Genomic DNA, 54,335 nt, shown 5'->3' on the forward strand with positions numbered 1-54,335 from the left:
TATTAAGCTTTTAAACTCAACCTTTAAAGTAAGAGAATAGAAATTAGTGACTTATAATAAAAAACTGGAGAATTAATCATATTAAATTAATTCTCCAGTTTTCTTTATTATATTGCTATTTCTTCAGTGTAATTTGAGGAGGTTTTCATTTCAGCAGCTATATAGTTTGTTAAATCTACAACTCTGCAAGCATATCCCCACTCATTGTCATACCAAGAAACCACTTTAACCATGTTTCCATCCATAACCATAGTTGATAGGGCATCGATAATAGAAGATCTTTCATCACCTCTATAATCTATTGATACAAGTGGTTCTTCTGAATAACCAAGTATACCTTTCATTTGACCTTCAGCAGCTTTCTTTAAAGCTTTATTAACCTCATCCACAGTTACATTTCTTGAAAGTTCACAAACTAAGTCAGTCATTGAAACAGTTGGAGTAGGAATTCTTACAGAAAATCCATTTAATTTTCCATTTAAATTAGGAAGAACTTTACCGACTGCTTTTGCAGCTCCAGTAGTGGTAGGAATTATTGATTCTGCAGCAGCTCTTCCTCTTCTTAAATCTTTATGATTTTTATCAAGAAGTTGTTGATCATTTGTATACGAATGTATAGTGGTCATTAAACCTTTTACTATACCAAATTCCTCATCTAAAACCTTTGCAAAAGGTGCTAAACAGTTTGTAGTACAAGAAGCATTAGATATAATAGTATGGTTATCAATATCTATCTTATCTTCATTTACACCCATAACTACAGTTATATCTTCATCTTTTCCAGGGCAGGTTAGAATTACTTTTTTTGCACCAGCTTTAACATGTTTCATAAGGCTTTCCTTATCTTTAAAAACCCCTGTAGAATCGATAACAATATCTACACCAAGAGCTTTCCATGGTAAGTTTTCAGGATCTCTTTCTCTACAAATTTTTATTGTTTTCCCATTTATAGTTATTGAATCTTCTGTAGTATCTATATCTCCTTTAAAGGTTCCATAACAAGAATCGTATTTAAAAAGATGAGCTAAAGTATCACTTTCTGCTCTAGCATTAATTGCAACTATTTCAACATCATTTTCTAATCTTTCTGACGCAATTCTTAGAACAGAACGTCCAATTCTTCCGAAACCGTTAATAGCAACTTTTGTACACATAAAATTTCCTCCCATAATCTTACAGATTGTTATATATGTATTTAAAGGTTATATTATTGTTATCATATAATGTGGCACATAAAAAATAAACCGATTTATGTGCTATACTATATATATACCATTAATACATCTATATGTCAAACCCTTAAATTATGTGATTATTAGCCTTTATATTAGGTTATAAAAGAATATATGACTTTTTCATGTAATATCTTTAAAATACATGATTACGTTTACTTTGGTAAAAAGCTTATAAAATTGCTAAAAAACTCAGAAAATTTCAATAATAAAGTGATATACTAATTAAATGATTAGTATATCACTTTAGTTTATATTTTATTGCATATTGCAGTTTAAAGAGTATTAATTATCCGTTATGAGCTTCAAATCCTGCTCCTACTTTAGTAACTTGAACTGCAACCATTTCGGATACAGTTCCATTAATTATTTCATGCCATTCTCCAGCAGGTACAAAAATTGAAGAACCTACTTGGATGTCAAAAGCGCCTTCTCCAACCATCATTCTACCTTCACCTTTAAGGATAAAAAATATCTGTTCTCCACTTGGGTGTCTATGTTTGTTCAATACTTGATTTGGCTTGAAGTAATAAACTTCAGATGTAATATCACTACCTGCAAATACAGGAATCTTAGGAACAGCCTTATCACCATATTGGTTTAGAGTTCCATCAAGTAAATTTTTAAGCTTTTCCATGGTTTAATCCTCCTTAGAATTTTATGACTTTAGTATTTGCTTAATAAAATAAAAAATTCAAAATTAGTCTGTAAGTTTTAATATTCTGCAAAAATTAAGGCAGTTAGAAAAGATTTAAAGTTGGTGTTATAATAGAAATATATTACATTTATAAAAAAGGAGGAGCTAACATGGCAAATATAGGTCTTGTTCTTGAAGGCGGTGGCATGAGAGGATTATATACATGTGGTGTATTGGAATACTTTATGGAAAAAGACTTATACTTTAACTATATCATAGGAGTATCTGCTGGAGCATGTAATGCAGTTTCTTACATATCAAGACAAAAGGGCAGAAATAAAAGGGTGAACATCGATTTTGCAAACCATTGGAAGTATGCAAGTTTTAGAAACCTTATAAAGGAAAAATCCTTTTTTGGAATGAATTATATTTTTGATGAGATACCAAATAAACACGTAGCCTTTGATTATGAAACTTTTCATAAATCACCCAGTAAGTTTCTTATAGGAGTTACCGATTGCAATACTGGGAAACCTCTGTATTTAAATAAGGATGATGTAACAGAAGGGTTTTATGCTTTAAGGGCTACAGCTTCATTGCCTCTTATTTCCCCTATGGTTAAGCTAAAAGGGTATGAGCTTTTAGATGGAGGAATTTCAGATTCTATTCCTATAAAAAAATCCATTGAGGATGGCAATGAAAAAAACATTATCATTTTAACAAGAAATAAAGAGTATAGAAAAAGCCCTATGAAGTTTGAAAAAGTAATAGAATTTAAGTATAAAAAATACCCAATGCTTGTGGAAACTATAATGAATAGATATAAAAAATACAATGAAACCTTAGATTATATTGAGGCTCTAGAGAGAGCAGGCAAGGCAATAGTTATTAGACCTTCAAAAGAAGTTAAGGTTGGAAGAATTGAAAAGAATAAGGAGAAACTCTACAATTTATTTGAAAATGGACATGAGGATGGAGAAAACTATTATGATAAAATAATAGACTTTATTAATGAGTAGACAAGTTTTATATGGTTTTGTAATTAAGCATTGAAAAGCCCACAATCGAAAATATAAAAAATCAAGTAAAATGAAAAAATCCCTAGGAGAATTAAAGTATGCCCTCTATAAAGGACAATTTTAAAATACCTATGGATTCTTTTTTATTAATGGTTATAATTTAGTCTACTATCTATTGATAGTAGCTTAATTTTCCATGTGCAAAGCTAAATTGACAATGACAAATAGAATAAAAGTTATTTATAGCCCAAGAATAGTACATATTCTTTCTCTATCAAACCCAAGAACCTCTTCACCATTAATAACTAATAATGGTACTGACATATACCCTTTTCTCATAAGAGTTTTTCTAGCATCTAAATCCCTAGAAATATTATACTCTAGATATTCAATATTATTGGCTTGTAAAAAATCCTTAGCTTGATGGCAGTAACCACAAGTATCACTAGTATAAATTTCAACTTTATTCATAAATGAAACCTCCTTTTAAATAGCAAAATAAATCTATTAAGTATCTATTATTTATCATATGATTTACTAATATTAATTTATGATTTATTTACATTTGTTTTTATGATTTTTATAGAAAGAATTATTTTTGTTATGCAAAAATTTAAAAGCTCGTGTAAAAAAACTCCTTATTCATAATATACGATAAATATTATTTTGACACTTAATGTACACAATATATGTTAATTTATAATTTATTTATGAGAATAATACTAATAATTTAGTGAGAAGATAAATTTATAGACTGAAGGGAGGAAGAAATATGAAAATAGTAAGTTATTTTAGTGGAATAAAAAACGCAAATAAAGCCGTAGAGGCATTGAAAGAAAATGGATTTCATAATACATACTCCGATTTAAATACCCATGAAATACTTGATTACACTAGAGGAGGAAATGAAGGAGGTGCAGTAAACTCACCAAATCTTTCTAGCTTAGTATTAAATTCTTCAAACTCCCTATATACAACAGAGCAAGGTCCTTTAGCAGCAGCAAGTCCAATGGCTAGTGGCATGGGGGGCTTCGAGGAAATTGTAGATGTAAATTATATTGTAGTTGTAAATGTTGAGGGAAAAGATAGAGAAAAGGTAAATTCTATAATAAAGAATATGGGCGGAGAGTTAGAAAATCCAAATTTTAAACTTCCAGAAGGTCTAGAGAATATTTCTTTTGAGGAAGTAGTAGAGAAATTAACACCTTAAGAAACACTACGGGAGGAAAGATGAGAAAGAATTTTAAAATGCCCAGTGCTTATACTATACTTTTTTTAATTATCATAGTAGTAGCTATCCTTACTTGGATAATACCAGCGGGTCAGTATAACTATGTAGATCCAAGTGCAGTTAAAAAGATACCAATTCCAGAAACTTATCATTTAGTGGAACGAAATCCTCAAGGAATTGCTGATGTGATAATGGCTCCTGTAAGTGGCTTCTATGAAGCAATAGAGGTAGCTTTATTCATAATAATAATTGGAGGATTTCTAGGGGTTGTTATGAATACTGGAGCCATTGATGCTGGGATTGCTAGAGTAATAGCAAGATTAAAAGGTAGGGAAAGGTTGATGATTCCCATATTAATGATAGTATTTTCTTTAGGAGGAACTTCTTTTGGTATGGCAGAAGAAACCTTAGCATTTTACCCTCTAATAGTACCAGTATTTATTGCAGCAGGTTATGATGCTCTCACTGCAGTATCTGTAATACTCTTAGGTGCAGGTTGTGGAGTACTAGGTTCAACTGTAAATCCTTTTGCTACTGGTATAGCTTCGGGTTTTGCTGGAGTTTCCATAGGAGAAGGCATAGTACTTAGACTGATGATTTTAGTAGTGCTGGAATTTGCAGCAATTATTTATACTATGAGGTATGCTAAAAGGATTAAAAGGAATCCATCTGCATCTCTAATCTATGAATTAAAAGAGGATAATGAGGCTCACTTTCTCCATTCCAAGGGAGATAGTGGATTCCCAGAGTTAACCGGAAAAAGAAAGTTAGCTTTAATTTTGTTTATTGTAACCTTTATGATTATGGTGTTTGGAGTAATTCCATTTTCAGACATGAATATTACCTTAATTCCAACTTTAGGTTGGTGGTTCGGAGAATTAACAACCTTATTTTTGGTTTTTGCAATAATAATTGGATTACTTTATGGGATGAAAGAACAGGAGCTAGTTTCTTCCTTTGTTAATGGAGCTAAGGATTTATTAGGAGTTGCTCTTATAATTGGACTTTCCAGAGGTATTACCATAATAATGAATGCTGGTATTATAACCGATACAATTCTAAATTATGGAGAAAATCTACTTAAAGGATTAGGTTCTTCAGGTCTTGTAATTATAACCTATTTGTTTTATATGCCTTTATCCTTTTTGATACCATCTACTTCTGGACTCGCAACTTTGACAATGCCAATTATGGCACCACTAGCAGACTTTGCTGGTGTAACTAGAGCTTTAATTATTACAGCTTACCAATCAGCTTCAGGGCTTATTAATTTACTAACCCCAACTTCTGCAGTGGTGATGGGAGGCCTTGCAATTGCTAGGGTACCTTATGGTAAATGGATTAAGTATTCATTAAAATTTTTGCTTATAGCTTTTATACTTGTATTATTAATGTTAATCTTAGGAATATATTTGTAGGAATCATAAGGTTCATGAGTTTTTAACTGAACCTATTTTGATTCCTTTTTCTGAACTTGAAATTGACTAGTTTTTCCCATGTTATAGGCTAGTTTGATCATAGACTGTTCCTCTTTGGTGAGCTCACGGTTAAACATTTTCTCAAATTGCATTAATAGTTTATGAGTATCTAATTTAGTGCTTTTGGATGGCTCCCTATTTGTGCTAATTTTATTGAGGTTATAAACTTTAGGCTCAATTTCCTTCTTATAAATCTTTTTAAAAACCTCAGTTGTGTAAAAAGCATCATTAAAGGCGTTGTGAAAATCTTCTTTAACAGGAATATTTAATAAGTCTACAGCTTTGCTTAAACCTATATTAGTTCCTTTAGGGTATTTAAAATGTTTCGAAGCATGATATTGAATGTCAATATACTTTTTAGAAATATCAGAGTGGTTTAATTCGTGATATGTTATATTTCTAAATAATTCCTTAATATCAGCAGCACCCCAAACACATAAAATATTATCACCTTTAAGAAAATTATAAAGACTAACATATAATTCCTTAAAAGTTTTAGCGGTACTTAATATTTCTGAGTTAAGACCTGTAATTTCCTGTATATGGGGTTTAATATCTGTATAGGCCTCAGGCTTTATTAGTTTATCAAATGTAGACAATGTATTAAATTTCTCATCTAGCTTTAAGGCACCAATTTGAATTATCTCAAAAGGGAAGCTTTTATTTATTTTATTTTGTTCTTCGTCTTGGGATTTAGAGGGATGATTAAATTCCAAATCCAATATAATATAATTCACTTTGCCACCTCCTAATATCTCTTGTTTATTACTTGGGATAGCATGTAATTTAGTTTAATTAACAAATACTATCTTTAGAAAAAATATAATCAACTATTTCATAAACAAACTCATTAATTATATTAATATCTTTATGAAAGTTACAAATAATTAATGAAAGTACTAAATATTAATTGAAAAAGAAGTTTAATAATTTGTTAAGTAATGCACTGTGAAATATACATAAATTATATTATAACCTATATTATTAAAATGGAAAACTACTAAAAAATTTAAGGGTATCAGCATTAGAACTTTATTTATTTACCATTAAACATAGACTTGCACGAATTACTCTTTCAGCGGTATCCTCTAAAAGTCGGTTTCCATTTTTCATGGCTTCCTCTAAGGTCATAGGCTTATTAGTGATAGAGAAGATACTATGGAATCCTTCCTCATACAAAATATTAGCTCCTACACCAATACCACCTGCTATAGCAATTACTGGGATATTATGTTTTTTAGCGATCTTTGCAACCCCATAGGGAGTCTTTCCGTATTGCGTTTGATAGTCAATGTTTCCCTCGCCAGTAATGACTAAATCTGCATTACATATATAATCCTCTAAATTTGTAGTTTTTATCACTATGTCTATGCCTTTTTTTAGTTGGGCATTTAAAAAGGCTACTAATCCGCCACCAAGTCCACCAGCTGCTCCAGAACCTGGAATTTCACCAATGGCTATTCCTAATTGTTTTTCAATTATATTTGAATAATGCTTTAGGTTGCTATCCAGAAATGAAATCATTTCTTGTGTAGCACCCTTTTGGGGGGCAAAGATACTAGAAGCACCCTTTGGACCATAGAGGGGGTTATCTACATCGCAGGCAACTGTAATTGAAGAACCTTTAAGTCGCTTATCTAACCCACTAGTATCAATTAAGCTTAAATTTTCTAAAGCTCCTCCCCCAAAGCCAATGTCATTTCCACCAGAATTTAAAAATTTAACTCCCAGTGCTTTCATCATTCCAAATCCACCATCATTTGTCGCACTACCACCAATACCAATTATGAAGTTTCTACAGCCTTGATCTAGGGCATGTAGTAAAAGTTCACCAGTTCCATAGGTAGTTGTGATAAGCGGTTTTTTTTCTTCTTTAGATAAAAGCGGAAGACCAGATGCTGCTGACATTTCTATTACAGCAGTTTTGTTATCACCAAGAATACCATAAAAAGAATTAATTTTCCTCATTAGTGGATCAAAGACCTTTGTTAAAATTATTTTTCCATTAGTTGCATCTACTAAGGATTGAACTGTACCTTCACCACCATCAGCCATGGGGACTTTTTCTATTTTAATATGACTATATGCTTTGTTTATTCCTTTTTCAATTGCATCAGCTACTTCTTTAGCAGTCAAGGAGCCCTTGAAAGAATCAGGAGCTATTACAATTTTCATTAAAATCACCACCATTTTCTAAAATGTTTAACTCTATGATTACTATTACTAAAATTATTATCATATTTTTCATTAGGCATTTTTTAGCTATCTGAAATTACAGATTTTTTTATTTATATTTTATATTATACAAGTAGAATTTAAAATAGGAATTCTTATATCTTTATTATAGTGTTGATTGTATAATCAATAATAATTCGATTTCTTATATAATAAATTGCCTTGTTGGGTGTAGTTAAAAAGCTTATAATTACAGTATAAGAAATAATTATTATTAATTGCATATTCTAATTAATAAATAATGAGGTGGGATTTTATGACAGAAGATAAATTAATGGAAATTATAGAAAGTAACCCAATTATCATAAAAAACATTCCTAATCCTAGCGAAAAGATAAAGATAGCAGCAATTAAAAGAGATGGAATGATGATAAGGTACATAGAAAACCCAACTGAGGAAATGAAAGAATTGGCATTGAAAAGTAGTATTAGAGCTATAGAATTCATAGATAATCCAACCTATGACATGAAAAAATATGCTGTATCAAGGGCATGGAATACTTTACAATATATTAAGAATCCTTGTGAAGACTTGCTTAACATAGGTATTAACCAAAAGGGATGGGCAATAAGATATGCTGAAAATCCAAGTTTAGAAATTCAAAAACTAGCTATCAAAAAAGACTATGATTCCATAAAATACATTAAAAACCCTTGTGAGGAGCTTCAGCTTTTAGCTATAAGCATAAATTATGAAGCTTTAAGGTATATAGATAAGCCTACTTTAAAGGCCGAAATCTTGGCCGTAAAAGAAAATGAATCAGCTATTAAGTTTATAACAAATATTGATGAAAATAAAAAGCTTATACTTTTGAAAAACAATCCTTCGGTAATGAAGTATTTTATTAAGGATATACCTAAGGAGAAAGTTGAAGAAGCTTTAAAAGAAGTCTTATCTAAAGAGCAGGTTGAGGAAAACTATGTGAGAGCTTTTATTAATTGTAATAGTATTAGTGAAAAACAAGGTAACATATCTATGGATAAAATTCTTTTTATTAATAAGTATGGTAGTAAGAAAGCAAGGAGAATAACTGTGGATGAAAAGTTGAAAGTTTACTAAAGGTACAAAGGAAAGGAAGTGAAACTTTGAGAAGAAAAAATTAACCTCTTCTCAAAGAAAATATATGAATTTTAAAGATACTTTAATCAGTGCAGAAATTATTATTGAAACGGGAGAAGTTCCTTTAATAGTTGGAGAAAGTGGAATAGGTAAAACTGCTTTAGCCAAAGAACTTAGCAAAAAACGAGGATGGAATTTAGTTATTATAGATGGAAATTTGCTTAAGGAGGGAGAAATTGGTGGCCTACCAACCATAGAAGAGTATAAAAGCATAGATGTTAATGGGAATTTAGTTAATAAAAAAAGAACTGTTTATGCTGTTCATACTAAACTTCAGGATATTGATGAGTTTGTAAAAAATGAAGGAGAAGTGCTTTTATTTATTGACGAGATTAATCGTTGTGAGCACACTGTTCAACAGGAACTTATGAATCTGATATTAAATAGAGAAATTAACGGATATAGTTTGGATAATAGGGTGAAAATTTTGGCCGCAATGAATCCTTCAAGTAAATACGGGGAAGATTTTGATTACCAAGTAGTAGATATGGACTCAGCACAGGAAAATAGGTTTGTTTGGCTTTATATGGAAAGTGATACTAAAGCATGGCTCCACTGGGCAATAGAAAAGGGTGTTGAAGATAAAGTAATAGAATTTATAGCTACCTTCCCAGAATACTTACATAGTAAGGATAGTAATGTTTATGCAAAAGCCACACCTAGAAGTTATGAGAGAGTTTCTAAAATTTATAAGCTATATAAGGAAAATAGCAGAGACATTCCTAAAAGAGTGCTTTTTAATATAGTAGCTGGAAACTTAGGCAATAAAATAGCAGAAGAATTTATTTCCTTTAGTGAGGAAAATAATAAACCTTTAATCTCCGCTGAGAAAGTGTTTGAGGGGACGGAGATATCTAAGGAAACTTTACTAAGGATAAAGACAGAAAGTCACACAAGATTATATTTAACTGCTAAAAATCTCCTACATATTTTAGAGTGTGGATATCCCATAGAAAAGCAAATAGAGAGGTTTATTAAGTTTATAGAACTTTACCCAGTAGACTTAAGACTTGCATTGATGCAGGAGATGAAGTTAAGTTACAACAAGGTTTATAGTTTATCCATAGAAAATGAAGATTTTATAAATATGTATTTTGCTGCTTATGATGAAATAAAAGGTTAGGTGGTATAATGGGGAATAAGTTTCATGAATTAAAAGAAGAGCTTTATGAAGTTATTTCAAATGTGCAGTCTGTAGAGGATATTCCTAGGGATTTTGATGAGAAATTTTTAAATCTCATAAACAAAGTAAATTTCTTACTTATGGAGGATAAGGATAATTTTTATGGTTACTTTCTTCTGCAAATGGGAAGAGCAGTTAAATATGATATTGCATCGCCAACTTCAATAGAATTTAAGCAAGCGAAATATGTTATTTATTTTAATCCTTTTATTTATTTAAGTCTTACTGCTGAGCAAATGCAAAGTACCATAAAGCATGAAATTCATCACATACTTAGCTTACACTTAATAAGGGCTAAACAACTTAAATATACTTATAGCACCCTAGCAATTAATATGGCCATGGATATAGTTGTAAATCAATACTTAGATTATTTACCTCCTTACGCTACAACCATTGAATGGGTTAATTTAAAATATAATTTAAACCTAAAACCTTATAATTCTATGGAATACTATGTAAATAGGATTCAAGAAGAGTTAAATTTATTAGAAGAGAATGAAGAAGATGATACAATGGAAAGTGACATTGAAAAGGAGTATGATATTTCTAAAACTCATAATCAGTGGGATAAGTCTTTAGAAATTGATGATAAAACTCTTAAGGAATTCACAGAAAAATTTGCAAGAGAAGCAGTAAAAGGTACAATACCAGTTTTTTTAAGTTCTATGATAGAGGCTTTATGTAGTGAAAAGGGAGAGATACCTTGGAATATATATTTAAAAAAACTAATGGGAACTTTGGAAAGTAAAAAAAAGAAGACTATAACAAGAAGAAATAGACGACAACCTAATAGATTAGATTTAAAAGGAGAATTGAGGAGTCACATAGCTAAAGTAACTGTAGCAATTGATATTAGTGGTAGTATTAGTGACGAAGAATTTCAGCAAGCAATGAAGGAAGTATTAAGTATTGTTAAGAATTATAATCATGAGATAACTATTTTAGAGTGTGATACAGAAATAAGAAGAAGTTATAAGATAAAATCAATAAAGGATATAAAGGAAAGAGAAGTAACTGGTGGTGGCACCAAGTTTAGTCCTGTATTCCAATATGTTAATGGTACAGACACTAATATTCTAATATATTTTACTGATGGCAAAGGCGAGGAAAGATTAAAAGCTCTTCCAAAGGCTTATAGTACTCTTTGGATAATTTCAGGAAGAGGCGACAAGCTTTCTTTAAATAATCCTTTTGGAATTGTTAAAAGGCTAAAGAAGGTGGATATCAGAACAGACAATGTAGATTTATTAGATATAAAAAATGAAGGGTGGTCAATGAATAGTCAACAACCTATGATTTAAAAATTATAATTATTTATTGTTTTGGAAGGGATACCTTCCTTTTTTTATTTTGTACAAAAATATGCTTTTAAATTATATATTCCAGACTCAATTCATATAATTAAATGAGTTTTTAAAATTTATTTAAGCTTGCAAAAAGGAGATGAAGTTATTGTGCTTAAAAGCAATATGCCTTTAAGGCTTAGGGATACTTGGGTAGAAATAAATTTAGATAATATAATTTGGAATTTAGATGAAGCTAAAAAACTTCTTTCAAAGGAAACAAAAATAGCGGCAGTGTTAAAGGCTAATGCTTATGGACATGGAGCAATTGAAGTTGCAAGAATACTTGTTGATAAAGGGGTAGACTATATAGCAGTTGCCTGTTTATTAGAAGCTATAGAACTAAGAAGAGAGTTTAAGGATATACCTATATTAGTTATGGGCTATACGTCAGATGAATATCTGCATATTGCTGTAGAAAACAATATAACCTTAACCATTTTTAGTGCTTTGCAAGGAGAGATACTTTCAAAGATAGCTTCATACTTAAAAACAATACAAAAAGTTCATATAAAAATTGATACAGGTTTTAATCGATTAGGTTTTAAATGGAGTAAAGATTTGAAAAATATTATAAAAAGCATTTATAAACTTAAAAATATTGAAGTTGAAGGTATATTTACACATCTTGCCCTGGTCAATAGCAAAGAAGATGAGAAACAATTTGCTTTATTTCAAAAAGTTATAGAAGAAATAGAAGAAGAGAAAATTCATATTCCTATTAAACATGTATGTGACAGTATTGGCATGGTTAGATATCCTGAGTTTCACATGAATATGATTAGACTTGGAGCATTTCTATATGGAATGAGTCCATCAAGAATTAGCGACAAGTTACCAGTTTTAAAAACCGCTTTAACATTTAAAACTAAAATTTCTCATATTAAGCATATACAAAAGGGTGAAGGGGTAGGTTATGATTACTCTTTTATAGCAAAGGAAAAGGTGAAAGTTGGTACTTTACCTGTGGGATATGCTGATGGTTACATGAGGTGTCTTTCTAATGTTGGGGAAGTAAGTATTAATGGTGAAAAGGCTAAAGTAATAGGAAAAATATGTATGGATCAAGCTATGATAGACTTGACTAGCATATCCAATGTAAAAGTTGGAGATGAAGTGGTTCTTTTAGGAGGACAAGGAGAAAACTCTGTAGGTGTGATAGAAGTAGCTGATAAATGTAATACAAATAGAAATGAGGTTTTAAGTGTAATAAGTAGAAGAGTTCCTAGAGTATATATAAAAGATGAAAAAAATATTGGGGAAGTTAATTATTTAATGACTTAGATGGGTTGGAGGTGAAATTTTGGATAAGGATTTATTAAAAAATCAGATAATGAATATGAAACCTTGGCTTATAAGTATTAGAAGAGATTTGCACATGCATCCTGAACTCGGTTTGGAAGAATATAGAACTAGTGATGTAATAAAAAAATATTTAAAAGAAATGAATATAGAATATGAAACTTATGAAGGTCAAACCGCTGTAGTTGGAATAATATATGGTAAGTTTCAGGGTAAAACCATTGGCATAAGAGCCGATATGGATGCATTACCTATAACTGAAAGTAATGAGGTATCATACAAATCTCAAAAAGAAGGAGCTATGCATGCCTGTGGACATGATGCTCATGTTACGATGCTTCTAGGAGCTGCAAAAATATTAAGTAATATGAAAGATGAGCTTCATGGAAACATAAAGTTATTTTTCCAACCTGCAGAAGAAACTGTTGGAGGAGCAGATAGAATGGTGAAGTCTGGATGCATGGAAAATCCAAAAGTAGACTATGTCATAGGTTTGCATGTAATGCCAAATCATCCTTGTGGAATTATTGAGACTAAGTATGGAGCATTAAATGGTGCGAGTGATGGAATTAGCATTACGCTAAAGGGGAAACAAGCTCATGGTGCATATCCTGATTTAGGCACAGATGCCATAGTAATTGCTGGGCATGTAATCACTGCTCTTCAAACTATAGTAAGTCGAAATGTATCTCCTTTAGATTCTGCGGTGCTAACCCTTGGAACAATAAATGGTGGAGTTAAAGGGAACGTAATAGCTCATGAGGTGAAAATTAGAGGAACTTTAAGAACAATTGATCCTGCTACAAGAGTTATGGTAAAAGAGCGGATAAAACATATAGTAGAGAGTGTGGCAAAATCCTTTGGCGGAGAAGGTCTTGTAGAAATTGAAGAAGGATATGCAGCACTTATAAATTCTTCAGAGGTTGTAGAGGTGATAATTAATACTGTTAAAGAGAACTTTGGTGAAAGTGCCTTAGTTATTAAGGATAAGCCTAGTCTTGGAGTAGAAGATTTTTCATATTTTATTGATGCTTCAAAAGGGGCTTTTTATCATTTGGGATGTGGAAATGTAGAAAAGAAAATTACTGCGCCTCTTCATAATTCTTACTTCGATATTGATGAGGAGTGTCTTCCACTAGGAGTGCTTGCACACACCTTAATTACTCTTAATCTTTTAAATAAGAAATAGTTATGGATTGAGCTCTTAACTCGTAGAGCTTAGCTATGAAGTTTTAATTAATATAAAAAGGAATAATCCACATTTTTAATATTAGGGGGACTTTTTATGAAAATATTTATTAGTGCAGACATTGAAGGAACTACAGGGGTTGTGAATTGGGATGAAACAGAAATTGATAAGGAATTCAGCAAATATTTTTGTGAGCAAATGACAAAAGAGGTTAATGCTGCTTGTGAAGGAGCTATATCAGGGGGAGCAGAAGAAGTTTTTATAAAAGATGCTCATGGACCAGCAAGAAATATTAATCCTTCTAATTTACCAGAGAATGTTAAAATTATGAGGGGATGGGCAAGAAATCCACTAATTATGATGGCAGGACTAGATGAGACCTTTCAAGGGGTTATATTTACTGGGTATCACTCAGCAGCTGGGGAAAATGGGAATCCATTAGCTCACACTCTAAATGGGAGCATACAACATATGTATATCAATGGAGAAGTTGCTAGTGAGTTTTTAATAAATGCATATACAGCAGCGTATTATAATGTTCCGGTGTTATTTTTAAGTGGAGACAAAGCCCTTTGTCAGTCGGTGAAAAAAATAAATAAGAATATAAAAACTGTTGCTGTTAGTGAAGGTATTGGACAGGGATCTATTTCAATCCATCCCAATCTAGCAATAAAAAAGATTAAAGAACAAGTATATGAAGCTGTTAAAGATGATTTATCAAAGTATATTGTTGAGCTTCCAAAGTTTTTTAGTGTAGAAGTTAAGTTCAAAGATCACTTTATTGCATACAAGGGTGGTTTTTATCCTGGAGCAACTCAGGTAGATGCTAAAACCATTAAGTATGAAGCAGAGGACTATATGGATGTGCTCAAGTTTATATTCTTTGCAGTGAACTAAGACAATCTCTTGAATTTGAAAAGGGGGGCAAAAGGTGATAAAACCTAAACAATTAAAAAAAGGTGATACCATAGGAATAGTAGCACCAGCAAGTCCAACAAGGAAACCTAATAGTATTGAAAAATCTATTAAGGTTTTAGAGAGTCAAGGATTTAATGTAGTAGTTGGACAGAGCTGTAGAGAAAAGTATGGGCATTTATCAGGTAGCGATGAAGTGAGAGCAAGAGATATTAATAACATGTTCAGGGATAAAAATATTAACGGGATTTTTTGCATTAGAGGGGGTTATGGCACACCTAGAATACTAGATATGCTAGATTATGATAATATAAGGAAAACTCCAAAAGTTTTTCTTGGTTATAGTGATATTACAGCTATTCATATAGCCTTAAATCAAATTTGTAATTTAATAACTTTCCACGGTCCAATGACGGTTTCTGATATGATAGAAGACTTTGATGATTTTTCAAAAGAAAGTTACTTAGAGGCAATAAGTTCTACATTGCCCTTAGGCAAACTCTTTAACCCTGAAGGAATAGAAATCAAAAGTTTAAATTCAGGAAATGCTAAGGGAAAAATAGTGGGTGGAAACTTATCTTTAATAGCTTGCACATTAGGAACACCTTTTGAAATAGATACAAAAGGAAAAATACTACTAATGGAAGATATAGGTGAGTTTACTTATTCAATAGATAGAATGCTTACCCAACTTAAATTAGCAGGGAAATTTGAGGATTGTAATGGTATAATTCTTGGAGACTTTAAAGATTGCAAACCAGAACACGAAGGTTATGGACTTTCCTTATTTCAAGTATTTAAGGATATTATAGCTTCTGCAAACAAACCAACAATATATAATCTTATGGCAGGGCACTGCTCTCCTAAAATAACTATACCACTAGGAGTTGAGGCTATTGTTGATGGAGATGCTTGTAGTTTAACTATAGTAGAAGCTGCAATGATACCATAATAAAATAATAACAGAATAAATTATTAGAAAAGGCTGCAGTTAATATTTGCAGCCTTTAAAATATGAATTATTAATGAGAAAATAATTATAAAATTATTTCATCCAAAAAAAGGTTATCGCAAAATATAGTTCTTATTATATCTAACTTAGCTCTATCAAATTTTTCAAAAGATTCTAGGGCTGAAGATTTATCATGATAAACCTTCCAATAACCACATAATAGAAATGGTTTGTTAGGATTATTTATAAAGGTTTTTACATCTTCAAGGGGGAAGTCTAAAAAAACACCTAGTTCATGGGGACAGTTCATAATATCATATCTGCTTTTTAAAGTTATAAGATAATCATTTAAAGAACCTTCAGGGTTATAGGTATACTGAGAAAGAAATTCTACTACCTCATCATTGCTAAGTTTCTTTTCAAGGAGTTTTTCGTCATAAAATAGTATTGCTATATAATTTTTTGCTTCTCTAAGTTCAAAAGCCTTTATACCTAGTTCCTTTAAAATTTCATCTTTATATATATACCAATTTTTCTTTGCATTTCTATCATAATTACATAGAGTAACAGTACTTGAAGCCTTAAAGCCTTTTAAAGTAGGGGCACAATTATAAGCAATTATACTTTTCATATAATCTTTTTCACTTAAAGTAGTTAAAGCACTTCTAAAAGCTTTTAAAATAGTACTCATAATAACCACTGCTCCTATAATTTGATTTTTAATTATTATAAATACAACATTGACAGAATCATTTATTTTAGAGTTAAAGCACTTTTTTCAAATCATTTAGGGAAATGAGCCACCTTTTAGTATGAAGTTTGTAAATTTTATTTCTTATAGGATATTAAAATCTCTTACACGTAGTATGTGTTTTTAATAGAATTTCTATGTTTTTTATAAAATTATGAGAACATAATTATAAATACTATAGGTAGAAAAGTTTGTTAGACTCCCAATAGTCTTGATAAGTTCTAATTATAAATAGTAAAATATAATGAGTATAACTATAAGATAGGATGGTGAAAATGGAGCGAGTGATTCTACATGTAGATATGGACGCTTTTTTTGCAGCGGTAGAAGTTATGGATAATCCCACTCTCAAAGGGAAGCCAGTTATAGTTGGAGGTACTTCAGAAAGAGGCGTTGTAGCCACTTGTTCCTACGAGGCTAGAAAATTTGGTGTAAGGTCTGCAATGCCTACTTATATAGCAAAAGAAAAATGTCCACATGGAATTTTTATACACCCAAGACATTATAGATATGAAGAAGTTTCTAATGAAGTATTTAAAATTCTTTATTCTATTACGAAAAAAATAGAGCCAGTTAGTATTGATGAGGCTTACTTAGATATAACTGATTTAAAAGAAAGCCCAGAAATAATAGCCACTAAGATAAAATATAAGGTAAAAAAGTCCTTAGGGCTAACCATTTCTATTGGAATTTCCTACAATAAGTTTTTAGCAAAGCTTGCTTCTGATTGGAATAAGCCTAATGGTCTTAAAATAATAAGTAGAGATATGGTTCCTAAGATTTTATTTCCATTGACCTTAAGCAAGGTTCATGGCTTAGGGCAAAAGTCAGTAAAAAAATTAAATAATATTGGAATATTCAATGTGGAGCAGCTATATAATCTTCCAAAAGAATTATTCTATGAATATTTTGGGAAGTTTGGTGGAGAAATATATGATAGAATTAGGGGAGAAGATAATCGACAAGTAGTAACCTTTAGGGAAAGAAAATCTGTAGGACGAGAAACTACATTAAAAAGAAATACTCAAGATAAGGAAGAACTAAAATTGTATATTAAAGCTTTTTCTTCCCATATTGAGGAGTATTTGCTGGAAAACAATCTTAGTGGAAAGACCCTGACCTTAAAACTTAAAACAGCTTCTTTTGAAAACCATACAAAGAGTAAAACCTTAAGTAAATATATTTCTTTAAAAGATGAAATTTATGAAGAAGGCTGTAAAATAATTGAAGAGTTTGAATTAAAAGAAGATATAAGGCTAATTGGTATTTCTATAACTTCATTAAAAACCAATGAAATTCAACAATTAACATTATTTTAAGTATGTATAAAAGTTGTAACAGTATTCCCACATTATTAAATAAATTAAAAACAACTTATATGAAATATAATGCAAAAGTAGGTTTATTAATAGTAGAGTTTCTTTATCACATTCTTATGTATATCAGAGGAGAAAGCATTTTATTAATTCATAAATAAGGGCTTTATCATTAAAAATGTAGGGAACATGAAAATCTCCACATATTTTTGGTGATAAAGCCTATAAATTTATTGGCTATTGATTGAAATCATTATGAATAGCATGTCTTTTAGAAAGTAAGGCGAATAATATAAGAGCAAAAACTCCTCCAGTAATGCCAGTTATAAGTTGGGGAGTGCTCATCATTATTGCAAGCTTAGCTAACACTTTTCCAGGAATGTTAACTCCAAACAAGGTAACTAACTTAGAAGCAGAAATACTTAGGAATAAATATTTACCAAATGAACCAAGAAGAATACCTATGTAATTACCAAACTTAAACTTTGAGACTGAATTAAATAAAATCACATAAATAATGTTACCCAAGATAATAAAGGGTATGAATGGTGCCATAGGTGGAAGCAATTGTCCAACTGTCCAAGCAAGAATGGGTGTAAGAACTCCTGTTAAAGCTCCCCACTTTATACCACACAATATAGTTGTAAGGATTAAGATTGAATTTATAATTGGGCCAACTAAGAATTGATTAATTTGTGGAAAATTTCTTCCTAAGAATTGAATAACTATAGCCACGGCTAAAAGCATTGATGTTATTACAAGATTTTTTGTCTGTAGTTTTGGCATGATTAACCCCCATTTAAAATTAATTATTTTATATAGTAATATTATACATAAAAGTGCTAAGTTTGGCTATTATGGGTATAACTAGATTTAACTTCATAAAATTTTAATTAAAGTAGATTTTTTATAAAGTTTATAATGGATGAAGTTAAAAGTAAAAATACTTATTCCAAATGTTAAATTTATACACTATAATAAGGTTATGTCGAAAATTAACATCATCCTCCAATGCTATATAGAGTTATAAATATAAGTTAACAGCTTGAGAATGGGAGTTAAGGATTCTGTGAATAGTTTTAATTCATGAAAATAAATCATAATTAGATTAATTTTTAAAGCAATAAAAATTATAGAACTTACTGGGTATGAAAGAGGGGAAGAATATGAAAAATAAAGCGAGATTTTACCAAATCCTATCGAGAATATTTATTGGATTTTTATTTATTGGTGGATTCTCTACTTTTGTAATTTATGATAAAGGAATAAGTAGTACAGCTTATTATTTCACTATCATATTAGCTTTGCTGTCAGCAGCTTTAGCTTACTATTTTCACAAGAAGCATAAAAGAACTATTAGTGTTATATTTCTTAAGGAGAATTGGCCAAATACCATAAAAAGAAAAGTTAATCTTGAAGATGTAAAAAAGTATTTTTCTTTTATTATGAAAGAAAAACTTGATACTTATTTTATAGATGATCAAACTTGGACAGATTTAGATATGAATGATGTGTTTTTAAAAGTTGATAATAGTATAACAACACCAGGACAACAATTGCTATATACCATTTTAAGGAGTCCATTATTTGAGGAAAGCAAACTTAAAGAAAGAGATAAGATAATTGAATATCTTAAAGCAAATACTAATATTAGAGAGGACCTTCAGGTTGCTTTATTAGATTTAGGAATGCAAAGAAATGGAAACATTTTAGAACTTTTTAATAAGGAAAAGGCTAATACAAAACTTAAGATTCTTTATGACTTTTTAGGAATAACGCCTTTATTAATTTTGCCTTTTTATTTTGTGTATGGCTCAGCAATACTGTTACCCTTTATAGCTATGTATTTTATTAATACCTATATTCATTATAATATAGGTAGAAAAATTGTTGATGGTGTTAACTCTATTTCCTATCTTGGAAATTTAATTGTAGTAAGTAAGGAGATAGCTAAAGATAATAATGAAGAACTGAAAAGTTATATTGAAGAGCTAAAACTTAACTTAAAAGATATAAAAGGAATTGGCAAGCATTCAGTCAATATCAATAGGGTAGAGGGCTTGGATGTTTTTGGAGATTATGTAAATGTACTGTTTTTAACTAAACTACGTTCATATTACAAAGTTGTAGATAAAATTTACGATTACAATGAGAACATAAAAAATATTTATAGGATTGTTGGAGAATTAGATAGTTTAATCTCTATCGCTTCTTATAGAGAAAGAATAAAAAGTTATTCAAAGCCTGAATTTGATTACAAAGAAAATTCTTTAAAGTTAATAGATGCAGTACATCCGCTTATTGAAAGTCCTGTTTCAAATTCAATTAGTATTAATAAAAGCGGTATTATTTTAACTGGGTCCAATATGTCAGGTAAATCTACTTTCTTAAGAACTGTAGCTATAAATGCACTCTTTGCTCAGACTATATATACTACCTTAACCAAAGAATATAAGGGAACCATGTTTAAGCTTTTAACCTCCTTAAGCCCAGAAGATAGCGTAAAAAAGGGAAAGAGTTATTATTTGGGGGAAGCAGAAGCCCTTCTTCGAATTTTAAATTCCTTTGAAGAAGATATAACTACTCTTGCCATGATTGATGAGATATTTAGAGGAACTAATCCAGTAGAGAGAATCAGTGCTTCTGCTGAAGTACTTCAGTATATATCTAAAAATAATGCTTTAGCCCTAGTTGCAACTCATGATTTAGAATTAACAGAGATGCCTAATGATAATTATCACTGTTATTACTTTAGCGAAGATGTAGATGATAAGGAAGGTTTAAAATTTGACTATACAATTAAATCAGGAGTTTCTCCTACGAGAAATGCAATTAAGTTATTAAAATTCATTGGTTATCCTAATGAAATTGTAGAAGGAGCTAATGAGAGAATTAATAATCTAGTAAATAAGAAAACTCAAATATAATAAATGCAAGAGGGATAATATGAAATTTAATAAAGAAGAATTAATAGAAATTTTAAATGACTTAAAATTAGAAGAGGAAATAGACTTATTGGATATACCTCAATTGGATTTGTATATGGATCAGGTTATACAATTATTTGAAAATAATCTTTCACATTCGAAGAGAAATAAGGAAGATAAACTTCTCACTAAAACCATGATTAACAATTATACGAAAGATAAGCTTTTAATGCCCGTTAAAAATAAAAAATATACTAGAAATCATGTGATTTTAATGATATTAATATATAACTTAAAACAAAGTCTTTCTATAAATGATATTAAAGTATTATTCAACAATATAGTAAATAATCTTCAACAAGAGGAAAATTCACAAATAGACCTGATAAAATTCTATAATAAATTTATGAAAGTTAAAAAAGAGCAAATTCTTAGTGAAGAGACTTTCTTGAATCAAATGATATGCAAAGTTGAGGAGGTATCAAGTGAAGGAGATAACAAGGATTATGAAAATATACTCTTAGCTGTGCTTACCTTAATAAATTCAGCAAATATTCAAAGAAGAGTTGCTGAGAAGATAATTGATAAGTATTTTATGTAGTTTTTATAAAATATAAGATTTCAAGAAAAAGGGTAATTTGTCCATTTTTAAAAAATTAAGAAGTTAAGGCAAATTAATAGAATAAGTTAATTTAAAACTTTAGTTTCCTATAGAGTAGTAAATAAGAAAAAATAAAGCTGTTTTAGTAAATAGGGCTCTTATATTAAGAGCTTAATGCTAAAGCAGCTTTTTATGTTAATTAGGTAAAAAAAGTTTTACAAGTTGTAAACGTAAAATTAAAACTAAAGACTTTTAACTAAAAAATTTTAATGAAAAATAAAAATAGTAATATTTTAATCTTTATTAAAATACTATTAATTATGGTAACAAAGTTTAGTGACCATAAAAAATAAGAATCCATATGTAATTTAAAGTTTTTGAATATAGCTCTTATAAGCTTAAGAGTTATATATATTTTAAAATTATAAGGGGGTAAAAAAATGAAATCAAAAAAGTGGCTTAGCATGCTGCTAATAGCAACTATGGTGGGGACATCATCTCTTGCATTTACAGGCTGTAAGAAGGACAAGGCTACAGAACCAAATTCCGGTACTGATAATAAACCAAGTCCAACAGAAACAGTAAAAAGAGATGAAAACCAATTCTTGAAATTAGTTTTCATTGAGCCAGAAACTCTTGATCCAAATGAAGCAGCAGATACAAGTTCTTTTACTGTAATCAATGCAACTCAAGAAGGTCTTGCAAGAGTTAAAGTTGTCAATGAAGAAGATAAAATAGAACCTGCTGGGGCTAAAAGTTGGGAAGTTTCTCCAGATGGATTGGTTTGGACTTTCCACTTAAGAGAAAACCATAAATGGAGTGACGGAGTACCAGTTACAGCACAACATTATGTAGACTCTTTCAAAAGACTGCTTGATAAAGATAAGGCTTTCCCTTATGCATATTTTGTATATGAAATAAAAGGTGCTAGAGCATACAACGAAGGCACAGGAAAGGCTGAGGATGTAGGGGTTGTTGCTAAGGATGATAAAACCTTACAGATAACGCTTGAAAGACCTACACCATATTTTGAGAAAAAACTAAACTTTACAGCCTTCTTCCCAATAAGACTTGATGTAATAGAAAAAGGTGGAGAGAATTGGAAGACCGATCATACAAAGCAAGTTTATTGTGGACCATATAAAATTAAAGATTGGGTAAGAAATAATAGTATTTCTTTTGAAAAGAATACAGACTATTGGGACGCTGAAAATGTTTACGTAAAAACAATAGAAATGAATGATATCCAAGAATTCTCAACTCAAGCTCAATTATTTGAATCTAAGGAATTAGATGTTACTGGAGCAAGACAAGAGTATATTGAAAAATGGACAGAAAAGGCTAAAAAGGGTGAATTCGTTGCGGGAGTTGGGGACGTAGCAACTTCTAACTATGTTGGTTTCAACAATGAAGGTGGACCAAGTGGAATAATGAAAAATAAAAAAGTAAGGCTTGCTTTCGCAATGGCTTTTGATAGAGAAGAGTATTTAAAAACATTACTTGGAAGATATACTCCAGCTTATGGGTGGGTACCAAAAGCTCTACACTCTGATAAAGATATCTATAGAGATGTTACTAAAGAACAGTTAAAGGATATGGCGACTGAGTATGTTAACAAGCCAGAAAAGATACAAACTTTACTTAAAGAAGGACTTAAAGAACTTGGAAAGGATACAAGTGACTTAAAGAACATAAAAGTTAAGTTTGTAACCTATGGTGATACTGCAGCTTCGAAACAATCTCAAGAGTGGTGGGAGCAACAGTTTGAAAAGAATTTAGGAATCGACTTACAAGTTGAAGTTTTGGGCAACTATACACTATGGAAACAAGCCATAGATGATATGAAATATGACATTATGACTTACGGTTGGGTTGGAGATTTTGACGATCCTATTAACTTCCTTGATATGTGGGTTTCTAATAGTGGAAATAATGGAGTTAAGTTTAGTAATGCTGAGTATGACAAGATTGTCAAAGAACTTGATAATGAGGCAGATCCTGCAAAGAGATTAAAAAAATATCAAAGACTTGAAGAAATATTAGTTAAGGAAGAGGCTGGTATAGCACCATTGTACTATGGCGATACAAGAAGATTCCTACAAAACTATGTTAAAGACTTTATGTATCCAAAGTTTGGGCCAACTTACGAGTGGAGATGGGCTTATACTGAGGGCAGATAGCAGCAATTGTATGCACATGGGTTCATTAGAAGCCATGTGCATTATTTAAAACAAGGGATTTACTTATTATAAAGGAGGGAAATTTATGGTTGGATATACAATCAGAAGATTTTTAGAAATGCTATTGACACTTTTTATCATAGCAACTGCTACTTTCTTTCTATTAGAAGCTGTACCTGGTGATCCGCTAACTCAAAAGGTCCAAAAACTACCCCCAAACATAAAGGCTGCAATGTATGAAAAATATGGATATGATAAACCAGTAAGTGATAGATATATGAAAGCTATGACAGGTATAATGAAGGGTGATTTTGGACAATCAATAGTTTATCCTGGTCAAACAATGAAAACTATAATAAAACAAAAGCTACCTGTATCTGCAAGACTTGGAATACAACAAATGGTGGTAGGATTAAGTCTTGGAATTTTACTAGGAATTTTAGCAGCTATGAAAAAAGGCACTTGGATAGATTACTCAATTATAACAACTGCAATATTGTTTATTTCCATTCCATCCTTTGTTTTTGCATTAGGACTTCAAAAAGTTTTTGCAGGAGAACTTGGATGGTTCCCAGTAATAGGTTGGCCAAAAGGTAAAGACTTATGGTTTGGTGGGTGGAAGTATACCGTATTACCAACTTTATCTGGTTGCTTTGGTTATATTGCAGGTTATTCTAGACTCTTAAAAACATCCATGCTAGACATTATTAATCAAGATTATGTGCTAACTGCAAAATCAAAAGGACTTTCAGGAAAAAGTATTATTTTTAAGCATATATTAAGAAACTCAATGATTCCAATAGTAACAAATCTTCCTTTAACTATAGCAATGTGTATAACAGGATCTTTCTTTATAGAGAGAGTATTTTCAATACCAGGTCTTGGACTTTATTATATTGGAGCGGTAAGTGGGCAAGATCTTCCAATAGTAATGGGTGAAACCATCATACTTACTGGGATTTATGTAATATGCTTATTTGTTACTGATATTTTATACCCAATAGTAGATCCAAGAATAAGAATTACAGGTGGAAAGAGATAGGAAGGGGGAAAGCTTACAATGGAAGAGTTAAAAAGAGAAGAATTTGAAGTTATTGGCTGTGATGATGCAGATGCAGACATGATTAATAGGCCCAATATAACTTATTTTCAAGATGCTTGGAGAAGGCTTAAGAAAAATCCAGTTGCAATGTTTGCTTTAGGATTATTAATTTTTTTAACTATTATGGTTATAGTGGGACCCTATATCAGCGGGAAAGAATTTCTAGTAGTGGATCCAAGTAAAAAAAATTTATCTCCCTCAAGTGAGTACTGGTTTGGTACTGACATACTAGGAAGAGATTTATTTTCAAGAATTTGGCTCGGTGGACGAATCTCTATAGCTATTGGGCTTGTGGCAACTGCAATACAAGTAATCATAGGCTGTTTCTATGGTGGAATAATGGCATACTTTGGAGGCTGGGTAGATGAAGTTATGATGAGAATCATAGAAGTTATCACTAGTATTCCTGGATTACTTTTAACCATATTAATGATGGTGGTTTTAGGAAATAGTATTGGAACTTTAATTATCGCACTAACTATTACTGCTTGGTGTGGAACTGCCAGAATGATAAGGGGACAATTAATGCAACTTAGAGAAAGTGAATATGTACTTGCGGCTCAAGTTTTAGGGGCTTCACCTACAAGAGTAATAGTTAAACACTTGATTCCTAATACAATTGGAGTACTTATACTAAATATTGCTTCAAGTATACCAGGTTATATTTTTGGAGAAGCTTCTTTAAGTTTCCTAGGTATAGGACTTCAACCTCCAAATACTAGCTGGGGTGTTTTAATATCCTATGGACAACAAGCTATGGAATTTTATCCATACCAATTAATATTCCCATGTATAGCGCTTTGTTTAACAGTTTTAGCCTTTAATATACTTGGAGATGGGTTAAGAGATGCCCTAGATCCAAGGCTTCGTCAATAATAGGAGGGATGAACTATGGAAAAACAATTAGTAGTAAATAATTTAAAAGTATCATATCATACCTATGCTGGTGAAGTACAATCTGTTAGGGGTATGTCCTTTGATGTAAACAAGGGAGAATGTGTTGCTATAGTTGGAGAATCAGGTTGTGGTAAAACCGTTACTTCAAAAGCCATAATGGGATTAATTCAATCTCCTCCAGGTGAAATAAAAAAAGGCAGTGAGATAATATTTAATGGAAAGAACTTATTGGAATTTTCTGAAAAGCAGTGGGAGGAATTTAGAGGTGGAGAGTGTAGTATGATTTTCCAAGATGCATTAACAGCTCTCAATCCTACTATGAAAGTTGGTAAACAAATTGCAGAAAACTTAATTATTCATAGAGGCATGAAAAAAGAAGAAGCTTTAAAAGAAGCTATAAAAATGTTGGATTTAGTTGGTATTCCTAATGCAGATAAAAGGGTGCAGCAATATCCTCACCAATTCTCTGGAGGTATGAGGCAAAGAGTTATGATTGCTATAGCTCTAGCATGTAATCCAAGTATACTTATTGCCGATGAGCCAACCACCGCCTTGGATGTAACAATCCAAGCTCAAATCATAGATATAATAAAAAATCTTCAGCAAAAAATGGGAACTGCAGTAATTCTTATAACTCATGACCTTGGGGTAGTAGCAGACTTAGCTAATAGAATATTTGTTATGTATGCTGGAAAACTTGTTGAAAAGGGAACCTTTGAAGAAATATTCTATAGTCCTAAGCATCCGTACACTTGGGCTCTTTTAAAAGCAGTTCCAAGGCTTGATAATGATGAAAAGGAACAATTAGTATCTATTCATGGAACTCCACCAGATTTGATTGCACCTCCAAAAGGATGTGGATTTGCCCAAAGATGCCAGTACTGTATGAAGATTTGTACAACTAAAGAACCACCAATTTTCAAATTTGGGGATGAGCATACTGCAGCATGTTGGCTTCATCACCCAATGACTCCGAAATTAGACTTACCTTTTGAAGTGGGAGGTGCTCTATAGTGGATAAAAATAACAATCCAGTAGTAATGGAAGTAAAGAATCTAAAAAAGTATTTTAAAATTGGGAAAAAAGGTATATTAAAAGCTGTAGATGATGTGAGTTTTATTATAAGAGAAGGAGAAACCTTAGGGCTTGTAGGAGAATCAGGTTGTGGTAAAACCACCTGTGGAAGGACTGCTATAGGAATGTATGCTAAAACTGAGGGATCAGTTATTTACAAGGGTAAGGAAGTTCATTCTTTAACAGGTAAAGAAAAAAAAATATTTTCTAAAGAAGTTCAGACAATATTTCAGGATCCATATGCATCTCTAAATCCAAGAATGACAGTAGGAGATATTATTGCAGAAGGTATTGATATTCATGGCCTGGCAAAAAACTCTAAAGAAAGAATAGAAAGAATAAATAACTTATTAAAACTTGTAGGACTTAATAAAGAGCATGCAAATAGATTTGTACATGAGTTTTCAGGAGGGCAAAGGCAAAGAATTGGAATAGCAAGAGCTCTTGCAGTAGAACCAAATTTTATAATGTGTGATGAACCAATTTCTGCCCTTGATGTATCTATACAGGCTCAAATTGTAAATCTTCTTATGAATTTACAGAAAGAAATGGGATTGACTTATCTATTTATTGCTCATGACCTTTCAATGGTTAAGCATATATCAGATAGAGTTGCGGTTATGTACCTTGGTGCTATGGCGGAACTTACTGAAAGTAAGGAACTCTATAAAAATCCACTTCATCCCTATACTCAAGCTTTATTATCAGCAATACCAATTCCTGACCCATATGTAGAGAGAGCGAGACAAAGAATTATGCTAGAAGGTGATGTTCCAAGTCCAATAAATCCACCACCAGGATGTAGGTTTAGAAAAAGATGTAAATATGCAACACCTAGATGTGCTGAAGAAATGCCACTTCTTAAAGAAGTTGGAGTGAATCATTTTGTAGCATGTCATTTATATTAATTAGTGTAACTACTTTAATAAAACCTCACAAATTTTACAATATAGGAAGGTATAGCAATGGATAAAATTATAGGTCTTATGAGGGATATAATAAAATCACTTATTGTAGGTTTCACTGTCTCTTTTGTTTTAGTAATACTATCCGGAATAGGCAGTTTCTTATTTAGTCATGGTAATATAATAACAATATTAGATACAATAAAGAATACTTTGTTTTTTATTGGTGCCATGGGGTTGTTTGTTTGCGCAGGATTTATTGCTAAAAGAGAAGCTAGAAGGCCCTTGAAAAATAAAAATGCATGGAAGGATCAATTTAGAGTAATCCACTTTCCTAGTGTCATTGGGATTATTGATATCACTATTTTATTTGCAGGAGTACTTTTTGATAGAGTAATATTTTATTTATAAAGTGGCTGACTAAAATACCCTAGAAATTCACAGGAAAATTTCTAGGGTATGTTACTATAAATATTACAAATTAGAATTTTTACGATTATATCTTAACTTATAAAATATTATATAAGTTTTATTAAGAAACGAGTTAGTGAACATTGTTTTTTAAAAATCCAGCACTATTTAGGAGTAATATTACAATTATATATTCAAGGATTGTAAATATATCAGAGATATGGTGATTATTCGTAAAAATATTTTACAATTAAAAACTAAAATAAATAAATCCTAAATATTTACTTTCTTTGCTGGTATTGCTATACTAAGGGTATTGACAAATAGAAAATTAACTTTTAAGGAGGAAATAGAATGATTAATAAGGAAAGAATTACTAATGAGTTCTTAAAGTATGTACAAATTGATAGCCCAACTCAAAAAGAAGGTAAATTTGCCAAGTTTATTTCTGAAGAACTTACAAAATTAGGATTAGAAGTTTACATAGATGGTGCTGGTGAAAAAGTAGGTTCTGATACAGGAAATGTTATTGCAAAACTTAAAGGTACTAAAAATGTACAACCTATATTATTTAGCTGTCATATGGATACAGTTTCTCCAGGTGAGGGAATTAAACCTATAATAAAAGATAATGTAATATATAGCGATGGAACCACAATCCTTGGTGGAGATGACAAAGCTGGAATAGCAGCTATTTTAGAAGCTATTAAAGTAATCAAAGAAAACAACATAGAGCATGGACCTATTGAAATAGTATTTAGTATTTATGAAGAAGGTGGCCTTTTCGGTGCTAAAAACCTTGAATATGATAAGATAGCTTCAAAACTTGCCTTTGTACTAGATAGTGGCGGAGACATTGGAGAAATAGTAATAAAAGGACCAGCACAAGATAAAATTGATGCAAAGATTATTGGTAAACCTGCTCATGCGGGAGTTGCACCTGAAGAAGGCATAAGTGCTATTCAAGTAGCTGCTTCTGCAATTAATAAAATGAACTTATTGAGAATTGATGAAGAAACTACGGCTAATATTGGAATGATTAATGGGGGAAAAGCAACTAATATTGTTTGTCCTGAAATCATTGTAAATGCTGAAGCAAGAAGTTTAAATAGTGAAAAGTTAGATAAGCAAACTGCTCATATGGTACAATGCTTTGAAGAAGCAGCAAGGGAATACGGTGCAAAAGTAGAAGTAACTACTGAAAGAATGTATGGACCATTTATAGTAGCTGAAGATGATGAAGTTGTAAAGCTTGCAAAAAAAGCTTGTTCAAATATGGGAGTACCAACAAGCCTTAAAGCAACTGGTGGTGGAAGTGATACTAACATTTTAAACGGAAATGGAATTAAAGCTGTAAATTTAGCAATCGGAGAAAGAAAACCACATACATTAGAAGAACATCTAAGAATTGAAGATCTTGTAAAAAGTGCTAACTTGGTTATGGAAATAATAAAAGTAGTTGAATAAGTTATAAGAAATGTAAAAGCGTAAAGAAAAAAGTTCTTTACGCTTTTTATAATGTGTGAAAATCTTCTATATTAATGTTTGGCAATATGATTTTTAGTTGAAGTTAGTAAATAAAAATTCATCCTTAATTGGATTAGATTTTTGAAGAAAGTTTCTGAAGAATAGTATGGTTGTTTTGTGAATAAACCTTTAGGGAGTCGAATATTTTTAGTCACGAAATAGTTTGTCATATTACCTAATAAGTGGTAATATAATAATGAAGTCAAAATATTAAATAAATAGTTTTTAAAAGGGGGAAGACTAATGTTGTTAAATCAATTGACACAGGCCTTTGGTGTTAGTGGCTATGAGAAGGAAGTAAGGGAAGTTATTAGAGAAGCTGTAAAGGAATATGCAGATGAAATAACTGTAGATCCACTTGGAAATCTTATAGTTTATAAAAAAGGTATTGGGGAAAATAAGAAAAAAATAATGGCAGCTGGACATATGGACGAAATAGGTTTTCAAGTTATCAAAGTTGATGATAAGGGTTTAATAAAGGTAAGAGGCTTAGGTGGAATTCCTGTTCCAGCAACAGTGATGAATAGAGTTCAATTTAGAAATGGTACAATTGGAATAGTTTCTAGTACTGTTAAAATCGAAGATATTAAGAATGACATTAAAAAGTTATATATAGATATTGGAGCTCAGTCCAAAGAAGAGGCATTAAAGTATGTAAAAGTAGGTGATGTAGCTTCATATGTTGGAGAGTACTTAGAATTAAAAGATAGTAATGTTACTGGGAAAGCGCTAGATGATAGAATTGGCTGTTATATCATGATTGAGGCTTTAAAGAAAATAGAAAAACCTTACAATGATTTATACTTTGTATTTACAGTACAAGAAGAAGTAGGACTAAGGGGCGCAACTGTAGCTGCTGAGAGAATAAACCCTGATTTAGGAATAGCCCTTGATGTTACTGTAGCAAGTGATTTCCCAAATGCTCCTGAAGTAAGCAATAGCTTAGGTGGAGGAACTGCTGTTAAGGTATCAGATGGATCAGTAATATGCAATGAATATTTAGTAGAAGAAATGGTGAAGTGTTGTGAAGAAAACAATATAAAGTACCAACTTGATGTAATTGATGGTGGTGGTACTGATGCAGGTGCAATAAACAGATCTAATTTTGGTGTAAGAGCAGCAGGCATATCAGTGGCTACTAGGTATGTGCATGGACCAAATTGTTTTGTAAATATGAAGGACACAGAAGCATCAATAGAACTTTTAAGTAAATATGTGAACAGAGAGTTTATATTTGAATAAAAAAATAAACTAAGTTTAAAAGGTTAGTAGGAAAACTACTAACCTTTTATTAATATTTGGAAGATGATAAAGTGAAAGCAGGGCAATTATATAGAGAAGATATCTTAATATAGTTAAAACTACAATAAGAAATGTTTTAGATAAATAAGTTTATTGTTTTGGTATAATCTTAAAAGAAAAGTAATAATATTATAATGTAGACAAAGATTACAGTATAAATGCTTATGTGGTACCAAGAAAATAGAGGTTAAAATTGTTATCAATGGAAATCTTAAAGCTGAAGTTAAATAATAGAATTACTAAGGAATAAATGCTCTTAAACTTAGAGTGTTTATTCCTTAACTGTTTTTAGGGTTTAGAATTTGATCTAGTTTTAATTTTAAGTTTAGGAGGATTACATGGAAAAAAATAATTATTTAAATTTGATAAATGAGAGATTTAAAAGACACTTTCAGGTGAAAAGTAATCAACTTATTTTAGGAGAAAATATTGATATTTGTGCAAGATACAGCGAGACTACAGGGAGAACCTTTATAACGCAAAAAGATATTATTGATAAATTTGAGGTAAATGAATATTGTTTCATTAAGATATTAGAAGGAGTTAATTTGGATACTCTTCAAAGCTTTACTGAGTTCTTAAAACTGTTAACAGTAGATTTTGTGAAACCACACAAGGATCATAGAAGTACAAATATAACAGGGGTGTTGGTTTGTGAAAAATCAATAAGTAAAGACATTGAGTTCTTTGTAAAGAAGTTTAAGTATAGTAAATATTATAAATTTTATTTGCAGGGATACAGTGATATTAGATTAATAGTAGTAGATTTAACTAATAAAATTGCTGTTGCAAATAAAAAAGGAGAAGTGGTGAAAAAGGTGTATTCACCTACACCTTAAAATAAATTTATAAGGGGGCAATTATATGAATTCATTACTACTTATTCTTGGAGCTGTGATAATTTTTATTGTGGCTTATGTTACCTATGGAGCTTGGCTTGCTAAAGAATGGGGCATAGACCTAAATAGAAAAACACCAGCTCATACAAAGTACGATAATGTGGACTACGTACCAGCAGATGCTAAAGTTCTTTTAGGACATCATTTTTCTTCAATTGCAGGAGCAGGGCCTATTACAGGACCAATCCTAGCATCTATCTTTGGGTGGCTACCAGTATATCTATGGATAGTTATTGGAAGTATTTTCGTTGGTGGAGTTCATGATTTTGGATCTTTATTTGCGTCTATAAGGCACGAAGGGAAATCCATTGGGGAAATCATTCATACAACTTTAGGAACAAAAGGAAAGAAGCTATTTAATATTTTTGCTTGGGCAACTTTAATTTTAGTTGTAGCTGCTTTTACGGATATTTGTGCTTCAACTTTTGCTTATGATCCTAATAATCTTACAGGAGCACAAGCAGGAACCGCATCTATATTGTTTATATTTTTAGCTATGTTATTTGGGTTCTTTGTCTACAGAAAGGGTGCTAAACTTAGTCTTGCTACAGTAGCAGGGGTTGTGCTATTATTCGTCTGTATTTGGATTGGATATAAATATCCATTTATCAAACTTTCAAAGATGGGATGGAATATTGTACTTATAATTTATATATCTTTAGCTTCTATACTACCAGTTTGGATACTACTACAACCTAGAGATTATCTATGCTCTTTTCTATTATATGCAATGCTTGCTGGTGGATTAGTTGGAATATTTATTACACACCCAACTATGGAAATACCTGCATTTGTAGGATTTACAGTTAAAAACCAGACACTATTCCCATTCCTATTTGTTACTGTAGCTTGTGGAGCGGTTTCTGGCTTCCATGCTCTTGTAGGTTCAGGCACTTCTTCTAAACAACTTAATAAAGAAGGGGATGCTAAGTTTGTAGGTTATGGAGCTATGCTTATAGAAGGAATTGTAGCTGTTGTTGCTCTTATTGCAGTGGGATATGTAGCCAAGGCAGAAGGTACTCCAGCTAATATATTTGCAAACGGATTAGCATATTTTATGAATAGTTTTGGTCTTTCAGTAGAAATTGGAAAGGTTTTTGTTATTCTAGCTTTCTCAGCTTTTGCATTAACAAGTTTAGATACTGCTACAAGAATAGGAAGATATATATTCCAAGAGTTCTTTGATGAGGCTTCAGAGAAAACTAAAAAAGTAGGTCAAAATATATATGTATCTACAATCATTACTGTAGCTGCATCTTGTGTTATATTAGTATATGGATATTCAAAGATATGGCCAATTTTTGGCTCAGCTAACCAATTACTTGCAGCACTTGCATTATTAGCACTAACCTCTTGGTTAGTAAGCATGGGTAAGAAACATACCATGGTACTTTTGCCTATGATCTTAATGTTCTGCGTAACTCTATCTGCTCTAGTACTACTAATTAAGCAGTATATATTTGGAGCAACAACTAATTTTATTCTTGGTATATTTGCAATTGTGTTATTTGTATTAGCTATTATTCTTTTAATAGAGGCCTACAATGTGTTTATCCGAAAAAAGGCAATTAGGAAGTAGAATAATCTATATTATGACTGTATCTTTGAAAAAAATAAAGAATTCATTATAACATTTCACTATATTTAATCTAACTAGGATTAAATTGAAACTCTGTATATAAATCATAGCCCTATACTTCTAAGGTTAAGAAGTATAGGGCTTAAAAATTTGTAATATTTAATTTAAGAGAAATTATATTATGAGTTTTTATTATTAAATTTTACTGTGAAAACTTAAAATGCCCAATTTCCATTTTGGAATACATGAGTTTCGTTTCCATCTGCACTTATTCCTGTAATAGATAGATCCTCAGTTCCTATCATGAAGTCTACATGAGCTAGAGAATAGTTTCCACCAGCTTTTTCTAACTCTTCTTCACTCATTTTTTCTCCATCCTTCATGCAAAGGGAATAAGCTCTCCCTATAGCTAAGTGGCAAGAAGCATTTTCATCATATAGAGTATTGTAGAAGATAATTCCACTGTTAGAAATAGGAGAATTATAAGGAACTAATGCTACTTCACCAAGATAATGAGAACCCTCATCTGTGCTAATTAAGTGTTTAAGAGTGTCATAGCCGCTTTCAGCAGTAAAATCTACAATTCTACCCTCTTTAAAAGTTATAGAAAAGTTATCTATGAGATTTCCACCGTAGTTAAGGGGTTTTGAACTATAAACTATACCATTAACACCAGTTTTCTTTGGCATTGAAAATACTTCTTCAGTAGGCATGTTAGCAATAAATTCTACACCTTCCTCGTTATTTTCAGCTCCACCAACCCAAAGATGATTTTCAGGAAGCTCTAAATGAAGGTCAGTACCTTTTGCATTTTTGAAATGAAGGGTTTTGAAATTCTTAGAGTTCAAGTAATCCATTTTTTCTTTTAAGTTCTTTTTGTGATTTTCCCAAGCTAAAACTGGGTCTTCTTGATCTACTCTAACAATTTTAAATATAGCATTCCAAAGTTTTTCAATAGCTTCTTCCTTTGAAACCTCTGAGAATACTTTAGATGCCCATCCTTCTGTTGGAATTGAAACGATAGACCAAGAATTTTGATTGCTCATTAATCTTGCATTAAACTTCTTCAGTGCTAATGAACGAGTCTTTTGAGCTTTAGCAATTCTATCTGGATTTACATCCTTTAATAGCTCAGGATTTGATGCGGAAATACTTAAGAATCCTGCACCTTGCTCAGCATAATGCATGAAGGAGTCTACTTGCCACTGAGGCATAGTTTCAAATACTTCTTCCGGAGCATTAATGAATCTAATTTTAGCTGAAAGCTCATCACTCCAGTGAACTATAACTTCTTTTGCTCCTGCTCTATAAGCTTCTTCCATTATCATTCTTGTAAAAGGAGCACACTCAATAGGAGACATTATAACTAAAATTTGATTTTGTTGAAGATTAATTCCAGTTTTCACAGCTAATGTGGCATATTTTTTTAAAAAATCTTTATTCATAAATTATACCTACTTTCTATGTAATACTTTATATTTATATTTTCACATAAATTTCAATAATTTACTAGAATGTTTATAAAATATTATAAAAAAATAAATAATAAAATAATAAATGTATTGAAATTTATATTTTTAGTGTATAATATAAATATGATGAAATGTAGTTAACAAAACTATGTGTTGAAGTTTCTTAAAATGGAGGTAAAGTATATGAAAAAATTTAGAGAACCTGTTAGTGGATTTACACATTTATTTGGAGCAATTGTTTCTTTGGTAGGATTAATTGCTCTTTTGTACAAACAACTTACCTTAGGTAGATATACTAGTTTTAGCCTTGTATCTTCTATGATTTTTGGATTAAGCCTAATATTTCTTTACACAGCAAGCTCAACTTATCATTTAGTTATTTCAAAAGAAGGGGTAATTAGATTTTTAAGAAAATTAGATCATTCTATGATATTTGTTCTTATTGCTGGAACATACACCCCGATTTGCTTAATAGCTCTTCAGTCGTATTGGAGATGGGGAATTTTTTTCACAATTTGGGGCCTTGCTATTATGGGAATAATTTTTAAGTTGTTATGGATAGATTGTCCATCTTGGTTATCAGCAACATTATATGTAGGAATGGGGTGGCTTGCCATAGTTGCATTCTCTCCACTTTCAAAGGCTCTTGATCCAGCAGGGCTCTTGTATTTAGTGCTGGGAGGAATATTATATACCGTTGGTGCTGTAATATATTGCCTAGAGAAAAGAAACAAAAAAAGAACTTTCGGTGCTCATGAGATTTTTCATATATTTGTGTTGCTTGGAAGCTTAAGCCATTATTGGTTAGTATTTAGATATATTATTACACTAGTGTAAAATTATTATAATAGAAACTTTGCTTTTATATAGTGTACTTAAATAAATAAAAACTTCTAAGATTTTATATTTATATTTGAATCTTAGAAGTTTTTAGTGTAATATAATATAAAACATGTTGAAATATAATTGTAAATAGTGAATTTATTTATTGAAAATTATGGGGAAATCAATTATAATCATCTATACAGTAGACTTTAGAATATTTATAATTTGTTAGGATTAATTATGGCATATTTTAACTAAGATATGTACAGGCCTTTAATGGTCTTTTTTTATAACCTTTTTTACAGAAGTAATAATAATTTTTAAGTAATAAATAATTAAAGTTAAATTAAAATGAAAAATCGGTTTTTTGGTAATAATTATATAAAATATGGAAACTCTATTTATAAACTAATTAAATCTTTATGTTAACAGTGAGTACTACAGTTATAGGAGGGCATATATGGGAAAGGTAGATGAGAGATTATTAGAGTTAGAAAAGCGAATAGAAGAGGTAAGAGAAATATTAAATGAAGCCTGTATAACTTCAGAAGATGACAAAAAAACACTTTTTATTAGTCAACTTTTAGATGACCTAATTGTAGAATACTTCAAAGTTGTGGAAGAAGATAAGATACTAAGATATAAATAAATGATATATTTAAGTAAAACCGTATATCAATTTTAAATTTGATATACGGTTAATTTTTAAATTCTAGCTTTGTTGGTTAGAAGAATTTTGCTTGTCACTTGACATTCCTTGAGATTTAGTATTTTTAGAATCACCTTGCTGACCTTTTGATGAGCCTTGATTATTATTTTGATTCATCATTCCACCATTAGAAAAGCCTTGGCTTAAACTAGATATAGCATCTGGAAGTTTATTCATCAACTGTTCCATATTGTTTTTTTCATTAACAGGAAGCATTGATACTGAGTCATTTTCAATAACCATAACAGCATTAGTAGTAACTCTTGCACCTAACCCCATACCGTTAGTGGCATTATTTGCATTGTTAGAACTATTGTTTTGAACTTTAGTAGACATACCGGTGCTACCGTAGCCCATGGTTACTGACATAACTGGAACTAGGGTTTTGTTTTCTACTGAAAGGGGATTACCTAATACAGTATCAGTACTTACAAAATCGTGAAGATCTGTGAACAAGGTATCCATGTTATTTGTAAATGTTGTTTTTTCGTTCATATCAATATCCTCCTTTATTTTGCCCTTTGTAAAACAGAGTAATTTGACTCTTGTTTCCTAAAATTTAATACTTTCATTATTGTAGGGATGGCATTAAAAAGAGCTGTTGCCGTTACCTTCCCATAATCATAATCAGGATTAAAATTTGCATTGTTATTTAGTTCAACAACCTTTGATGACTGAGCCACTAACTCAATGGCTCCAAAAATCATTCCTGTTATGGAAGGATCTATAAAACCATAGTAAGCATCAAGTTTTAAAAAAGTTGGGGTTAATACTTTTAAGAATTTTAAAGTATTGATAAAACTCTTATAATTTTTTTCTGCACTTTTGTTTATAATTTTAATTTTAAATAAATAAACATTAACATAAGTGGTATGATCATTCTTAGCTATAACGCATTTAAATATTGGATTCATCCAATGAATACTCAGATGAAATTTTGAGTACTCTTCAAGATCAAATCTAAAAAAGGCCTTTATTGGCACTAGTGTTAATAATACTAAAGTCATGACTAAAAAGGTAACGGTAATTAATATTAACAATACTAAAATGATAGTTAATATGTACATAATAACATCTCCAATGCTAATTGAAATGTGATAAGAAACATGCTTCATCATTATTATGACACTGAATTAAAAAAGTATTAGATGTAATTTCTAGGGAAAATCTCATTACTTATGAGATTTGTAAATGCACTACTTAATTACATAATGCTAGGATAAATCGATTTTTTTAAAGCCATTAAAAAGATAAGTTTAATTTATTTAACTATCATTGAAAAATTATTTGCATATCAATAAACATAACACTTAATTGGAGTATTTAAATCAAGTTTGACAGGAAACTAAAGTTGTTGGTATTTTTTTTATTAATTTACATTGGCTTTGTTGTTACAAAGCTTTAATCTAGCACACTTTTCTGCATAAAAAAGATCCACCTTACACAGGTAGATCTTTTTTGTGATTTTTAATGTATGAAAAATTTTAATAAGAATAATCCGCTAATAACATAGGTAGCAAAGGATATTTCCTTAAACTTACCTGTAGCAACTTTTATTATAACGTAAGAAATCATTCCAAAGGCAATTCCGTCTGCAATACTATAAGTCACTGGCATTATTATTAAAGTAATGAATGCAGGGATAGCTTCAGAAAAGTTAACTAAATCTATATCTTTTATTGGTTCAAGCATAAATAATCCAACTAATACTAAAGCTGGTGAAGTTGCTGGAGAGGGAATCATTAAAAATAATGGTGATAAAAATAATGCAATAATAAACATTATTGAGGTAGATACTGCTGTAAGACCAGTTCTGCCACCTTCAGCCACTCCAGAAGCGCTTTCCACATATGCAGTTAGAGCACTAGTTCCTAAGCAAGCACCAACTGTAGTTCCAATTGCATCAGCAAGTAAAGCTTGTTTTGCTCTCGGTACATTTCCATTAACATCTAACATATTAGCCTTAGTTGCTACACCTACAAGAGTTCCTATAGTATCAAACATATCCATAAACAAAAGTGTGAATAAGACAACTGCCATATCTAAAGTAAATACATGAGTCCATTCAAAGTTAAAGAATGTAGGTGCAACAGATGGAGGCATACTTAAAATACTTTTTGGTATTTGAGTAATTCCCATTGGGATTCCAATAAGTGTAGTTGCAATAATGCCGATAAGTAGGGCACCTTTAACTTTTCTAGCAACTAGAATACTAGTTAAAATAATTCCAATGATAGCTAATATTGTATAAGGATCCTTCAAGTTTCCAAGGGCAAGAAGAGCACCGCCTTCAGGATGAACAACTATATGTGCATTATCTAGTCCAAGAATAGCAATAAATAGTCCTATTCCTACAGAGATTGCTCTTTTGATATTTAGGGGAAGACTATTTATAATAGCTTCACGAACATTAAATACAGTTAGAAGTATAAAAATTAATCCTTCTAAAAACACAGCAGTCATAGCAAATTGCCAAGAATATCCCATTACTTTACATACAGTAAAGGCAAGAAAAGCGTTAAGGCCCATTCCAGGTGCAGCAGCAAAGGGAAGTTTTGCATAAATTCCTATTAGTAAAGTTGCAACTATTGATGAAATGGCTGTTGCAGTAAATACTGCTCCAAAATCCATACCAGCTTGAGATAAAATACTTGGATTTACTACTAGTATGTAAGCCATAGTCATAAAAGTAGTTATACCTGCTAATACTTCAGTTTTAAAAGTAGTATTATTTTCTTTTAATTTAAAATATGATTCAAACATTTTCTAGTCTCCTTTTATGAGTTATGAAATTCAGTTATTACCATTGTCTATATTATCAAAAACCGTAAAGTTAATCAAGAGAGAATACGAACAATTTCGATAAAATTCTACAAAATGTTTTGCGATTTTTTTATTAATAAGGTTATTTAATAAAAAAATTAATTATATAAATAGTTTTGTATTTATGCAATTAAAATATTATAATAAAATAAATAAAAGGTTAGGAGGATAAGGATTGTGGCATTAGATAGTATTAAGGATTCGGTACAAGAGGTGGCTGAAGCTATTTCTGCAGTGCTTCATGTAGATGTTACCATAATTGATAATAGGTTTAAAAGAATCGCTGCCACGGGAGATTATAAGAAGCTTATAGGAAGTAAAATTCCATCGAAATGTTTATTTGAATATATATTGAAGGAGAAGAAACCTCTTTACATAAAAAGAAATCCCACAAGAGAGGATGAATACTTACCAGATTTAGTATGTAATACCTGCGAGGCAAAGGATACATGTACAGAATTTGCTACGGTAGGTTATCCCATAATGAAGAATGAGGAAGTTGTTGGAATAATAGGAATAAATGTTTTTGATGAAAAACAATGTGATATTATCTCAAAAGACTTTAATTCCATGATAGTATTTTTGAATAAATTAAGTACTTTATTAGTAGGCAATATAGTTTACAAGGACACTATTAAAAATTTAGAAATTCAAAAGGAAGAAACAAATCATATTATTGATAGTTTAAATGATGGAATTTTATGTATTGATAACAACGGATTTGTAAAGTATTTAAATAGAAAAGGTGAAAAACTTTTAGATGTATCTGAGGTGTCAATAAGGAATAATCATGTTAATACTGTACTTCCTGACTTAAATGTAGGGCTACTTGGAAGAGAATTTAAAGGAAAGACATTTAATTTTCATAGTAAAAAGCAAAGCTTTTTAGTGAAAAGTAGCCCAATCATTTGGAGTGGAGAGAGAGTTAGTAATATAGTTCAATTTAATAAAAAAAGCGATGAGGTTAGAGCAGCTTATAAATTGCTAGGTGGTAGCAACATTGTGAGATTTGAGGATATTATTGGAGAGAGTAATAGCATTAAAAATGTAAAAGTAATGGCTAAAAGTATTGCCAAAACTGATTCAACGGTAATCTTAAGAGGTGAAAGTGGAACTGGTAAGGAACTTTTTGCAAGATCTATTCATTATGAAAGTCATAGAGAAGAAGCCCCTTTTATAGCAGTAAACTGTGCATCCATTCCAGATAACCTACTAGAAAGTGAGTTTTTTGGATATGAAGGTGGAGCTTTTTCAGGGGCTAGAAGAGAAGGTCAAATTGGAAAGTTTGAATTGGCTAGTGGAGGAACCATATTTTTGGATGAAATAGGAGATCTTCCTTTACATCTTCAACCTAAAATTCTTAGAGTGCTTCAGGAGCATAGCTTTAGAAAAATTGGTGGAAAAGAAGAGATATACGTAGATGTAAGGGTAATTGCAGCAACGAATAAAAACTTAGAGGCAATGGTGAAAAATGGTGAGTTTCGAGAAGATTTATACTATAGATTAAACGTAATACCTATATACCTTCCAAGCCTTAAGGAAAGAGGAGAAGATATCTTTTTATTAAGCAAATACCTACTTAGCAAGTTTTGTTGTAGATTTAATATGAAAGCTAAGCAAATCTCACAGGAAGTTAAAGAAATTTTTAACACTTACTCTTGGCCAGGAAATATTAGAGAGTTAGAAAATGTAATTGAATATGCTGTTAATATTGCCAAAGAAGAGGTCATAGGCATCAAGAGTTTACCAGTAAACTTTATTAATAAAAAAAGATATTTACTAGAAGAAATAAATACTGATTCAATAAATCTTAGTAATTCAATGAATAATCTTCAAAAAGTAGAAAGGAATTTAAGCTTAGAAAGAGTCATTGAAACTAATATTAATGTAGTAGGCAACAATATTGGGTTAGAAGAAATAAAAAGTAAGGGGCTAAAATCCACGGTAGAAGAATTCGAAAAAAATATTTTAGTAGAAATGATTAATACTTATGGAAATCATAGCGAGGGAAAAAATAAAATAATAGAAGCTTTAGGTATAGATTTATCTACTTTATATAGAAAACTGAAAAAGCATAATTTGCAGTAATGCGAAAAATTTGCATTACTGCAAATAAATAAAGGTAATTTGAACTAGATTTAGATATAATTTTATTATAAATTCTAAATTTAGTTTATTTTTTTGCACTATTGCAAAAAAATGAATAAAAAATGTAAATTAATATTATTAAAGAATACAGTTAAAATTAATTACTATAAAATAACCTAAGATTAGGAAGGTATTTGTAAAAAATCTATTAATATTCCTTGAATTTTTGTTATGTTATGAAAAAATAATGAAAAAACCACTATATGTTCTTTATTGGCATGATTATTGCTATATAAATAATTGAGTACTTTGAATATATACGGAAGTATTTTTATTTTAAAAGGTTGAAACCTTTCAATCATAATTTAACTATTATTATTCGAGGAGTGGTAGACGTGAGTATTTTAAATAAAGAAGATGTAATACAACAATTATTAGAAATTGTTAAAAATGAAACAAAACCAGCAGTTGGTTGTACTGAACCTGTAGCAGTTGCACTAACTGTGGCTACAGCTAGAAAATACTTTAAAGGTGATGTTGTAAAGATTGATTTAAAGGTGAGCAGAAATATATATAAAAATGGCAAATCCGTTACTATTCCCAACACAGCGGAATGTGGAGTACATATGGCAGCAGCGTTAGGAGAAATCTGTGGAGATAGTGATGCTGGACTAATGGTATTTAAAAATGTGAATCAGGATCATGTAATTAAGGCCAAAGCCCTTATAGAAAACCAGATGGTAAGTGTTACTCCTGTTAGTGATGAAGATGCAGTTTTTGTACAGGTTACTATGCTAGGACATGAAGAAGAAGTTATAGTTACATTAAGGGGATCCCACACAAATATTGATCAGGTGGTAGTAAATGGAAAGATGATTTTTAAGGAGGAATTGGTTAAGGTTAACACAGAAAGCTATAGCTTTTTCAAAGCATTAACTTTAAAGGATCTAAGAATAATTGCTGAAGAAATTCCAAGTGAAAAGTTAGCATTTATAGATGAAGGAATAATTATGAATAAAGAAGCTGCTTATGAAGGGTTAAAAAGAAATAATGGACTTCATTGGGGAGCATCTCTTTTAAAACTTCAAGATCAGGGTAAAATAGGAAAGGATTCCGCTACTACGGCAAGGATTCTAACAGCGGCAGGATCTGATTTAAGAATGGGTGGAGGAATTTGTCCAATAATGACTAGTGGTGGAAGTGGAAATCAAGGATTATGTGTAATTCTACCTATCATGGTAGTGGCAGAAGACCTTGGTTTAGATAAAGATACCCTTAGAAGAGCTGTTTTTTTAGGTCATGCAGTTAATAATTTTGTTAAGAAGTATACAGGAAAATTATCAGCTATATGTGGATGTGCCATTGCAGCAGGCATAGGTGCAGGCGCTGGAGTTTCCTGGCTTTTAGGAGGAAAAGACAAAGAAATTCAGGGAACTATCCACAATATGCTAGCAAATCTTACGGGAATGGTATGTGATGGAGCTAAGGAAAGTTGTGCTATTAAGTTGTCAACATCAGCAGCGGAGGCAATTATTTGTGCTTACCTAGCACAAAGTGGGACTATTGTTCCAACTAAAACAGGAATTATTGGCAATACTGCAGAGGAAACCATAGAAAACTTAGGATTACTTTGTAGAGATGGTTTTAGTAGGGCAGATGATGTGATGATAGCTATAGCTTGCGAATAATATTTTTACTGTAAAAAGATAAAAGAGGTTTTCTATGGTTTAGCACATAGAAAACCTCTTTACATTAGGATTTAATTTCAGGTGATAAGCTGTCTAACACATATAAGTCGTCTATATAAGGACAATGACTATTTTCATTAGAGGAAATAACTTGTTTATAAGGTGGAGGAGGTAGTTTTGCATTAAGGTTTTCCTTAATTGGATAGTCAACAAAGCATAGGTTAGTATCACTTTGATTTATCAACTTTTCTACTACCAATTCTCCCACATATCTTCCTAAAGCTAATCCTTGTTCATTATCAATAGGATAATGGACCCCAGCATACAATCTAGATAGTGCACACTCTTCAGCTAATTCATGAAGACGGTGACTTTCACCTTCAAAAAAATAACTTAGAACAACTTCTGCACAACCTGCTACAACGCCATGGCCAGCAGGATAACTTGGGTGTTTTGGCATGGGTAAAAGTGAAGTAAAGCTTTGGTCTAATTGATTAGGCCTAGGAATTTTCCAAAGATATTTAAAATACCAAGTGACAGCAAAGGCATCATTAAGGGCTGCATACACTGCAGCCAATATACGTGCAGCTTTAAAGGCAGTTACTTTATAGGTATCTATTAATATATCAATAATAGGAGTCCATTGCTTGGTAGCAGGACCAGTACCCCAATATTTAGCTATATCAATTTGTTTTGGAGTTAATGTTTTCTGAACTTCCTTGATAACAGTAAGTTGCTTACCGTCAAAATCTATATTAGTATCTGGTTCCCTTATAGGGAAGGCTAATAAATTATCCTTATCATCAACAAATTGACCTTTATTATTTCGATGTAGAAAATAGGTTGGCCAAGTGCCTCCCATAGGGTCTTCAGAATAAGGGACACGTGGCTCATTACCATAAGATAACATAGACCAATTTCTTGGAAGATTACTATTTAAATAAGACATATATTTTACTCCTCTTTATTATAATTTAAACGTAAAATGATTCAGTTATAAGATTTCACTCTAGTATATATTATGAGTAATCATAGAATATTGTCATATTAGGGAGTAAATTTATAAATAAATATAATAAAAAAGTAGTTGATAAGTATTGGTATAGAAGGATTAAAATATAGATTAATATTTTAGTAAAGGTTCACCAGGTTTTAAGGAATAGTATATATAAGATATTAATTGCTTTAACATACATGATATGAATAAGATTAAACTAAATGAGATATTGATGATAATTATAGAAGACTGGTGCAAATCTATGTATCAAAAGAGCAGAAAATAAGCCCCCATACTCTCAGGTGAATATAGGGGCTTATTTTACACGTTAGGTAATCCTCTAACAGGTTTATGCATGTTTTTATCAGTTTCCATAGTGATTGGGTTTGCAGTTTTTGAATTTTTAGACTTATTATTGTTTTTATTTTGTTTTTGAGATTTTGTAGACATAATTAACACCTCCAATACTATTTTGATTTTTATTAAGTATTAAAATACACATGACTTATCCTCTAGGCTTAAATATTAAAGAACCTAAAAAGCCGAATATTATAGCAGCAGAAATCCCGGCACTAGTTATTTCAAAAATTCCAGTAAGGGCTCCAATTAGGCCGGTTTGTTCTACCTCCATCATAGCGCCTTTAACTAATGAGTTACCAAAGCTACTTATTGGTATTGTGGCACCTGCACCAGCAAACTTAACTAGAGGATCATACCAACCAAGGCCACCCAAAATTGCTCCCACCACCACCAGTGTACTCATTGTATGGGCAGGAGTAAGTTTAAATCCATCCATCATTATTTGTCCAATAACACATATGGTTCCACCAACTACAAAGGCCCAAATAAATTTTTCCATAATTTCTTTCACCCCACTTACATTTCGAAAGCTACTGCATGTGCAATAGAAGGAATGCTTTCTTTTTGCTGGTAAGATAATGGTGAAAGCAGTGCACCAGTAGCGATAATTAGTATTTTTTTAAGTTCACCCTTCTTCATTCGATTAAATAAATGTCCATAAGTCACTGTAGCAGTACAACCACATCCACTACCACCAGCCATTACAGGCTGGGTTTCTTTGTAAATTAAAAGGCCACAATCCGTGAATATTTCTTTAGGTATAATTAAACCATCTTTAGTCAATAAATCACCAGCAATTTGATGACCCACTCTACCTAAATCTCCTGTAGCAATTAAATCATAGTAGGAAGGATCGATATTTAAGTCCTTAAAATGTTTTTCAATGGTATCTACAGCAGCAGGGGCCATTGCAGCTCCCATATTATATGGATCTGAAATTCCCATATCTATGACTTTTCCTATAGTTGCTGAAGTAATTTTAGGTCCAGTGCCAGTTTTCCCTATTAAGGCTGCTCCGGCTCCAGTAACTGTCCACTGGGCCGTAGGAGGCTTTTGTGCTCCATATTCTGTTGGATATCTAAACTGCTTTTCTACGGCCACATTATGGCTAGATGCACCAGCAAGTACATAGTTAGCAGCGTTGCTATCTACTAGTTGAGCTGCTAGTGCAAGTCCTTCCATAGAACTTGAACAGGCACCAAAGATTCCTAGAAAGGGTATACCTAAGGTTCTAGCTGTAAAACTACTAGAAATGATTTGATTCATCAAATCCCCACTTATTAAAAATTGTATTTCTTTGCTACTAAGATTAGCTTTACTTAAGGCTGTTTGAAAGGATTGTTCTAACATTTTTTTTTCAGCTTTTTCATAACTATCTTCCCCAACCCAAATACTTTCATGAAGAATATCAAAATCATCAGCAATGGCACCAGCAGCTTCAAAAGGGCCGCCAACAGTTGCTGATGAAACAATAGTTGGTTTTGATTTAAAAATCCAAGTTTGTTCACCTTTAAGCATCTACATCCCACCTAACCATGCAAATATAATTTTTAAAAGAACTACTACAAAGGAGGAAAAAACTCCAAATGCAATTACTGAACCAGCTAATTTAAACATATTGCCTCCAACACCTAACACATAACCTTCAGTTCTATGTTCAATTGATGCTGAAGCGATAGTATTAGCAAATCCAGTAATTGGAACTGCTGTACCCGCTCCAGCCCACTGTGCTATATGATCAAAAACACCAAAACCTGTAAGTAATACGGAGGCTATGATTAAAATTGCCACAGTAGGATTGCCAGCAGTAGTCTCTGTAAAACCAAAATAATTAATAAAAAACCATTGGAGTCCTTGAGCTATTGTGCAAATTAAACCTCCAACTAAAAAAGCTCTAAAGCAGTTCTTTACTATTGGTCTTTTAGGTTCTCTAGCTTTAGCAAAAGATTGATACTCTTGTTGGACAGGGGTAAAGTTTTTACTATTAGACATCTATGTATCACCTTCTTTCAATAAACTCACTATATATGCCTATGTGAACTTATTAATTAACTAAATTTGTTCATAAATTATTGTAGGTTACTTTCATTAAATAATATAAGAAGTTATTTCTACTTATATATAATAATTTAATATAATCTAAAGCTTCACATTAAAAATGTAAGTTAAACACTATTATTATTAGTAGTTAAATTTTCTTTATTCAAAGGAGTAATAAAAATGTTGATATTTCTATAATAGGAAGCAAAGTTACAAATCAACCTCAGTATAGGAAATTAGCTTTTTTTTAATAAGGCTTCAAAAGGAGTAATAAAAAAATATTTTAAAAACTTATAGGGTTATATTCTATTTCACAATGTCAAATACTAATTTCAAATAGAATTATAAGAAGGTGGTTAAAACATGGGTATCAAAAATAAAGTCAAGGATATAAATACTGATTACGCCGTAGCAATGGGTATATCAATGAGGAAGGAAGATTTAGTTGCAGACATAAAGTCTACCAATGAAAAGGATATGACTAAAGAAGCCTTAAGGGAAAAGGAGGAAGATATGGCACGAAGTTTTAAATGATTTGGTGACTTTTTCCAAGTTATATAAAGATACAAGAAGCTATTGCTTATAAGAAAAATGAATAAATTGTGAATAATAAATAATTAAATTATGTTGGCTTAAACGTCTTAATATAATTATAAAAAGTATAATTATAAGGTGGGGTGTTTATGCAAATAACAAAATCGTGTCCAGTTTGCGGAAATGTAGAATTCAAGGTTAATTCTTCTTTTGAAAATTATACATTAATGTGTAGTGGTTGTGATGAAGTTATAAACAAGGTTCCTCTTGAACGGTATACTAAAATTGAAGATACTTGCAGCAGTTGTGGAAATAAACTTTTCAAGGCAAAAGTGAAGAGCTTTGGAGAGAGAGATTTATGGACTACAATTTGTGCTAACTGTGGTAACACACTAAGAAAGTACTGTTCTGATGAAGCTGGAAATGAGATAACCTATGACGAAAGAGATAAATATTTACTTAAAGATAGTGAAGATTTATATTTAGAATTCATGAATTTTAAGGATGAAAGATATGAAATTGAAGAGATAATTAATAATCTTGAAAGCGAAATTGATGAAGGAGAGGAAGAGATAAGACTTCTAAAAAGCGAAATACATTCTAAAGAAGATGAAATAAGAGTATTAAAAAATGAATTGGATGATAGGGATGATGAAATACAGGAGTTAAATAAGAGGCTTCTTAGATATATAAACAATATGAGCGAATTACAAGAAGAAATAGATAAATTAAGGAGTGAGTATTATTAATCCTTAGAGTTTATAGATATTTTTATTATAGTAAAATAAGAACTTCAGGTTTAAGTGGAGGATAAAATCAGATTATTTCCTATGTAGTTGTTGGCTAAGATTTCTATTTATAATATAGCATAATTATATTGTAACCTCGGTATAATTATGTTAGCATTACACCATAATGTTGTAAAATGAAAGAAAATGTCTAAATTAGATGAAAGGAAATAGTATATGAAAGATTTTGAAATATTCACGGACTCTTGTAGTGATTTACCAATAGAATTCGTTAAAGAAAAAAAACTACGATATGCAAGATTGACTTGTAATTACGGAGGAAACCAATATTTTGATGATTTCGGCCAAAGCTTAAGTCATAAACAATTTTTTAATGATTTAAGAATTGGAGTCACACCGCTAAGTTCACAACCAAGTGTAGAAGAATTTTATAAAGAGTTTAAAGCTATTGCAGAGGATAATAAGGATATATTATACATTTGTGTTTCCACTGGACTAAGTGGCACAGAAAATAGTGCTACAATTGCTAAAAATATGTTATTAGAGGAATTTCCTGAGATTAGGATAAGCATTGTAAATATTCTAACTGCTTCATTGGGACAAGGTCTTATGGTTATGAAGGCTTTTGAAATGAAAGAAATGGGAAAAACTCATGATGAAATAGTGAATTATCTTGAGGAGAAGAAACAAAAATTAAATACTTATATTACAGTTGATGACTTACATCATTTAAAAAGAGGTGGTAGGTTATCTTCAGCAGCTGCAATGATTGGGATAGTTCTTCATATAAAGCCTATACTTACAATAAATAACGAAGGAAAAGTAATGCCTGTATTTAAGGTTAAGGGAAGAAAAAGCTCTCTTAATAAGTTAGTTGAAATTATAAGTGAAAGAATTGAAAATCCTGAAGAGCAAGTTATAGCTATTTGCCATGGAGATTGTATAGATGAAGCATTAAAGCTTAAAGAAAATATCCTTAAATCTATTAAAGTAAAAGATGTAATAATTAATTTCACAGGTCCAGCTGTAGGAACTCATGGGGGGCCAGGAAATTTAGCAGTGTTTTTTATGGGAAAAGAAAGACAACACCACATGATTTAATTATAGAAGCTGTTAAAAGAAGTTAGAAAGCTATATTCTAACTTTTTTATATTATATAAAACTAATTTAAGTAGGGAAACCATGTAAGATGTGCTTACATATATGATGAAATTACCAAAATATCCTTTGAAACAAATTGTATAAAAATCTAAAAGAAGGTATAATTTATGATGATACTATAGTTAAAAAATTTTATCAATTTATAGTTTAAACTAACAAGTTTTTAGCCTGTAGATTTCCGAAGTAGTAATTTTTATTGGCTTTCCAAAAGATTTAGAGAAACCCATAAAAGTTAATGTGGATGTTAAATTACAGCTTTGGTTCATTATAGGTGTTAAAAGAAAAATACAATTAGAACGAGAAGAGTGTAGGGGGCAGAAAATGTTTCAATCAAATTATAAACCAATAGATAGTAGAAACTGGCAAGGTCGAGTAGATAGTGAAACTAATTTTGATGCATTTAGATGGCATCAATGGATTAAACCAATAGATTTAATGGATAAAACCTTACAGCCTTATAAGGGAAAGTTGGGATTTGCTTTTATTGGATTTTGTTGTCATGAAGGAGTAAAACTTAATAAGGGTAGAAGTGGAGCTGCTAATGGACCTGTAAGTATTAGAAAAGAATTAGCTAATCTTCCATGTGTTTTTACTAAGGAAGTAGAACTCTTTGATGCTGGTAATATATTTTGTGAACAAATTTCCTTAGAGGAGAGTCAAACTCTTCTTGCAAAAACCATAGAGAAAATATTAGACTTAAATCTTTTCCCAATAGTTTTAGGAGGTGGTCATGAGACTGCTTTAGGAAATTACAAAGGTGTACTTGCTAACTTAAAAAAGAAAAGTAAAGCCCCTAACATTGGAATAGTTAACTTCGATGCTCACTTTGATTTAAGACCATATCCAAATGGAGGGAGTTCAGGTACTATGTTTAGGCAAATAGCTGATATTTGCAAACAGGATGACTTAAATTACTCCTATTTTTGCATGGGGGTACAAAAACATTGCAACACTGTGGATCTATTTAAAACGGCAGATAGTTTAGGCGTTAAGTATATATTGGCAAAGGACATAATAGATAGAGATGCTTGGAGCATATTAGAGGAGCTGGATAATTTTATTAAGTTACAAGATTATATTTATGTGACAATATGTGCTGATGTTTTTTCTTCTGCCTACGCACCAGGAGTAAGTGCAGCTCAATCCTTAGGATTGGATCCAGAGAGGGTGCTAAAACTACTTAAGTATATATTAAAATCTGAAAAAGTTATAAGCTTTGATATATGTGAGGTGTCACCAAGATTTGATTTAGATAATACCACAGCAGACCTAGCATCAGTTGTAATTTTTTCACTAGTGAGTACTTTATGTCATATTAATAACTTGTCTGTGAATATATAAGTAGAGGTAAATAATTTTTTGTAGAAATAATCAACTATTTAGTACATATGTATTCTTATAAGCAAATAACTTTAAATGGTAGGGCTTACTTCTAATTGGATTAAATTATGTAAACAGGGGGAGAGAATTATGATAGAAATATTAGACGTAACCAAAACTTACAATAACATTAATAACGCAGTAGAAGAATTAAATTTAAAAATTAATAGTGGAGAAATATTTGGATTTTTAGGACCTAATGGAGCTGGGAAAACCACCACTCTTAAAATGATAACAGGAATAATAGAGCCTAATAAAGGTGATATAAAAGTAAATGGCATAAGCATTAAGGAGAATCCTCTAGAGGCTAAAAAAATGTTTGCTTATGTTCCCGACAATCCAGATATGTTCTTGAAGTTCAAAGGAGTAGAATATCTTAACTTTATGGCAGATGTGTATAATGTTTCAGGAGAGATAAGGAAAGACAAGATAGAAAGTCTTGCAAAAAGATTTGATATGGAAAATGCCTTAGGAGATAAAATTCAAACCTATTCCCATGGTATGAGACAAAAGATTGTTGTTATGGGAGCATTAATTCACAACCCAGAGGTTTGGATACTGGATGAACCTCTTACTGGATTAGACCCTAAGTCAGCATATATACTTAAAGAAATGATGAGAGAACATGCAGATAGTGGAAAGACTGTTTTCTTCTCTACTCATGTATTAGATGTTGCAGAGAAGGTTTGTGATAGGGTAGCTATAATTAATAAGGGCAAGATACTATTTTGTGGAACTTTGACTGAGATGAAAGAGCATTTTAAAACCAATGAATCCCTAGAAAAAATGTTCTTGGAGATGACTGAAAATGAATAGAGTAATATTATTAACTAAAGCTTTTCTAAGAAGTAATTTTGGAAGTGAAAACTCCGTAAAGCGAAAAGAAAAAAAAGGATGGGCTTATGCAAATATAATTGCTATTGCTTTTGCTTTCATTGTATTTACCATAAGTATTAGCGCTATGCTACTAGGTATTTATGATGCTTTAGAAACAATTAAGCAAACAGGACTTCTGGTTGCATTAGGTTATAATATTTATGCTTTAATGGTTTTCATATTTGGAATAATGTCAGTAATAACTGTATTTTATTTTGCTAAAGATGTAGAGTATGTATTGCCATTACCATTTAAGCCATGGCAAATATCTCTTGCAAAGTTTTTTTCAGTACTTGTATATGAATATATAGTAGGAATCTTTATAATGGTTCCCGTAACAGTTGCTTATGGGTATAAATCAGGAGCTGGAATAACATTTTATTTAATTTCTATTTTATGTTTTATAGCTATCCCGATTTTACCTTTAATATATAGTAGTTTAATTTCCATGATTCTCATGAGATTTACAGGTATTTCAAAGCATAAAGATGGTTTTAGAATTATTGCAGGTATTTTAGCTATGGTAATAGCACTTGGAATTAACTTTGTTACAAACAGTATGGCACAAAAGGGTGCGAAAAGCCTAGAAGCCTTACAGAGTATCTTAGCGCAAGGCGAAAATTCACTTATAAATACTATGTCCAATCTTTTCATAACCTCTAAGTTAGGGGCCTATGCAGCGGTTAGTAATGATATGGGAAAAACTCTTATGAATGTACTATTACTAGTAGTAATATCATTAATTGCAATAATTATATTTATTGTTATAGCAAATAGTTTCTACTTAAAAGGGGCTATTGGAGCATCAGAAAGTTATGGCAAGAAAAACAAGTTAACTACTAGGGAAATAGATAAAAATATTATACAAAGCTCACAGCTTAAAACTTGGGTAAAGAAGGAATTTATAATACTTTTAAGGACTCCAGCCTACTTGCTAAATTGTGTAGCTATAGTAGTGCTCTTACCAATTATTCTGGGTTTCTCTTTAATAGCTGAAGGTAACTCAGCCAATACATTAGATATGTTAAGGGGATTTTTAGCCAATAAAGAAACCTATACAATAGTTTTAGTGGCAACCTTTGGGGGAATACTATTTACTTGTGGCACTAATCCAGCGGCATCAACGTCTATTTCAAGAGAAGGAGATAAGGTGTTTATTTCAAAATACCTCCCAGTTAGCTATAAAACCCAAATTAACGCAAAAATTATTTCTAGCATTATGCTTAATAGTATCACTGTTGCTATTGTAATAGCTGGGTTAATGATTTTAAGGGCGGATTTTAATATTATAGCTATGGTAGCAGTAGTATCAATATTAGTTTTATACTTTAGTGGAGCTTCTGGTGTACTTATAGATTTGGCAGCACCTAAGCTTATATGGGACAATGAACAAAAGGCAGTAAAACAAAATCTTAACTCATTAAAGTCAATGCTACTTGCAATTATTTTAGGGGCAATAGTTATAGGTCCAATAATTATATTACAAGCCAATTTAAGTATAGCTTTCCTATTAATATTCTTTCTACTTTTAATTGCAGATATAGTTCTTTATAAATTAATAGGTACTTTGGGCGTAGAATGGTTTAAGAGGTTATCTGATTAAGTAGTATGTGAAGGGGATTTTATAAAAGTAATTGAAATCCTACCATTAGTAAAATGGAGAATAGGAAAAGGAAAATTTTATTTCTAGAGTTTTAGTTATAAAGTTCCATAACAAAGAAACACATTAAAAATAAAAAGAAAGTTTAAGTTGATTTTAATAGCAGACCTAGTACCTCTATACTTATATTAGTATAGAGGTTTGTTTATATAAAAATATGCAAAATGTTATAAATATTTGCTGTTAAGTATTAAAGACTTAATATTAAATAAGGCTAAAGACATTTACCTGTAGTAAATAATTTTACTATATAAGAGGATAAATAAAGTATGGATTTTAATTCAGTATTTGTAATATAACACTCTTTCTAAACATTTTAATAAAATAATTAGAATATATATTTAATATAGTAGAAAATATTAACAAAGATTATAAAATTATGTATAATTATTTTTATATAAGTTGAATAATAACTTCATTGAATATACAAGAAAGAGGAGAAGAAGATGAAAAATTTTAACTATTCAATTCCAACAGAAATATTTTTTGGTGAAGGGCAAATAAAGGTTTTACCAGAACAAATAAAAAAATATGGTTCTAAGGTACTAATTGTTTATGGCGGTGGAAGTATAAAGAAAAATGGAGTATACGATAAAGTTGTAGAACTTCTAAATTCAAATGAAATTAAATTTTGGGAGCTTTCAGGAGTAGATCCAAATCCTAGGATAACCAGTGTAAGAAAAGGCATAGAACTGTGTAGGGATAACAATATAGAATTTATATTGCCAGTAGGTGGTGGAAGCTCTATTGATTGCTCTAAGGTAATTGCAGCTGGATATTACTATGAAGGAGAACCTTGGGATATAGTTTTAGACTCTTCTAAAATAAGTAATGCTCTTCCGATAGGAACTATATTGACTCTTGCGGCTACAGGTTCAGAAATGAATGCAGGAGCAGTAATTACAAATATGGACACTAACCAAAAACTAGGAACAGGAAATCCTTCGATGAAGCCTAAGTTTTCTATATTAGATCCCACCTATACCTTTACGGTACCCAAAAATCAAACTGCTGCAGGCACTGTAGATATTATGAGTCACGTTTTTGAAAATTACTTTAGTAGTACTAAAGGTGCATATGTTCAAAACAGACTTTCGGAAGCTATAATTAAAACATGTATCCACTATGGAAAGATTGCTATGGATGAGCCTGAAAACTATGAGGCTAGAGCTAATTTAATGTGGTCATCCAGCCTTGCTTTAAATGGATTATTAGGATATGGTAAAGAATCTAGGTGGAGCGTTCACCCAATGGAACATGAGTTAAGCGCTTATTATGATATTACCCATGGGGTTGGACTTGGAATACTAACACCTTATTGGATGGAATATGTTTTAAATGAAAATACAGTGGAGAATTTTGTTGAATACGGAATAAATGTATGGGGGATAAATCCCAATGGTGATAAATTTTCTATAGCAAAGGCAGCTATAGAAAAAACTAAGGAGTTCTTTGTGTCTCTTGGAATACCAATGCATTTAAAAGAAGTTGGTATTGGAGAAGAAAAACTTCATATAATGGCTAAAGCAGCTACAAAGCATGGAAGTTTAGGGTTATTTAGACCTCTAGATGAAAATGATGTATTAAATATATATAAAGCTGCGCTATAAAATTATAGTGAGATGTCTAGTCATCTCACTATTTTTATTGTGTAACGAATACC

50 protein-coding genes are annotated in these 54,335 nt (G+C 31.1%); 34 read left to right on the top strand and 16 right to left on the bottom strand.

The genetic code is table 11. From position 1 onward, the window contains the following. Window positions 1-107: 107 nt before the first annotated feature. Window positions 108-1,154, bottom strand: coding sequence for a type I glyceraldehyde-3-phosphate dehydrogenase (gap, locus tag B3040_RS05695; protein WP_291571074.1), 1,047 nt, complete (start codon window positions 1,152-1,154; stop codon window positions 108-110). A gap of 367 nt (window positions 1,155-1,521) precedes the next feature. Beyond that, a complete protein-coding gene (locus tag B3040_RS05700; RefSeq protein WP_291571076.1) occupies window positions 1,522-1,869 on the bottom strand; it encodes a cupin domain-containing protein in 348 nt (115 codons plus the stop codon). 170 nt (window positions 1,870-2,039) lie between these two features. On the opposite strand from B3040_RS05700, the gene B3040_RS05705 reads away from it, so the two are divergent. Continuing rightward, window positions 2,040-2,888 carry a patatin-like phospholipase family protein gene (locus B3040_RS05705; RefSeq protein WP_291571079.1) on the top strand — a complete coding sequence of 283 codons (849 nt, stop codon included), beginning with the start codon at window positions 2,040-2,042 and terminating at the stop codon, window positions 2,886-2,888. A gap of 240 nt (window positions 2,889-3,128) precedes the next feature. Here the strand turns inward: B3040_RS05705 and B3040_RS05710 are convergent, their stop codons facing one another. Next, complete coding sequence (locus B3040_RS05710; RefSeq protein ID WP_291571081.1) at window positions 3,129-3,359, bottom strand: glutaredoxin family protein; 231 nt, start codon at window positions 3,357-3,359, stop codon at window positions 3,129-3,131. A 301-nt stretch (window positions 3,360-3,660) separates the two neighbouring features. Here B3040_RS05710 and B3040_RS05715 point away from each other — a divergent pair, with 301 nt between their 5' ends. Both B3040_RS05715 and B3040_RS05720 read left to right on the top strand, forming a co-directional pair. Further along, the gene (locus B3040_RS05715) at window positions 3,661-4,098 is read left to right on the top strand and encodes a hypothetical protein (protein WP_291571083.1); all 438 of its coding nucleotides are present in this window, start codon (window positions 3,661-3,663) and stop codon (window positions 4,096-4,098) included. Between the two features lie 20 nt (window positions 4,099-4,118). Next, the gene (locus tag B3040_RS05720) at window positions 4,119-5,537 is read left to right on the top strand and encodes a YfcC family protein (RefSeq protein ID WP_291571084.1); all 1,419 of its coding nucleotides are present in this window, start codon (window positions 4,119-4,121) and stop codon (window positions 5,535-5,537) included. A 32-nt stretch (window positions 5,538-5,569) separates the two neighbouring features. Here B3040_RS05720 and B3040_RS05725 read toward each other — a convergent pair whose 3' ends face one another. Next, the gene (locus B3040_RS05725; RefSeq protein ID WP_291571086.1) at window positions 5,570-6,334 is read right to left on the bottom strand and encodes a 3'-5' exonuclease; all 765 of its coding nucleotides are present in this window, start codon (window positions 6,332-6,334) and stop codon (window positions 5,570-5,572) included. 295 nt (window positions 6,335-6,629) lie between these two features. Then, window positions 6,630-7,772, bottom strand: coding sequence for a glycerate kinase (locus B3040_RS05730; protein ID WP_291571088.1), 1,143 nt, complete (start codon window positions 7,770-7,772; stop codon window positions 6,630-6,632). Between the two features lie 316 nt (window positions 7,773-8,088). On the opposite strand from B3040_RS05730, the gene B3040_RS05735 reads away from it, so the two are divergent. From B3040_RS05735 to B3040_RS05765, 7 genes are all read left to right on the top strand, one after another. Next, entirely contained in the window at window positions 8,089-8,892 is an 804-nt protein-coding gene (locus B3040_RS05735) for a hypothetical protein (RefSeq protein WP_291571090.1), read from the top strand. A 64-nt stretch (window positions 8,893-8,956) separates the two neighbouring features. Then, complete coding sequence (locus B3040_RS05740; protein WP_291571092.1) at window positions 8,957-10,075, top strand: ATP-binding protein; 1,119 nt, start codon at window positions 8,957-8,959, stop codon at window positions 10,073-10,075. Between the two features lie 8 nt (window positions 10,076-10,083). Beyond that, entirely contained in the window at window positions 10,084-11,439 is a 1,356-nt protein-coding gene (locus tag B3040_RS05745) for a VWA-like domain-containing protein (protein ID WP_291571094.1), read from the top strand. A 153-nt stretch (window positions 11,440-11,592) separates the two neighbouring features. Continuing rightward, window positions 11,593-12,765, top strand: coding sequence for an alanine racemase (alr, locus tag B3040_RS05750; protein WP_291571096.1), 1,173 nt, complete (start codon window positions 11,593-11,595; stop codon window positions 12,763-12,765). Between the two features lie 19 nt (window positions 12,766-12,784). Further along, complete coding sequence (locus tag B3040_RS05755; protein WP_349679163.1) at window positions 12,785-13,972, top strand: amidohydrolase; 1,188 nt, start codon at window positions 12,785-12,787, stop codon at window positions 13,970-13,972. A 96-nt stretch (window positions 13,973-14,068) separates the two neighbouring features. Then, on the top strand, window positions 14,069-14,869 hold the full coding sequence (locus B3040_RS05760) for a M55 family metallopeptidase (protein WP_291571098.1): 801 nt from the start codon (window positions 14,069-14,071) through the stop codon (window positions 14,867-14,869). Between the two features lie 34 nt (window positions 14,870-14,903). Further along, window positions 14,904-15,839, top strand: coding sequence for a S66 peptidase family protein (locus tag B3040_RS05765; protein ID WP_291571100.1), 936 nt, complete (start codon window positions 14,904-14,906; stop codon window positions 15,837-15,839). An 85-nt stretch (window positions 15,840-15,924) separates the two neighbouring features. Here the strand turns inward: B3040_RS05765 and B3040_RS05770 are convergent, their stop codons facing one another. Next, entirely contained in the window at window positions 15,925-16,530 is a 606-nt protein-coding gene (locus B3040_RS05770; RefSeq protein WP_291571103.1) for a DUF3793 family protein, read from the bottom strand. Window positions 16,531-16,865: 335 nt separating this feature from the next. Between B3040_RS05770 and B3040_RS05775 the strand changes: the two genes are divergently transcribed. Continuing rightward, complete coding sequence (locus tag B3040_RS05775; protein ID WP_291571105.1) at window positions 16,866-17,909, top strand: DNA polymerase IV; 1,044 nt, start codon at window positions 16,866-16,868, stop codon at window positions 17,907-17,909. 234 nt (window positions 17,910-18,143) lie between these two features. On the opposite strand, the gene B3040_RS05780 is transcribed toward B3040_RS05775, so the two are convergent. Then, window positions 18,144-18,692 (bottom strand): ECF transporter S component, encoded by a 549-nt coding sequence (locus B3040_RS05780; protein ID WP_291571107.1) that lies wholly within the window; start codon window positions 18,690-18,692, stop codon window positions 18,144-18,146. 380 nt (window positions 18,693-19,072) lie between these two features. Between B3040_RS05780 and B3040_RS05785 the strand changes: the two genes are divergently transcribed. From B3040_RS05785 to B3040_RS05840, 12 genes are all read left to right on the top strand, one after another. Continuing rightward, the gene (locus tag B3040_RS05785; protein ID WP_291571108.1) at window positions 19,073-20,833 is read left to right on the top strand and encodes a MutS-related protein; all 1,761 of its coding nucleotides are present in this window, start codon (window positions 19,073-19,075) and stop codon (window positions 20,831-20,833) included. A gap of 19 nt (window positions 20,834-20,852) precedes the next feature. Further along, window positions 20,853-21,434 carry a DUF1836 domain-containing protein gene (locus B3040_RS05790; protein ID WP_291571110.1) on the top strand — a complete coding sequence of 194 codons (582 nt, stop codon included), beginning with the start codon at window positions 20,853-20,855 and terminating at the stop codon, window positions 21,432-21,434. Window positions 21,435-21,874: 440 nt separating this feature from the next. Then, window positions 21,875-23,614 (top strand): peptide ABC transporter substrate-binding protein, encoded by a 1,740-nt coding sequence (locus B3040_RS05795; RefSeq protein ID WP_291571113.1) that lies wholly within the window; start codon window positions 21,875-21,877, stop codon window positions 23,612-23,614. 85 nt (window positions 23,615-23,699) lie between these two features. Then, complete coding sequence (locus B3040_RS05800) at window positions 23,700-24,656, top strand: ABC transporter permease (protein WP_291571115.1); 957 nt, start codon at window positions 23,700-23,702, stop codon at window positions 24,654-24,656. 18 nt (window positions 24,657-24,674) lie between these two features. Further along, window positions 24,675-25,592 carry an ABC transporter permease gene (locus B3040_RS05805; protein ID WP_291571116.1) on the top strand — a complete coding sequence of 306 codons (918 nt, stop codon included), beginning with the start codon at window positions 24,675-24,677 and terminating at the stop codon, window positions 25,590-25,592. A gap of 15 nt (window positions 25,593-25,607) precedes the next feature. Beyond that, complete coding sequence (locus B3040_RS05810; RefSeq protein WP_291571119.1) at window positions 25,608-26,627, top strand: ABC transporter ATP-binding protein; 1,020 nt, start codon at window positions 25,608-25,610, stop codon at window positions 26,625-26,627. Window positions 26,628-26,653: 26 nt separating this feature from the next. Further along, entirely contained in the window at window positions 26,654-27,595 is a 942-nt protein-coding gene (locus B3040_RS05815) for an ABC transporter ATP-binding protein (protein ID WP_291571168.1), read from the top strand. 57 nt (window positions 27,596-27,652) lie between these two features. Continuing rightward, on the top strand, window positions 27,653-28,003 hold the full coding sequence (locus B3040_RS05820) for a hypothetical protein (RefSeq protein WP_291571121.1): 351 nt from the start codon (window positions 27,653-27,655) through the stop codon (window positions 28,001-28,003). A gap of 354 nt (window positions 28,004-28,357) precedes the next feature. After that, the gene (locus B3040_RS05825; protein WP_291571123.1) at window positions 28,358-29,470 is read left to right on the top strand and encodes a M20/M25/M40 family metallo-hydrolase; all 1,113 of its coding nucleotides are present in this window, start codon (window positions 28,358-28,360) and stop codon (window positions 29,468-29,470) included. A 303-nt stretch (window positions 29,471-29,773) separates the two neighbouring features. Next, window positions 29,774-30,772, top strand: a complete 999-nt coding sequence (locus tag B3040_RS05830) for a M42 family metallopeptidase (protein WP_291571125.1) — start codon at window positions 29,774-29,776, stop codon at window positions 30,770-30,772. A 398-nt stretch (window positions 30,773-31,170) separates the two neighbouring features. Further along, window positions 31,171-31,671: a hypothetical protein gene (locus B3040_RS05835; RefSeq protein WP_291571127.1), complete on the top strand. Its 501-nt coding sequence runs from the start codon at window positions 31,171-31,173 to the stop codon at window positions 31,669-31,671. A gap of 25 nt (window positions 31,672-31,696) precedes the next feature. Beyond that, entirely contained in the window at window positions 31,697-33,310 is a 1,614-nt protein-coding gene (locus tag B3040_RS05840; protein WP_291571128.1) for a carbon starvation CstA family protein, read from the top strand. A gap of 215 nt (window positions 33,311-33,525) precedes the next feature. Here the strand turns inward: B3040_RS05840 and B3040_RS05845 are convergent, their stop codons facing one another. Further along, a complete protein-coding gene (locus tag B3040_RS05845) occupies window positions 33,526-34,755 on the bottom strand; it encodes an aminopeptidase (RefSeq protein ID WP_291571130.1) in 1,230 nt (409 codons plus the stop codon). Between the two features lie 210 nt (window positions 34,756-34,965). On the opposite strand from B3040_RS05845, the gene trhA reads away from it, so the two are divergent. After that, a complete protein-coding gene (gene trhA, locus B3040_RS05850) occupies window positions 34,966-35,619 on the top strand; it encodes a PAQR family membrane homeostasis protein TrhA (RefSeq protein WP_291571132.1) in 654 nt (217 codons plus the stop codon). Between the two features lie 448 nt (window positions 35,620-36,067). Then, window positions 36,068-36,256, top strand: coding sequence for an aspartyl-phosphate phosphatase Spo0E family protein (locus tag B3040_RS05855; RefSeq protein WP_291571134.1), 189 nt, complete (start codon window positions 36,068-36,070; stop codon window positions 36,254-36,256). Window positions 36,257-36,319: 63 nt separating this feature from the next. Here the strand turns inward: B3040_RS05855 and B3040_RS05860 are convergent, their stop codons facing one another. The 3 genes from B3040_RS05860 to B3040_RS05870 form a co-directional block, all read right to left on the bottom strand. Next, the gene (locus B3040_RS05860) at window positions 36,320-36,811 is read right to left on the bottom strand and encodes a GerW family sporulation protein (RefSeq protein ID WP_291571136.1); all 492 of its coding nucleotides are present in this window, start codon (window positions 36,809-36,811) and stop codon (window positions 36,320-36,322) included. Window positions 36,812-36,825: 14 nt separating this feature from the next. After that, entirely contained in the window at window positions 36,826-37,383 is a 558-nt protein-coding gene (locus tag B3040_RS05865) for a hypothetical protein (protein ID WP_291571138.1), read from the bottom strand. A gap of 400 nt (window positions 37,384-37,783) precedes the next feature. Continuing rightward, a complete protein-coding gene (locus B3040_RS05870; protein WP_291571140.1) occupies window positions 37,784-39,079 on the bottom strand; it encodes an NCS2 family permease in 1,296 nt (431 codons plus the stop codon). A gap of 237 nt (window positions 39,080-39,316) precedes the next feature. Between B3040_RS05870 and B3040_RS05875 the strand changes: the two genes are divergently transcribed. Both B3040_RS05875 and B3040_RS05880 read left to right on the top strand, forming a co-directional pair. Further along, window positions 39,317-41,227 carry a sigma-54 interaction domain-containing protein gene (locus B3040_RS05875; protein ID WP_291571141.1) on the top strand — a complete coding sequence of 637 codons (1,911 nt, stop codon included), beginning with the start codon at window positions 39,317-39,319 and terminating at the stop codon, window positions 41,225-41,227. A gap of 395 nt (window positions 41,228-41,622) precedes the next feature. After that, window positions 41,623-42,915 (top strand): serine dehydratase subunit alpha family protein, encoded by a 1,293-nt coding sequence (locus tag B3040_RS05880; RefSeq protein ID WP_291571144.1) that lies wholly within the window; start codon window positions 41,623-41,625, stop codon window positions 42,913-42,915. A 64-nt stretch (window positions 42,916-42,979) separates the two neighbouring features. Here B3040_RS05880 and B3040_RS05885 read toward each other — a convergent pair whose 3' ends face one another. From B3040_RS05885 to spoVAC, 5 genes are all read right to left on the bottom strand, one after another. After that, window positions 42,980-43,864: a vanadium-dependent haloperoxidase gene (locus B3040_RS05885; protein WP_291571146.1), complete on the bottom strand. Its 885-nt coding sequence runs from the start codon at window positions 43,862-43,864 to the stop codon at window positions 42,980-42,982. Window positions 43,865-44,233: 369 nt separating this feature from the next. Continuing rightward, window positions 44,234-44,362 (bottom strand): hypothetical protein, encoded by a 129-nt coding sequence (locus tag B3040_RS05890; protein ID WP_291571148.1) that lies wholly within the window; start codon window positions 44,360-44,362, stop codon window positions 44,234-44,236. 55 nt (window positions 44,363-44,417) lie between these two features. Further along, window positions 44,418-44,771, bottom strand: coding sequence for a stage V sporulation protein AE (gene spoVAE, locus B3040_RS05895; RefSeq protein WP_291571151.1), 354 nt, complete (start codon window positions 44,769-44,771; stop codon window positions 44,418-44,420). A gap of 17 nt (window positions 44,772-44,788) precedes the next feature. Next, complete coding sequence (gene spoVAD / locus B3040_RS05900) at window positions 44,789-45,790, bottom strand: stage V sporulation protein AD (RefSeq protein ID WP_291571153.1); 1,002 nt, start codon at window positions 45,788-45,790, stop codon at window positions 44,789-44,791. After that, entirely contained in the window at window positions 45,791-46,264 is a 474-nt protein-coding gene (spoVAC, locus tag B3040_RS05905; protein ID WP_291571155.1) for a stage V sporulation protein AC, read from the bottom strand. Window positions 46,265-46,675: 411 nt separating this feature from the next. Between spoVAC and B3040_RS05910 the strand changes: the two genes are divergently transcribed. The 7 genes from B3040_RS05910 (at window position 46,676) to B3040_RS05940 (ending at window position 54,282) form a co-directional block, all read left to right on the top strand. After that, entirely contained in the window at window positions 46,676-46,846 is a 171-nt protein-coding gene (locus B3040_RS05910) for a hypothetical protein (protein ID WP_291571157.1), read from the top strand. Between the two features lie 149 nt (window positions 46,847-46,995). Further along, a complete protein-coding gene (locus tag B3040_RS05915; RefSeq protein WP_291571160.1) occupies window positions 46,996-47,595 on the top strand; it encodes a hypothetical protein in 600 nt (199 codons plus the stop codon). 216 nt (window positions 47,596-47,811) lie between these two features. After that, window positions 47,812-48,696: a DegV family protein gene (locus B3040_RS05920; RefSeq protein ID WP_291571161.1), complete on the top strand. Its 885-nt coding sequence runs from the start codon at window positions 47,812-47,814 to the stop codon at window positions 48,694-48,696. Window positions 48,697-49,077: 381 nt separating this feature from the next. Next, a complete protein-coding gene (gene hutG, locus B3040_RS05925) occupies window positions 49,078-50,097 on the top strand; it encodes a formimidoylglutamase (protein WP_017415557.1) in 1,020 nt (339 codons plus the stop codon). A 129-nt stretch (window positions 50,098-50,226) separates the two neighbouring features. After that, window positions 50,227-50,952 carry an ABC transporter ATP-binding protein gene (locus B3040_RS05930; RefSeq protein ID WP_017415558.1) on the top strand — a complete coding sequence of 242 codons (726 nt, stop codon included), beginning with the start codon at window positions 50,227-50,229 and terminating at the stop codon, window positions 50,950-50,952. Next, on the top strand, window positions 50,945-52,615 hold the full coding sequence (locus B3040_RS05935; protein ID WP_291571165.1) for a putative ABC transporter permease subunit: 1,671 nt from the start codon (window positions 50,945-50,947) through the stop codon (window positions 52,613-52,615). The genes B3040_RS05930 and B3040_RS05935 overlap by 8 nt, the downstream gene beginning before the upstream one ends. Window positions 52,616-53,118: 503 nt before the next feature. Then, on the top strand, window positions 53,119-54,282 hold the full coding sequence (locus tag B3040_RS05940; RefSeq protein WP_291571166.1) for an iron-containing alcohol dehydrogenase: 1,164 nt from the start codon (window positions 53,119-53,121) through the stop codon (window positions 54,280-54,282). Window positions 54,283-54,335: the final 53 nt, after the last annotated feature.

This window comes from Clostridium sp. UBA4548, from assembly GCF_002387895.1.
GTDB lineage: Bacteria > Bacillota > Clostridia > Clostridiales > Clostridiaceae > Clostridium_J.

Coding starts and splice junctions, on each gene's coding strand:
- gap (WP_291571074.1), bottom strand. CDS start 1,154: ATGTGTACAAAAGTTGCTATTAACGGTTTCGGAAGAATTGGACGTTCT.
- B3040_RS05700 (WP_291571076.1), bottom strand. CDS start 1,869: ATGGAAAAGCTTAAAAATTTACTTGATGGAACTCTAAACCAATATGGT.
- B3040_RS05705 (WP_291571079.1), top strand. CDS start 2,040: ATGGCAAATATAGGTCTTGTTCTTGAAGGCGGTGGCATGAGAGGATTA.
- B3040_RS05710 (WP_291571081.1), bottom strand. CDS start 3,359: ATGAATAAAGTTGAAATTTATACTAGTGATACTTGTGGTTACTGCCAT.
- B3040_RS05715 (WP_291571083.1), top strand. CDS start 3,661: ATGAAAATAGTAAGTTATTTTAGTGGAATAAAAAACGCAAATAAAGCC.
- B3040_RS05720 (WP_291571084.1), top strand. CDS start 4,119: ATGAGAAAGAATTTTAAAATGCCCAGTGCTTATACTATACTTTTTTTA.
- B3040_RS05730 (WP_291571088.1), bottom strand. CDS start 7,772: ATGAAAATTGTAATAGCTCCTGATTCTTTCAAGGGCTCCTTGACTGCT.
- B3040_RS05735 (WP_291571090.1), top strand. CDS start 8,089: ATGACAGAAGATAAATTAATGGAAATTATAGAAAGTAACCCAATTATC.
- B3040_RS05740 (WP_291571092.1), top strand. CDS start 8,957: ATGAATTTTAAAGATACTTTAATCAGTGCAGAAATTATTATTGAAACG.
- B3040_RS05745 (WP_291571094.1), top strand. CDS start 10,084: ATGGGGAATAAGTTTCATGAATTAAAAGAAGAGCTTTATGAAGTTATT.
- B3040_RS05760 (WP_291571098.1), top strand. CDS start 14,069: ATGAAAATATTTATTAGTGCAGACATTGAAGGAACTACAGGGGTTGTG.
- B3040_RS05770 (WP_291571103.1), bottom strand. CDS start 16,530: ATGAGTACTATTTTAAAAGCTTTTAGAAGTGCTTTAACTACTTTAAGT.
- B3040_RS05775 (WP_291571105.1), top strand. CDS start 16,866: ATGGAGCGAGTGATTCTACATGTAGATATGGACGCTTTTTTTGCAGCG.
- B3040_RS05780 (WP_291571107.1), bottom strand. CDS start 18,692: ATGCCAAAACTACAGACAAAAAATCTTGTAATAACATCAATGCTTTTA.
- B3040_RS05785 (WP_291571108.1), top strand. CDS start 19,073: ATGAAAAATAAAGCGAGATTTTACCAAATCCTATCGAGAATATTTATT.
- B3040_RS05790 (WP_291571110.1), top strand. CDS start 20,853: ATGAAATTTAATAAAGAAGAATTAATAGAAATTTTAAATGACTTAAAA.
- B3040_RS05795 (WP_291571113.1), top strand. CDS start 21,875: ATGAAATCAAAAAAGTGGCTTAGCATGCTGCTAATAGCAACTATGGTG.
- B3040_RS05800 (WP_291571115.1), top strand. CDS start 23,700: ATGGTTGGATATACAATCAGAAGATTTTTAGAAATGCTATTGACACTT.
- B3040_RS05805 (WP_291571116.1), top strand. CDS start 24,675: ATGGAAGAGTTAAAAAGAGAAGAATTTGAAGTTATTGGCTGTGATGAT.
- B3040_RS05810 (WP_291571119.1), top strand. CDS start 25,608: ATGGAAAAACAATTAGTAGTAAATAATTTAAAAGTATCATATCATACC.
- B3040_RS05815 (WP_291571168.1), top strand. CDS start 26,654: ATGGAAGTAAAGAATCTAAAAAAGTATTTTAAAATTGGGAAAAAAGGT.
- B3040_RS05820 (WP_291571121.1), top strand. CDS start 27,653: ATGGATAAAATTATAGGTCTTATGAGGGATATAATAAAATCACTTATT.
- B3040_RS05825 (WP_291571123.1), top strand. CDS start 28,358: ATGATTAATAAGGAAAGAATTACTAATGAGTTCTTAAAGTATGTACAA.
- B3040_RS05830 (WP_291571125.1), top strand. CDS start 29,774: ATGTTGTTAAATCAATTGACACAGGCCTTTGGTGTTAGTGGCTATGAG.
- B3040_RS05835 (WP_291571127.1), top strand. CDS start 31,171: ATGGAAAAAAATAATTATTTAAATTTGATAAATGAGAGATTTAAAAGA.
- B3040_RS05840 (WP_291571128.1), top strand. CDS start 31,697: ATGAATTCATTACTACTTATTCTTGGAGCTGTGATAATTTTTATTGTG.
- B3040_RS05845 (WP_291571130.1), bottom strand. CDS start 34,755: ATGAATAAAGATTTTTTAAAAAAATATGCCACATTAGCTGTGAAAACT.
- trhA (WP_291571132.1), top strand. CDS start 34,966: ATGAAAAAATTTAGAGAACCTGTTAGTGGATTTACACATTTATTTGGA.
- B3040_RS05855 (WP_291571134.1), top strand. CDS start 36,068: ATGGGAAAGGTAGATGAGAGATTATTAGAGTTAGAAAAGCGAATAGAA.
- B3040_RS05860 (WP_291571136.1), bottom strand. CDS start 36,811: ATGAACGAAAAAACAACATTTACAAATAACATGGATACCTTGTTCACA.
- B3040_RS05865 (WP_291571138.1), bottom strand. CDS start 37,383: ATGTACATATTAACTATCATTTTAGTATTGTTAATATTAATTACCGTT.
- B3040_RS05870 (WP_291571140.1), bottom strand. CDS start 39,079: ATGTTTGAATCATATTTTAAATTAAAAGAAAATAATACTACTTTTAAA.
- B3040_RS05885 (WP_291571146.1), bottom strand. CDS start 43,864: ATGTCTTATTTAAATAGTAATCTTCCAAGAAATTGGTCTATGTTATCT.
- B3040_RS05890 (WP_291571148.1), bottom strand. CDS start 44,362: ATGTCTACAAAATCTCAAAAACAAAATAAAAACAATAATAAGTCTAAA.
- spoVAE (WP_291571151.1), bottom strand. CDS start 44,771: ATGGAAAAATTTATTTGGGCCTTTGTAGTTGGTGGAACCATATGTGTT.
- spoVAD (WP_291571153.1), bottom strand. CDS start 45,790: ATGCTTAAAGGTGAACAAACTTGGATTTTTAAATCAAAACCAACTATT.
- spoVAC (WP_291571155.1), bottom strand. CDS start 46,264: ATGTCTAATAGTAAAAACTTTACCCCTGTCCAACAAGAGTATCAATCT.
- B3040_RS05910 (WP_291571157.1), top strand. CDS start 46,676: ATGGGTATCAAAAATAAAGTCAAGGATATAAATACTGATTACGCCGTA.
- B3040_RS05915 (WP_291571160.1), top strand. CDS start 46,996: ATGCAAATAACAAAATCGTGTCCAGTTTGCGGAAATGTAGAATTCAAG.
- B3040_RS05920 (WP_291571161.1), top strand. CDS start 47,812: ATGAAAGATTTTGAAATATTCACGGACTCTTGTAGTGATTTACCAATA.
- hutG (WP_017415557.1), top strand. CDS start 49,078: ATGTTTCAATCAAATTATAAACCAATAGATAGTAGAAACTGGCAAGGT.
- B3040_RS05930 (WP_017415558.1), top strand. CDS start 50,227: ATGATAGAAATATTAGACGTAACCAAAACTTACAATAACATTAATAAC.
- B3040_RS05935 (WP_291571165.1), top strand. CDS start 50,945: ATGAATAGAGTAATATTATTAACTAAAGCTTTTCTAAGAAGTAATTTT.
- B3040_RS05940 (WP_291571166.1), top strand. CDS start 53,119: ATGAAAAATTTTAACTATTCAATTCCAACAGAAATATTTTTTGGTGAA.